We start from the raw sequence: 57,671 nt of genomic DNA, 5'->3' as shown, positions 1-57,671 counted from the left end.
AATTTAGGTGAATCCACCAGCGCAACTACGTCGGCAATTATCACTGATATAGGCTATTGCGATGCATCGGGTAATACCAATTATGAATGGATTGAATCAATCACCTTAGCAGGCACAACCCACAGTAGTGCAAAAGAGGGATATGGCGATTTCACAGGCATTTCCATGCCACTAATTGTCGGTAATAACTCGGTTGCGCTAACAGCTGGGGGCAATTACACCGAGCATTGGACTGCCTATATTGATTTCAACCAAAATGGTACGTTTGAACAATCCGAACAAGTCATCGCCAATCTGTCGGGCAAAAACACAGTGACCACTGATCTGGCAATCCCAGCTAGTGCAAGTGGCATCACCACGCGCATGCGTGTCATTATGAAATATAATGGTGCAGCGACATCTGCCTGCGGCGCTATTGGTGATGGTGAAGTGGAAGACTACACAGTATCAATTTCAGAACCGATTACGCCAATTTTAGACAACGCATGTGCAGTACAGTCACCTGTAACATCTGGTCGCTTAGAAAATGGTAAGGCAACTTGTTTAGGTGCCAATAGCACCATGTGGTTTAGTCTCGCAGATGCCAGTAACCACGATACACTAACCATTACAGCAGGCCACGGTACCGGCATGCTCAATGTGTTCTACAAAAATGGTGGCTGGCCAAGCGAAAGTGATAACCAAGGAGCTGCAAGTGGTGAAACATCGTTATGTTTTAGTACCGCTGCGGGGAGTGAATACTGGTCATATATGAAAGTCACAGGCGGCGCAGAAGGTGCAACCATAAAAGTAGAATACGATGCGCCAAGCTGTCAGTAATGATTTGCGCTCACTTTACGCATAAAAAGGCCAAGTGAGCTGTAAATAGCTTTTATAAATCATAACTAAAAACGGTTACCTTTGTATTTAAAGGTAACCGTTTTGTTTTCAATATAAAACTTTAGGCAATCGGTAGGTGTCCCGTTTTTACAAGGATTACGGTTTCCTGTTCAACGTAAGGATGATGTATACTCATATGTGGATTTCTTAGCCAGGTTCCTTTCGGATACCTGCCAAGTTCATCAATAAATTCTCCCGATAACACAAAAATTTCCTCCCCACCGAAATGAGTATGCGGTTGGAAAACCTCACCTTTAGGCCATTTCACCAGCGCCACATGTTCATGCTCAAAATCATGAAGCGGCATCACTTCTAATCCACCATGTCCCGCAAGCCAATTGGCCTCACATGTATTTATTCTGACCAACTCAGTATCCCCTGAAGAGAATTGATTGAGTTTTACCAAAATAATACAACCATCTTTGCTAAAGGGCGCGTGAGAACTACCTGGTGGGTTGCGTAAATAAGTGCCCGCAGGGTAATCACCATGCTCATCCGAAAAAACACCTTCTAACACAAAAATCTCTTCGCCTTTGGGGTGTGGGTGTGTTGCAAACGCCGTATTTGGGCCGTACTGAACAACACTTGTCGTATGACCTGACTCTTTCGCTTCGCGTTCTAATGGTTTTCTTAATACGCCATTAGCAGGGCTCGAAACCCAGTCAAGCTCGGATGTATTTATCACAACCCTTTGTGCAAAATTCATATTAATCATTAAATTACCCCAAAGCGCCTCACACTAGGCGCGTGTATACCTTAATTTCGACCTGCTATCACGCCGCCATCAACATCCCAAATTGCACCCGTTACCCAGCTTGCTTGTTCTGACAATAAAAAGGTGATGCTATTAGCAACATCCTTTGGCGACCCTACTCGACCAATCGGGTGAAAATCATCAAAGCTTTTAAGTACAGTATCAACCTCATCCTTTTCAATGAAATGCTGATAAATGGGTGTGTTCACAACGGCTGGTGAAACTGCATTGACTCGAATATTATGCGCTGCTAATTCCATTGCAAGGTGTTGCGTTAATGCATGCAGCCCAGCTTTCGCCATTGAATACGCTGATGAAGGCGTTGCGGCAATTGCCTGTTTTGCCCACATCGAACCAATGTTAACAATGCTACCTCCACCTAATGAAATCATGCCCTTTGCCACAGCTTGTGTCAGCATAAATGTTGCTTTATTCAGGGCGTGATACTTTTCATAATCCGCAATTGAGTGCGCTAAAAAAGGTTTAGGGCTAAAATACCCAGCGGCATTCACTAAATAACCATAATTACCCTCAAGGCGCTCAATAAATTGTGTTACGGCTGCTTCATCATAAAGGTTCAATTGAATACCATTTACTTCACCATAGTTAGAAAGTACATTTACCGCGTCATCTAGCTTTTTCCCATTATTACCAATAATCGAAACCGATACGCCCGCTTTAAGCAGCTGCTTTGCCGCTTCAAAACCAATGCCACTCGAACCACCAATAACCAAAGCACGCTGATAATTAAAATTTGTCATATTCTTCTTCCTATAATTAAACTCGTGGTAATATTAAAAGCATCTGTAGGTAGCTGAATAGTAAGTACAATTTGGTTAGGTAGGTACTTTTTGGTACATCTTTATGAAATCACAAGAAAAGTTTTTTACACGAAAAATGGCACCGCAAACAAGTGCACGCATGGTTGAAACAATATTTGGCTGTAAATGGTCGCTAACCGTTTACCACTTACTCGAAAATGGCATTAATCGACCCGGTGAAATGGTTCGCAGTGTGGATGGACTGTCGACCAAAGTGCTAAATCAATGCCTAAAGCGTAATGTTGATTTTGGCATTTTAGATAAAGTTGAATACAACGAAATTCCTCCTCGCGTGGAATACACAATTACTGAGTTTGGCGAAAAATTTGTTGGGGTATTAGCACAAATTTCCGCGCTTCAAGAAGACATTGACGCACAGCAGAATCAAAACCATAACTAGTCGATAAAGCTGCTTTCTTAAAAAGAATAAATAAAAAACGGTTACCTATGCTTTTCAGGCGACCGTTTTTGCCATCAGTTTTAAAGCGCTAGGTCAACGACGACTCGACCTTGCACCTTACCAGCCAATAAATCATTTGATACTTCGACTACTTGTGACAGTGAAATGGTCGTTGCGATATCATTTAACATGGTGTCATCAATCAACTGCGCCAACTTTTGCCAAGCAGCTTCACGATCTGGAATTGGCCTCATTACACTATCAATACCAAGCAAGTTCACACCACGTAAAATAAATGGCGCAACGGTTGCCGGAAAATCCATCCCTTGTGCCAGTCCGCATGCCGCGACTGAACCACCATACTCCATTTGAGCACATACATTTGCTAACGTATGACTACCAACCGAATCAATGGCACCTGCCCACAACGATTTACCTAATGGTCGACCTGGCTCAGACAAGGTATTGCGGTCGATAACATCTTTTGCGCCCAACTTAATAAGGTATTCAGCCTCTGACACGCGCCCTGTTGAAGCAACCACGTGATAGCCCAATTTTGCTAACAATGAAATGGCAAAGCTGCCCACCCCACCATTTGCGCCTGTTACTAAGATTTTTCCAGAACCTGGAGTAATCCCTTGTTTTTCAAGCGCAATAATACATAACATCGCCGTATAACCAGCTGTGCCAATTGCCATCGCTTGAAAGGGTGTGATGTGTGGCGGCAGGTGAATTAACCAATCACTTTTAACGCAGGCTCTTTGCGCAAGACCACCATGATATTGCTCGCCAACACCAAAGCCATTTAGCAATACCTTATCGCCCGCTTTAAACTTTTCGCTGTCACTTTCTACCACAGTCCCCACTAAATCAATGCCTGGGATCAACGGAAACTGCCTAACAACTGGGCCTTTACCTGTAATGGCAAGCGCATCTTTGTAATTTAACGTGCTGTAGGCAACATCAACGACGACGTCTCCACCTTGTAAAAAGTTCGGTTCAAGTTCTTGTAAGGCTGCACGATAACCTTGTTCATCTTTTTCAATTAGCACTGCTTTCATCGGTCTTACCTCCAAATATAGACTGGTCGTCTATTAAATTATAAAAAATTTTATTTCAGCAACATTAAAAAGTGATTTAAATAACTATCGAGTGGTTTAGTCGACTGCGCTAATTTAGCTCGACTCACAGCGCCTTCCCAACCAACCCAGAAAAATTCAGCTAAGGCATGTGGATCTTTGCTTTTATCGCAAAGCCCTTGCTGTTGCGCCTCTTTTAAACACACCGCCAGCTTATCTTGCCATTCGGTAAAAATAGCCAGCAGTAAAGCACGAAACGTTTCAGGTAACAGATCGACTTCTTGGCCTAAGTTACCAACGAGGCAACCACGCGTAAATTGATGCTTAACCAACCCTTGTTTAGATAGCGCGACAAACTGAGTAATTCGCGTTACTGGGTCAACCGAATGTTCAAGCAAACAACCATCTAATCGCTTAGCAAAAAACCTAGCGTAATTGTCAATTACTGCCTTACCAAACGCCTCTTTACTGTCAAAATAATAATAGAAAGAACCTTTCGGTGTGCCTGTTTTTTTCAGGATCATATCAATGCCTGACGCCACAAAGCCAAACTCTGTAAAGTGCGCCAAACCACTTTGGATTAATTCAGCGCGTGTGTCGAGGTGAGCTCGCTCACTTTTCTTCGGCCGTCCTCGCTTGCGAGGTTGTGGTGTTTTATCTGTCATGAATCGATTATAGACCGATCGTCTAAAAAATAACAAGCAATTATTTTTTGCGCGTCAAAAATAACGTATGTGGAAGTAACTAACAGGTATAAATGAAGGTAAGTAAACTCACATTACCTAAATCAAAATTGATACAGGTAATGCGAGTAACACGCAAATAAATGAGTGGATTTAGCGAACAATTAATCTCTCAATTGTGCTTGTTTTGATTGCTTAATTGCCAAACACGTAAACAGCACCAAGTTAGCAACAAACCACAGATCTTTAATCAAAAACTGCCCGCCTGAGCTAAGTACTGTATCGCTTGATAGCGCTGGAGGCCATGTAAACAGGAATGTTTGGGTGGTCAGCATGACTGCCCCAGCCATTAAAATACCAAGCCACAATACGCGCTGGAAGTATACTGATAAAACCAGCAAGCCGAGCGCAATCAAATCGTAAATACCAATCAGGTTTGACGCTGTTTGCACAGACCAAAGATGATACATCCAACTCATTAATGGCGACGAGCGAACCAGATCTTCAATGCCTTGTGCTTCTATCTCAGTAAACTTCATGCCTCCAATCCATAACAAAACTAAAACAACGGGGAATAGTTGCACCCATTGTTGTTGGCGTATTGTCATTTTCTCAGCGTAAAGAAAGTGAATGGCGAGTGCCAGTAACGCGAAGTATTTAATAATCCCCTGGCCAGAACCAATAGCAGGAAAACCACCTAAATCGGCAATCCAACGACTACTGTCCAGTAACGTGAGTAACGGTACTATGCTAATAACGAGTAAAAAAGCAGATAAAACACCTTGGTATTTACGCTTTTTTATACTCAACATAGCAATAATAGCCATTCCCAAAAATGTAAAACCCGCTAGCAAACTTGCATATTGCGAACTCATCACACTATCAAGTAAATAAAAATCTAGCACGCGCTGTAAACTAACATCTTGCCCAATCAGCAAGGTACTGATCGCCATTAATAAACCTGAAATGCCAAGCAACGCGCCAACAATTACTTTATTGCTGCTCTCTTTCATAAATTGTGCACCCAACCATCTTCATCTTAAATTGTATGGTGATAGACCAGCTTAAAGCACAAAACTATTCAAAAAAGTAAAATAATCCTTGTTGGTAAAAAATAAGTCGCACTTACTCGTGGAGTTGTCTGCAAAGCACCTTTCATTGCTTATTTACAAAACGGGCTATCTTTTGTGCCATTACTCGCAACAGCGTGGTTAATGCCTGAACTCCCGTATCTGATAACAATTCACTCACAATTCCAAAAACACTAATATAAGGCACAATAGTTGCTTAAACTGTTGTTTACATGTCAAATTATGGACGTTTATGAACATTAACAACCTTTCCTCGGGCTATTCAGGATACAACACATTACTTCACACCAACGAGGACGACATAACACAATCAAAAAGCGATACAGCCACTGCTGACGCGAAAGACAAAGCAAGTGAGTCAAAAAACGAAAAACCAACAAAAACAGATGAACAAGCAGATACTGCTAAGCCAGATGAAACACAAGACAAAATCAATCACATTGTGTCGCTGCAACACCAAATTAAAGACTTACGTAATACCTCAGAAGATGACGACCCAGAAAAAAATACGAAACTAATTGAGCTACAACAACAATTAGATGAGGCGCTAGTAAACGTGCAATCTCTTATACAACAACAAGCAGCAACGTATGTAAGCGGGCTATTTGCTAAACCTACTCATACAACACAGAGTAACGCTGGCTTATTTTTAAATAGTAAAGCGTAATTTATGGGCGTTGTTAAGTGTTAGCTGCGGATGCAAAGAAGATAGGGTGTGCAATAAAATCAATGACAAAAATTAAGCAACACAATAAGATGAACTAAACCACGTAAATACGTGACGTAATCTGAAAAACAGGGAAGGAACCATGAAAATTAACACTAAATACGTCGTGTTAGTTGTATTAGCGCTATTTCAATTTTGCGCCACAGGAAAAGAAAACAGGCAATTAACACAGCATAACGCATCGCTATACCACGGAGGGAACATTATCACAATGGAAGGTGATACCCTCAGTTATGTTGATGCGCTAGTTGAGCAAGACGGAAAAGTCGTTTATGTCGGTTCAAAACAAGGAGCAGAAAAAGCATACTCTCATGCCCGCATTGTAAATTTAAACGGTAAAACATTAATGCCTGGGTTTATAGAACCCCATCTGCACCCGTCAATTGCAGCCTTAATGCTTCCTAACAATACAATAGCACCCCATCAATGGAAAAAGCCCAACGGTATTTCTAAAGCGACTAAAACGCCTGAAGCATTCAAGCATCAACTTAAAGCGTCAATCGCTAATGCGCCCGAAAATAAAATGCATTTTATTTGGGGCTATCATCAGCTTTGGCATGGTGAACTTAGTAGAGACTTACTTAACCAATATTCTGGCGACAATAAACCCGTAGGCATTATTCATCGTTCATTTCATGAAATTTACCTAAATGATGCAGCCATTAAGCTGTTTAATATCGCTGAAAATGACTTCGCAAACAACCCGCAAGTAAACTGGCAAAAAGGTCATTTTTATGAAGGTGGTTGGTTAGCGTTGGTGCCAAAAATTGGTTCAGTGCTACTCGACCCCGTGAACTACCAAAAAGGGCTCTCGATGATGACAGAGCTTATGCTACAAAATGGCATTACAACAATCGCAGAACCAGGTTTCCCAAGCGCGGACTTTAAAATGGAGTACGCATTTTTAAAAAATGAAATGGATAAGCAACCACCTTATGATATTTACCTGATCCCTAATGGCACGCAATTATACGGGATGGCCGGTAACAGCAATGAAAAAGCCGAAAAGCAGATGCAAGGTTTAGCAGAAGCATACGATACCGATAATATTTTCTTTTTACCTCAACAAGTAAAGTTATTTGCAGACGGCGCTATTTATTCACTTGCGATGCAAATGAACGAACCTTACCTTGGCAACGAATTTCATGGCGAATGGATGACGCCATTACAGCTTTTCCAGCAACAACTCAGCTTTTATTGGAGTAAAGGTTACAAGATCCATGTACACGCCAACGGTGACAAAGGAATACAACAAGTTGTTGACTTTAATAAAGCAGATCAAAAAGCACATCCTCGCGAAAACCATCGTTTTACACTGCACCATATGGGCTATTTTGATGCCAAAATCGCAGAGCAAATAAATTCACTCAATATTGAAGCGTCTGTTAACCCTTTTTACCTTTGGGCACTTGCGGATAAGTACTCAGAGAACGGGTTAGGACCTCAACGCGCCGAGAACCTAGTGCGTGTAAAAGAGCTCACTAAACGAAATATTCCCGTATCGTTCCATTCCGATTTTGCCATGGCTCCCGCAGAACCCTTAACCTTGGCGTGGACAGCAATCAATCGCGTTACCAGCGAAAACAGTGCGTTTTCTCAAGATCAGCGTCTAGATATTTATACTGCAATGAAAGGCATCACGATTGATGCGGCTCGTACGCTTAATCTCGAAGATAAAATTGGGTCTATCAAAGTGGGGAAAGTGGCCAATTTTACAATATTAAAAGAGAATCCATTTACAGTAGATCCGATGAAAATTAAAGATATCCCTGTCGCAGCAGTTGTGTACAAAGGTAAGTGGGTACAAAACAAACATTAAACTCCACGGTCAAGTTTCCCTGTATTAGACAATTTGATTTGAGCATCAAAAACATGATGCTCGGTGGACTTTTTAATAGTGCGCTTTGCTAACTTTGCGACGTTAGATGTTATCTAACCGTTACGAGAAATAACAAATCACTGAGCTGCAAGACACTGTGTTTGCTTTTTCTGTTGGTATGTTATTGCAATTAAATAACCGAAAAAACACAGCGGCGCAGGTGACAATACTTTCAACACGTTAATCAACATGGACGCTTCAGGGTGCAATACAATGCTTAAACAACCATATAAAATTAACAACCCAGTAAAGTATACGAGCTGCACAGTATGTTGTTTTGCGCGAAAGGTAATAAATGCAGCGGTTAGCATCGTTGTAAACACGCCGATTATCGCACTTCCAATAATTATAAACGGCGATTGTTCTGCCTGTTGTGCCAGCGCTTGATAGCTTTGATTAGTAACGTCCAAATTGAGTTGCCAAACCAAGGTTAATAAAATCGAACATGCGATGCTCACAACTAAATACAACCCGCACGCCATAGCTAACACATTAAATTCAACTGGTAGTCTTTTCATCTTTCATCCTTAGCAAGCACTTACTTGCCCATTTGGTTAAATTTCAGATGAACCAATCCCTAATTCTCGCTTCAACTTGTGTGCGCGATACATAAAGTAAAGGGCAGAAAAAACCAATACAATTGATAAGCCATTCTTTAAAATTTGAAACATTTCACTATCAATGCGCTGCTCGTCATACGCGAAGAAGATGCCTAAAAAACCAAACATGTGACAGGCAAATACAAACGCAAATTGATTATACATTCGTTTTAGCTTTAATTTGCTCTGTGTGCTTCGTTTTTGTAATTGTGTTTCATCTATTTCCGCTGATGACTCGCCTATTGCTGAGTCGCTAACACATAGTGATTGCACCGGTACTTCGTAGACCGCAGCCAAGCACTTAATGCTTTCTTTCGACGCAACCGATTTTGCTTCAATTCTCTGTATTGTACGTAAACTCAAACCAGAGAATTCCGAAAGCGCTTGTTGCGACCAACATCGAGATTCTCTAAGCGACTTCAAATGCGCAGCGTTTATTTTCAATTGTATATTTGGGCTTCCTTACTGGCTCAGTATTAACCTAGCAAGCAAGCGCAATCTCCGTGACGTTATTGTTCCGTTAGCCTTACGTTACCTTTACGTAACCGACGAATAAATTCAAGCAATAACTGTAGTTTGTAATAAGTAATATTCCGTTAAGCTTTTTTACAAAACCACATTATTTTGTATAAGTTTTGTAATGTCAGGTGAGTTATAGTTGTTACAAGGATGTGGTTTTTACGCTTATTAACACCACCCATAAACACATAACGAATAAAGCAATTTGCGAGGGAACGTGATCACACCAATATTAATTCTTATCTTGCTAACAAGCCCATTACTGTTTGGGTTTATTAAAGGGCAAGTAACTCGACAAGTAATAAACATTAAACAATATGCGTCTATTGGGTTGGGCATCACTTTCATTTTCTTTGCAATTGGTCATATTGTAAAAACACACGGTATGGTTGAAATGTTGCCGCCTTGGGTTCCCCTGCGTTTACAATTAGTTTATGCCACTGGAGTATTGGAATTTGCAGTTGGCATTGCACTTTTTACTACAAAATACCGTGAGCTGGCGGCAAAACTCGCAATTGTTATTTTTATTGTGTTTTTTCCGGCAAATATTTATGCGGCTATTAACAGCATTGGCTTAGGTGGTCACCAATGGGGACCAATTTATTTACTTATTCGTGCGCCATTACAAATTATCCTCATTGCGTGGGCTTACTTTTTATGTGTTAAAACACACCGCCCAGTACTTATTGCAACGACTGAAAACAATCAATAACCTCACCATGTTTTAGATACTACAAAGTTACTTTCAATAATAAAAAGCAAAATTGCTCAAAAAATAGTTTGACTTCATTTTTTATTACTACTACATTTGTAGAAAACAAAACTACAAACGTAGTAGTGATAAGGTGAGAATATGAAACTAAGTGATTTTGAGCTCGATGTAATGCAATTAATGTGGCAGCACGAACCGTGCACGGCAGCGCAATTACATCAGCTACTTTCGCAAAACAAAGAAGTTGCTTACACCACAGTTAAAACCATTATCGACCGATTAGAAAAGAAAGGTGCAGTTGAGCGCGCAGACAAACAAGGCAGAGCCATTGTGTATCGAAGCAAGGTGCAACAAAGCACCCTTTCAAGCCAAGAAACTCCCAGCTTTATGCAACGTTTTTTTGGCGGAAACTCACGTAGTTTAATTGCCCACTTCATTAAAGAAGAAGAGCTAAATGAAGACGATATACATTACCTACAAGAACTATTAAAAAAGAAAAAGTCACACAAATAAGGTAGGTCAATATGACGGATTATATTCTTACAAATATTATCATTAGCCTATTGGCACTTTTGATTATTAAGGGCCTAACAAACGCCCCTGCAAGAATTGGGTTTTATGTCGCTGTAATCGCTTTAGCTGCTTGGTTTATGCCTTGGCATCTTTTACCTGAAGTTTCGATATATGCGCAATCTTCAGCAGCACTTTATTCTTAACCGAAATTAACTTAGCTGATCCCATACTAACCTATAGTGCTTTACCTATTTCGGCTGATGTAACGAGTGAGCTAACACCTTGGTATCGTTCACTTGCTTGGTGGCACCTTAGCCTCGCTGTAACCGCAATTGGTATCTACTTATTTTTAAATAAAGTACGTCACTATTTCGCTTTGGTAAAACAGTTAAATAAAGAAGCACACGACTGTTCAGTGAACTCACAGAGAGCAAACTACCAAGTTAAAACCGTGAATTTAGGCACCCCTGGCATAACAACAGGCATATTAAAACCAGTGATATGGTTAGATCAAACCCTGGTATCTCGTAGTGAACTCGACTCTGTTTTATTACATGAAGCAACACATATTAAACAGCGAGATATTTATTGGATTTGGTTTATATGCCTTACCGAGAATTTATTTTGGTGGAACCCCATCTGTATGTTGCTTGGTGCGAAAGCACGACAGCAACTAGAACTGAGTTGTGATGAGCGTTGCTTTAATCAGCTAAATCAACGCTATCAACATGACCTGGCAAGTTTGACACTTGAAGCTTTTACCGGAGCTCCAAAAGGTTCAAGTTATTGCTCGCCAGTATTAAATATGGCTCATACCAAGCACTTTAACGTGCTCCGAGTAAAAATGTTAAACAAGGAAAAAGTGATGAAGAAAAGACATATCGTAATGATGTTAGCAGCTGTTTCGTTTACTACAATCGCAGCGGCTCAAATTGTTGAGAAGAAAACCTCTACGAATAATGAATCACAAAGTGCGCAATACGAAACAAGTGAATCATATAATACGCAAATGGCAGAATTGCTAAACCTAGCGAAAAACGCAAAATCGGAAGATGCCGCTGAGCTTAAAAAAATTGCCAACACAATAGTTGCATGGCACGAGCAACGCCCTGTCTTATCGCAGGTAGAAGAAAAGCAAATGAAGCTACTTAGCTTAACATTGGTTAACCACCTTTTACACAAAGTTGGCGATCACCAAGGCGCACTTTCTGCATACGAGCTGTGGTACAAAGATGGTAACAACGCACCACAATATACTCGTAATATTAAAGCAGACACCTTGCTCAAACTAGGGCAACCGCAACTTGCAGAACAAGAAATAGAGGCGCTTAAAGCAGACCTTGGCCAGAATGTTAATCAAGGTAGTCTTATGGTTCTAGCACGTGCCTACATCGACCAAGCAAAATATGAACAAGCGCTTGCTACACTGTCTCATCCAAATGTGGGCGATAACACAGTAACGAATGTCTATAAACGTTACGTTTACTTAAAACAAAACGACATTGAAAACGCCAATAAAATAAAAGCAAAGCTTCCGGCACAGTTAGCGACTGAACAACCGTGGATATTTGATTATGGCATTCCAAATTCACCATTGCTGAAACAAATCTAAACTCGTCAGCAATTTAAACGAGTGAAATTGCTCCCGCTACCAAGTTATCTTGGTAGCGATTTTCTCGTTTAAAAACGTGTTTCCTTGTTTAACGACACGTAAACTTCACACAAAAAAGGCGTACAAAATATATGTACGCCTTTGTTTTTAGAGTTATTAGGGAATATTGCTTAAGCTTGTACTTCTGCACGCACTATCGATACGCCCTGCACCTTGGGCAAAGGCATTAAGCTTTGCTCGTGCACGCTTTCAGCCTATTCCCTTAAAAATACATTTGTAACAACATTTGCGAACCTTACTTGAACTGTGCAAGCCAATGAATAGTATGTTTCCCTATACGTGCATCAAACTGCGCTTTTGGTTCTGCTGGATTATATTGACCAGATTGACGCGCACGCATATAAGCTTGTTTATTGTCAAAGCGCATAAATGCATGCTCAGCATTTTCGATTACAAGCCCTTTACTTTGAGGCCTGCCCGATAGCTTCGCGATATCAAATGCCCACGATGGCTCAATCGCTTGAATATCTAAACTGCCATGCATCATCAACACAGGCGTATTTAGCTCTTGCCACAAAGCGCTAAAATTATAGCGATTCAAATCTCTGAAAAAACTGTAATGACGATTTACCGATAACTCGCCATTTATATCAACCAAATTTGCTGCAATTGCTTTTTGAACGCGTTCATCACTCACGATGCGCTGCCATGGGGTGTCTGTATTTAGCCACATATCTAAAAATGGTGTCACCAGCTGTGTATTCTCCAATGCTTGCGCTTTACTAACATCAAAATGTTTCACTGACTGCTTTTGATAAATATCTAGCATATATTGGTACCAACCTTTGGCTACACCACCATACCCTATTATGCCCTTCACTGGAGATTGCTTTGCAATCACTGGCGCATGGAGCACACCTAGCGAATGCCCCCATAAAAACACCTTGTTCGGGTCAACATTTTTATGTGCTTTAAGCGCTGTTAAACCATGCAAAAATGCGTTTGACTCTGTTGTAAAATCAATATCTCGGCATGCTTTGTCTGAGATACTGTCGCCTAGTCCGGGTTTTTCTACGCGATAGACTAGATAACCTGCATTCGTAAATTGGTCGATCATTTGTCGCGTAGTGATATTAGGGATCATGCCATAATCTATAGAATCGCAGGTATAACCCTGAATAAAGAAAATAGCAGGCGCTTTTTCATTGGCTTTTAAGCCATTTGGAATATGCACAATACTGCGAAGTATATTTCCCTGATAGCTCACCTTACTATATTCAACCTCAGCAAAATCGCTTGTTTCGTATGGCCGAGGCTGCATTTTATTCGACACGGTTTGTACCTTTTTATCGCGCACTAACGAGATACGAATGTCATCTCCTGATTTAAGTGGCCGCACTGCCGATAAAAGCTGATTAAAGTCACTAATTTGCGTACCATTGACTTGTGTTATCACATCGCCAACCGTTAATCCCAATGTTGATGCGGTACTATTAGGTGCCACATGTGCCAGCATTACACCTTGGTTTTGATAATTGCTATTTGGCATTACGCCAAGTAATGTGGCTCTAGCTAAGGTGTTTTGAGACTCTTTTTTCACATCCGCTGCACTACTTTGGCTTGTTAGCATAAACATAGTCAGACAACCTAATACCACTAAGCTTGTTTTTATTGATGTCATGATATTTCCTTGTTAATTGTTGTTTTCAATCGACATAAAGTCTGCCAATTGTTCTAGTGCCAATGGCGGTTGATTACTTAAGCGCAATACTCGATTAAGTGCTGTGGTACGGTTGCTTTGATAGGGTTGAATCGCCTTTTCAATTCGATATTTGCCATATACATACGTAATAACTTGTGCCGGCCAGTTTTTAATACGAATAATTTCGCGAACCATGATTTCTGGGTGCTCTGGCAGATACGTTTGCCAAAGCTCTTTGGCTTTTTCATCCGGCCAGCCTTCGTAATGAATGCCGATATCAATCAACACTCGAAGCGCTCGCAATACACGCCACTTTAGCGCATACGCCTCAGATGAAGGTTTCTCATAAAGCCCCATTTCTTTTCCGAGTGTTTCAACATAGGCCGCCCACCCTTCACTACTGACAAATGGGATAGGCACAATTGCATTAGTTGGGCATAAACTCTCAGTACCTACCACGTTAAACTGAAGATGGTGGCCTGGAACGCCCTCGTGTAAATAAAGCCAATCAAAATGCGATAAGTGCATTTCGCCATTTTGGGGATGATAAAGAAAACGTTGAGTTTGATTATCATAAATACCGGGCGCCGGAAAACTCTCCGGCAATCCTGACGGTGCAATAGTTAATGGCGCATCAAACTCAGGTAAATTTAACATCGTCTGCAAATTTGCTTTCACTTGCTGCTCTCTGGTTATAAACGCCGCGACGATTTTTTGGTGTTCAGCTGCAGGAATAGCTGCTGTGCTCACATGTGCTTGGCTGCTAACTTTTTGATACTGCGTAAACGCAACTTGGAGCTCATTAAATGCGACTTTTTGTAATTCAGAGGGGGTTACATCATCCATTAGCCAGGTTTCGAGCCAGTGTAAATACCATAACCTAGCGTTTGGTAATGCACTAAAATCGCCCGAGTATTGACTCTCTTTAGCCAGTGCTCTCTTTAACGATTCACGCACGTTAATGCGTCGCAGGTGATTTCCTAAACTCTGAAATGCAATTTTCTGGCAAGTGGTGTGTGGCGTTAACTTTTGTAATTTCGCTTGCCATTCGCTTACGGTATTTTCTGCAATTTTTGGTTGTTTCTTTAATCTTTCTATCGCATTAGAGAAATCAAGTTGCGGTTGCAAATAGGGTTTGCTAGCTACTTCATCAACCAAAGCTTGATAATTTTGATTAAAGTTATGTTCATTGGCATAAAGCACAGAGGCACTTTGCAGCCAAAGGCAAAGTAGTAAAGAATAACGTAACAACATAGTTATTCAGCCGGTTCTGTTTGTTTTGGTGTGTACTTAGTTAAATCACGATTAAACAAAGTACGTTTTGCACCGCCATCGGCTTGATAGTCGAATCTTAATGCTGCCGCGCCGCCTAACATTGGACTAGGTGATAATTGCTCCTTTTCATCCAGCGACTTCAACCATAAAATATGTGAATGCGTTTGGTTATATTCGATTGCTAAATAACGACTTAAACGGGCGTTTTCATCAAAAATTTTATGGCTTTCTTGGTTACCATTTGGGTAGTACGTGCTTTTATGTTCAAACGCACCCCAGCTAAACGCTTTACGCTGTCCAAACTTGTCATACCCTCTAAGCCCTACTTTATTGCCAAACTCATCGTAAAGATGTTCGCCCATATGCACCATAGGTCGATTGCCTTCTACCGGATTACCGTCTTTATCGTAAACTTGCCAACGAGTGAAATTGCCATGTTGATCATAAATAATACGATCGATACCTACGCCACTGGCGTTATTTGTCGGCGTTCCATCCAACCCTAAATTTTTTACAAAACTAAGTTTGTTGTCATGGTCGTATGTGAGCTCAACCTCATAAAACGTAAATTCAGGTCGAAGTGGCTGCTGTTCATTATTTAAATTAAAGCGTTTCTCATATACTTTGCCATTTTCATGTCGCCACTCATAGCGGTGAATATGCCACGCACTTTCTACTGGTTTGGCATTTTCATCAAAAAAACTCAAGGCAACACGCTTACCTTTTTTATCTAAAGCGTATACGGCACGATATACCTTGCCATGCGCAGAAATTTGCTTATTTTGCGCGTCAAAATACGTGTGAATTTCTTTGTCTTTATGATAGCTAATGGCCACTTTAGGCGAAAACCAGATAAACGAATCCCACACTTCATTGCCGTTAATTAACTGGTTATTCATTTGGTATCGGATTTCGCTGACGCGCCCATTGTCATCATAACTAAATCGGTAATGCGCGTTATTTTGAGATACCTTTTCAGAAATTGTGTGAATGCCACGATAAGGCGCATAAGGCGATTCACGAAACATAATATGACGAAAATACTTTTGGCTAGACGCACCCTTTGGTGCTGCTTGTGCTATTAATGGCACAGATAAAATGTGTACCAACACCATGATGGCACTTAAGAAAAGCATTTGTTTTTTATTCCAAGAAAACATTATTTATCCTTAACAATTTAATTTGATAAATAAGCTTACTTATTATAAAAACACGTGTGTAAAACTAGCTTGAGGTTAACAATTTAGACTATAAATTACTGATTTTTAGACTATTAAAAACGCTTTTGATTTCTATGTGTTTTCCTATGCATACTTAAACTAGATGGCGTTTCTACCTCCCTTTAACCATTTATAGGCTATAACATATTGGTAATTTAAGCATGTAAACGATTTAAAAAACTGTAAGAATACCTTGAACTTTACACTGTCAAAAAATTCATAGTTAAGCTGAGGAACATAACCTCAAAATTTGGAAAAAGTATGCCACGAACAGTTTTAGGTGTTATTTACTTTATCGCTTTTAGCCACGCATTAATGCTGGCGATTAGCCTATGGCGAAAAACCAAACTAACCAATATTACTACCGCAAAATGGCTTGCCTTAGTATGTTTTATAATCAGCTACAAACTATTTGAAGCAGGTGCACTTTACCTTGGGTTATACCCGCATTTAGCCCATTTTATGGATTTGCTTCCTGGCGAAGTATTGGTCATTGGTCCGTTGGTGTTTATCTATGTCAGCTTAGTGGTAGGCGAAGAGAAACCAAAGACATATCAACTTTTACTTCATTTTATTCCTGCAATTTCATTATGGTGTTATAACGCACCATCGGTGTTTCAATCGCTCGATGCTAAAGTCACCATGTGGCAATTTGTTTTGTCACAAACCGAAGCCCGCGTAATTCCGCTCAAGTTTGTTCTACTGTTTCTAGCAATCAAAACACATTTAAGCATCTATTTATTTTTGAGTTGGCAGCATATTCAAAAATTCGAAAAAGTATGTAACGCCCTACGTGCAGATAACAGTAAAGCGGTATTAAAACAGCTTACGTTTTTAGTGGTATCACTCTTTTTGTTAGAACTCGTGTGGGTAGGTCTCTTTATTGGTCAGCAGTTTTTCGCGATTGGTACACTTGCTTTGGTAAGTGATATTTGGCTGCTATTTGTTGCTGTTATCGTTTTGGCAATTGGTTATATCGCACTGCAAAAAACCGATTTGCTTATGAGCAAAGAAGAACATGCTTTAATACAGCAAAATTATTCTGAAAATAAAGATGAGAGCAGCAATATCAAGTACTTTCACTCCGCCTTAAGTGAGCAGCAAAGTAATCATGTTGCCAAACACTTAGAGCAACAAATTAAGGTAAAACAACTGTACTTAAATGACAAACTCACTTTAACCACACTCGCACACGAAACCGATATAAAAGCGCATACCCTGTCACAAGTGATCAACCAAAGCATGCAAACAAACTTTTATCGTCTTATTAACGGATACCGTATTCAACACGCTATTTCGCTTATTGATAACCCAAGTGTTCATTGGCCTTTGGAACGAATTGCGTTTGAATCAGGCTTTGCAAACCGTGTTACCTTCAGTAAAGCATTCAAAGAAATCATGGGGCAAACCGCATCGGAATATAAAAAACAGCGTCAGCAAGCAGGCTAGTGATAAAAAAGCGTACAGTAATAACCGTACGCTTTTCTTTTGCTTATGTAGCGGTCAACCTACTAAGCGTTTAGCTCTTTGCGCACTATCGCTGCGCCTTGGGCAAGGGCATTAAGCTTTGCTCGTGCAACCTTACGCGACAACGGCGCTAAGCCACAGTTCGTTGATGGGTAAAGCTTATCTGCATCCACGTATTTCAGCGCTTCGCGTAGCGTATTAGCGACTTCTTCTGGCGTTTCAATATCATCGGTTGCTACATCAATAGCCCCTACCATTACCTTTTTGCCACGAATAAGTGCAAGTAACTCAATTGGCACACGCGAGTTATGGCATTCAAGAGAGATGATATCAATATTCGATTGCTGTAATTTAGGAAATACTTCTTCGTATTGACGCCATTCAGAGCCCAACGTTTTTTTCCAATCTGTATTTGCTTTAATGCCGTAACCGTAGCAAATATGCACTGCGGTTTCGCACTTTAAGCCCTCAATCGCGCGCTCTAAACACGCAATACCCCAGTCATTTACTTCATCAAAAAACACGTTAAACGCTGGCTCGTCAAACTGAATAATATTAACTCCAGCTGCTTCGAGCTCTTTTGCTTCTTGGTTAAGAATTTTGGCAAATTCCCACGCAAGTTTTTCACGGCTTTTATAATGATCGTCATACAAGGTATCAATCATTGTCATTGGGCCTGGCAGTGCCCACTTAATTGGTTTGTCGGTTTGCGCGCGTAAAAACTTTGCATCTTCAACAAACACCGGGGCTTTTCGTGCCACAGGGCCGACTACCGTTGGTACGCTTGCATCATAACGATTACGAATGCGCACGGTTTTGCGATTTTCAAAATCAACACCATCAAGGTGCTCAATAAAGGTAGTCACAAAATGCTGACGCGTTTGCTCACCATCGCTGACGATATCTACGCCAGCTTGTTGCTGTTCATGAAGCGATACTTTTAGTGCATCGTGTTTACCATCAACAAGCGCGTCGCCGCTTAATTTCCATGGTGACCACAGCACTTCTGGCTCTGCAAGCCAGCATGGTTTTGGCAAACTGCCCGCGGTCGATGCCGGTAATAATGTTTTCATAGTTAATGCTAATTCCGTTTTTTAAGCAGCAAAGTTTGCCGACCACTTTTCAAGTAGCGATTGATAAGGTTCAATAAAGTGCGTTTGTGCAAACTTACCTTGTTTAATTGCCAGTTGACTACGCTCCTCACGGTCGTAAACAATTTGCGTTAACGAGTGATCTTGATTTTTTAAGCTCGGTTGATAACAACTTCCTGCCGCTGCGTTAGCGTTATAAATTTCTGGACGATAGATTTTTTGGAATGTTTCCATTGTGCTTATCGTACTGATTAGTTCTAAATTGGTGTAATCGTTTAGCAGGTCGCCAACAAAATAAAATGCCAGCGGCGCTTGGCTATTTGGCGGCATAAAGTAACGTACCTGTAGGCCCATTTTTTTGAAATACTGCTCCGTTAATGACGATTCATTTGGCACATATTCGGTACCTAATACTGGGTGCTGATTATCACTTTGGAAATAAGTTTTGTTATCCGAAACGCTTAAGCAAATAACTGGCGGCTTGTTAAAGTTATTTTTGTATACCTCTGAATTAATGAAGCTTTTAAACAGTTTACCGTGTAATTCGCCAAAATTATCAGGAATACTAAACGATGACTTGTCTTTGTTATGCTCAAGCAGTAACACGCTAAAATCATAATCGCGCACATACGAAGAAAAATTATTGCCAACAATGCCTTCAAAGCGCTGATTTGTTTCATGGTCAATAATATTGGTTTTTAATACTTCAATTGACGGAAATGCCTCGCTACTACCCGCTATTTCCATATCTACCGAAATAATATCTAGCTCAACTGAGTAACGCTGGCCATTTTTGTTATCCCATTTAGCACGCGCATTAAAGCTTGTATTAATCATAGTTAATGCGTTGCGTAAGTTCTGTTGGCGGTTTTCACCTCGCGCCAAGTTTGCAAAGTTGGTTGTAATACGCGTGCTGTTTGATGGGTGATAGTTTTCGTCTAACGGAAAACGCTTAACAGTAAAAGTAAATTCGTTATTCATGGTGTACGTGTGTCCAATGTGTAAATTCAGTGTATTTCCATTTCACTTTCTGCCGTTTTAAAACTGTATTACGGCTCACTTGCGGTGACTGAAAATAAGTTCACGTTAAAAGATGAGTAATTTATACGCGCTCAGTATCATGAAGAAAAACGGTTTTCTTTCACTTAAAACGTGAAGCATATTCATTTCTTAGCACTTCGCTTCGCACTTTTTACAACGAAAAAGCATGCACAAGACAAAAGAAGTTAAGATATCTAAACATCTAAACTGCTAAATTAAATTTACTTCATGTTGAATGTGAATATTACTCACCGCGCAACTGCAGTTTATCTATCTGTAATTAAACACAATATTGCTATACTTTTGCGCCTTTGTTGTAGGCATAAGCGAATCTATAAGTTTCTGCTCCAACGCCAGCGACGACAAATCAACTATAAAAACGAGGCGATGGAATGAGTGAACTAATCGAACTATTTGTTTATTGTGCAGTATTAGGCAGTGGTGTTGGCTTTCTTGCTGGCTTACTGGGAATTGGCGGCGGCTTAGTGATTGTGCCCATTTTAAGTATGATTTTGTTGCATTTTTCCGTGCTGCCAGAAGAACAAATTGTGATCACCGCAGTTGCCACATCCCTTGCATCTATTTTGTTTACATCAACCTCCTCTGCTATTGCCCATCATAAAAATGGCAATGTGCCTTGGCAGCTAGCGCCTTGGATTATGACAGGCGTTGCATTAGGTGCGTTACTAAGCGGCTTTATGGCTGCAATGCTACCAGAAAAGGCCGTACGTTTGGTATTCGTTGTCAGCGTTGTATTTATTGCCATAAAAATGATGTTTGGTAACACTCAAACTGATGACACAGCCCGTAAGCTGCCCAATAAAGGGCTACTCACTGTGCTTACCACACTTACTGGCGGCTTATCAGCAATGATTGGTATAGGTGGTGGCGCTGTACTTGTACCGCTACTGACATTTTTTTCGGTGAATATGAAAAAAGCGATTGGCTGCGCGTCAGCGTGTGGCATTGTAATCGCAGTGTTTGGCTCGGTTGGCTATATTGTGTCGGGTAGTGAACAACTGAGTTTATCGCAAGGTTTCGCCGGCTTTGTGTATTTGCCAGCGTTATTTGGCATTGTCTGTACTTCGTGGTTTACCGCTCCGCTTGGCGCTAAAGCGACCCATCACTTGCCTGTTAGCACCATTAAAAAGATTTTTGCTGTGCTATTGGTGATTATGGCAGCAAACATGTTGCTAAGTTAAGCTTAAACACTCAGGCTATTTATTCTCGCGCAGTTAAGCAATTGCGCGAGCATTTCATTTATACACTCCATTCTCAAAATTACTAAAATGCCAAAAGGTGATAGAATACAGCTCGCGATGAAGTGTGCTTATTGCTTCGCTTCTTAACATGCACCCTTTTCTTATTCATTCTTTTGAGAACACATTACATGAGTTTTAAAACCCTTGGTCTTAACAACGCACTTCTAACCGCAATTGCAGAGCAAGGTTACGATGCGCCTTCTGCCATTCAACGTGAAGCAATTCCAACTATTTTAAAACGCCAAGATGTAATAGCCATTGCCCAAACAGGTACCGGAAAAACGGCCGGATTCGTTCTTCCGATATTGCAATTGATTACCGAAAAAACAACGAAAAGGAATGTACAAGCGTTAATAATTACGCCAACTCGCGAGCTTGCTGCACAAGTGGCAACCAACGTGAGCAATTACAGCGCACACTTAAATGTAAGTTCATTGGCCGTATTTGGTGGTGTGCGAATTGAGCCGCAAATAGCCGCACTTGAGCAAGGTGTTGATGTGTTAATTGCAACGCCTGGGCGCTTGCGCGATTTACATCAACAAAACGCCGTTTGTTTTGACCAGTTACACACCCTAGTGCTTGATGAAGCCGACCGCATGTTGGACTTGGGGTTTATTGACGACATAAAAGAAATCAGTGAATTATTACCGAATAAGCGCCAAACGTTAATGTTTTCAGCAACCTTTACTGATCAGATTAGAACGCTTGCAAATACCATGTTACACGAGCCACAATTGATTGAAGTTGAAGCCGCGAATACAACAGTTGATAACATCAAGCAAACGCTTTATCACGTTGAAAAAAATCAAAAAAGTAATGTGTTAATTCACTTATTGTCAAAACATAACTGGCAGCAAGTATTGGTGTTTAGCCGCACCAAGCAAGGTGCCGATGCACTCGTAACCACATTAAAAGAAGCTGGTATAAGCGCGGAATCAATTCACGCTAATCGCACACAGCACGCCCGTACTGAGGCGCTTACGGCATTTAAAAACAACGATATAAACGTACTCGTTGCTACCGACATTGCCGCACGTGGTATTGATATTAACCACCTACCTTGCGTAATTAACTACGATTTACCTTATGTGGCGGAAGATTATGTGCATCGCATTGGCCGCACCGGACGTGCTGGCAAAAAAGGTGTGTCTATTTCGTTATTTAGCAGCGATGAAAGCAAGCAATTGAATGCCATTGAGCGCCTTATCAACCGTAAGTTTGAACAGCAGGTAGTCGCCGGGTTTATACCGAGTATTCAACGAGCCGAACAGTTGTGGGGCGGGCAAGGCATTAGCAAACCTAAAAAAGGCAAAACGGCAGGGAAAAAGTCCAAAACGAATCAGTTTGATGACGATGAATATGGCAATTTTGAACCTATGCCAGATACATCAAGTAAAAAGAAATCAAATAAACGTAAGCGCCGATAAGTGACATAAACTAAACCGCCTTTAAGATGTTTACAGCTCTGACGTAGGCTTTTTAAAACAAACGTTACATCTGTCTATTGGCTAAATATGTGGTCGGATATATCACTGCATAAACGAGTGCCAACAAGGCTCTCGCTTTCTTGTGGTGTGATACTACACGGATAAATGGAGATGCTGTTATCATGATTAGCTGCGTCATTGAGTCAGTATTAAACTTCGCTTCTTAAGTAAATAACAGACGTTTCATTTTGCTTTATCAAAAAATTAGTGTTGACTGTTCACCTTTGCAAAAATGCAGGTTTAAGTAGCATTAGCCAAAAACGCGCCATTTTAGGCGCGGTTTTGTAATAGCACATATTTACCAAACCATTTTCCCGTTGCTCGCGTCAAAGACTACTGATAACCTACTAAAAATATTAAATAAAAATTTTATTAGCCTGCGAGTTTTAGGTTGTGGATAGCTTCCTTAAATCAAAATGCGCACTAATAAGCTGTAAGCTTTCTAGGAGTAATTGAGAACTATTCAATAAGTGAATTAAAAGAGAGTTTAGAATCAATTGATAAGGATGCTTATCCTGATAATTATCAAAAATTAATTGAAGAACTAAATTCAAGAAAGGATGAAGTTCAAAATTACGAAAAAGAACAGACTGAAAGCTTTATCATAAAAGCTGAAAACCGCCTGAAAATTCTAACTTGGCTTCAGGTAATTACAGCCATTGCATTCATTTATGCGGGTTTTATAAATTTTAATTCGGAACAACAAGCTTTGGTAAATATAGCACCTTTTTGTATTGCTATTTTTAACGGGGTAGCAGGTTATTATCTTTTCAAACGAGAAAAGCTGGGCTTCAATTTATCTATAATAAATCAAATTTTACAATTATTGACCGTCAACTTAGGCTTTATTTACTATAGCTATTCAAGCTTAGGTTATTTAATGATCGTTATTCAAGATGGTATTGCTCTCAAAGCTAATATTTTTAATCCTTCCTACAATATTCTTTATGGAAGTGGCTTAGGGTTTGGAGTCGGGATAGGTTTAATTTCACTATTCTTTCTTACATTACTATATTCTAGTCGTGAAAATTTAGAGCAAAACGAAAGCTAACAAACGCTTCAACCAAGGTACGCAAAGCAGCAGGCTTGCGCTCCTTTTCGCTAATTTTAGCCTGCTACTCTGCGCCGGTTAAGCACGACGTTTTCATAGAAGGAGTTTAATTTGAAATATTTATTTTATTCATTTTTGTATGTTCTTACTTTATATTTTCTTATCGCTAGCAATGCATCCATAGGTCAAGCTTCCTATGAAAATGAACCTTGGAAGTATCTTTATTTATTTTGCTTTGTAAGCCAACTCTTAATACCTTGCTCGGCTATTCTGTTGGTTCTAAAAAGCAGAAGTATGGGGGTAGAATATAAACAAAGGCTTCAAAATAAGCTTAATATTTCATTAATTTTAATTGTTGCGTTAGCTTTTTTAGCTGAGCTGTCCTTAACTCCGAAAACAAATATTAGATTAGATCTTTTATTAGTAGTACCGGCTTTTTTCATTCACATTGTTGTTTATTTAATTTATACGTTCCGCATCAAAAATCGCGAAAGAAACATATAACAAAACAATTATGAAAGAGGCGCAAAAAGAAAAACCTATGCATAAACTAACAATAACCCTATCCAGTGTGTTCTTTGTCTTTATTATCTGGATTATCTACCTAGCCAACACTGGGCAACAAAGCATTTTCTTTGAGCTTGTTCGCTTAATTCCATATGGTGATAAGGTCGGACACCTTGGGTTATTTGGCGTGCTCACCTTACTTGCTAACCTTGCTAGTAAATTTAAGGTATTCAAGCTAGGTGAAATCAAGATATTTTGGGGCACGACGACGGTTTTTATTTTTGTGACGTTTGAAGAATTAAGCCAGCATTTTTTACCAACAAGAACGTTAGATATATTTGATTACGCCGCTGATATGCTGGGTATTTTACTATTTACTTGGTTATCTTCCATTTTAGCGAAGAGAAACCTAACAAAATGTAACTAACATTTATGCCAAGCGCTTTGTAACTATTAAATAAATTAAAGCTTTTAATTAATGGCTCCAGTTTATTTAACACTCAATCGACTATCGCAACACAACAAAAAAAACCGAAGCATTGTGCTTCGGCTTTTTGGAATAAATAGCTTAGTGTTTTTAGCGACCAAGCGAAGTGGCTTAACCGAAGTACTTAGTCTTCGTCATCCATATCAAAGTCATCATCATGATCAAAATCGTCATCTTGTTCAATGCGAGATTGTCTTGCAGCTGGTTTTGCTAAAATCTCAACGTAGAACGACGTTAGATTTTCAACCTGCGTTTGGTCAATTAGCTTATTAATTTGCGATAAGTGAACTGGCTTGGCTTCCGCTTCTGTGTTGCCAAATTGACAATCAAAATCCCAATAGTCCGCGCCAGTTGGTAGCTTTTTATTGCGCTCACGCTTGATGTATTTTTTAATTTCATGCTTAACCGCATCTACACGTCGTGCTAACTTAATTTTTGGGTGCGTTAATTCAAATGTTTTTTTCATGATTGCCTTCAGACAGAAATATTCTGCAATGCTTTGCCTACAAAATATATGGGTGTATTTATAAAGTGCGACAAACCTGCACCTATAAACAAAGATTATGGCGCATTTTACGTTAATTTAAATGCGGTGGCATTAACTAAGCTAAATTTACAGTAAAAAAGTGCCCTATTCCCAATAATTGAACGCAACTTAAATCGCCTTGCTGGCATTGTTTTACGGTTTAGTCGTTTGCAATGTGTAAACGTACGCAGTGCCCGATTGCTCGCCGTTATCATCGCGATTAGGCGTTGCAATTACGGCATGTTTATTTGACATTGCAATGTTCCAGCCGAATTTATCGTGAGGGGCGGCGTTTTCGGCAACTATTTTCGATGAATATTGCCATGTATCGCCGACTTTGTAGAAAACGTAAACTGCACCGGCATTTTCACCACTGGCATCATGGTGCATTGCGCTAACAAGTGCAGTGTTATCTTGTAATGCGACGCCTCGGCCAAATCTATCATCGGCTTTTAAATCGGGCGAGCGTAATTTTTGATGCTGGCGCCATTTGCCATTTTTTCGAACGAAAATATACGCAGAGCCTGCGTCTTTGCCAACTTCCTCGATGTCATCGCGACGCGCAGAAATAAGCGCGGTATCGCCTGATATTGCAACACGCACACCAAAAATATCAGTATCGCCGCCATCTGATGCCACTAATTTAGCCTGTTGTTGCCATGACGTACCATTTAACTCAAACACATAAACAGCGCCGGCATTGTTATTTTGCTGATCATTTAGATCTGCGCCCACAAGCACTGTATTACCATCAATTGCAAGACTAATACCAAATAGGTCACCCGCTGCGCCATCTCTTGCCGTTAGTTTTACCTGATATTGCCATGCATTATTAACGCGTTGATAAACGTATACCGCACCCGCATCTTTGGCGATGGCATCACTTTTTGGTGCGCCGATAACTAATATTTTTTCTGTGAGCGCAATACTTTGCCCAAACGAGTCACCAGGCTTTGCGTCAAATGCGCCCAGCACTTGTGTTTGTTGCCAGTTATTAGATGCGTGCTCGAAACTTATTACCGCGCCCGCATTTTCGCCTTTATCGCTTCGACCAATTGCTCCCAAAAGCGCCATATTACCTTTTAATGCAACCTTACCACCCATGGTATCGTTGGAAAACGCAGGGCGTGCAATAAGCTTTTGTTGAAACTGCCAACCATTTGAGCCCAGTGAATAAATATATCCTGACCCACTATCTTGCGCGTTTTTACTATCCGCCTTATGTGCACCGACTAAAATGGTGTTGCCATCAATCGCCACGCCGTAAGCAAAATTATCACCGTGTTTGCCATCGTGCGCGAGCAGTTGCTGCTGATTAGCATGTACGTGGCCCATCATTACCGTAACTAAAAAGCTTAATCCGAATTTTACCTTGTGACTAACGCGCATACATGTTCCTAATGGTTAGTGTTCGTCAATATTGCTCTTTACTTTAAATGCTCTTAGTTTTAATTACGTGGTTGATATTGTAAGAAATTATTTATTTTTTAACTAAAACCAGCGCCGTAACACACACCTGAATAAGCGCTATCCCTTGTCATGCTTGTTGTATTGAAAAGCGGCGGTAATGAGGTAATCGCCTTAATCTAACACTTAGATTTTATTGCTTTTATTGGTAATATTAACGCGTATACATCATGCAAGGATGACCGTGTATTTCGCCCATTGAGCGAACTGATAACGAGCGAAGTAACTAAACTGTTTTTAGACTTCGCTACTCACAGCGTTCAACTATATAAGCCAAAGACTCCAAGATTAATAGCGATAACAACGGCACCTTTGTTGAGAGTGATTCTCGGTTTTAATTATTTACTTACTGGCTAACGTTTAAAGGAAGCACGAATGCACACTCAAAGCCGCTTTCATTATATAGATAACCTGCGTTGTATCGCGCTCTTGCTCGGTATCGCATTTCATGCAGCGCTAGCGTATGGTCCTTACTTTCGAAATGTGTGGTTTACCGCCGACACGACTAATCATGTGTTATTTAACTACTTTGCTAATTGATCTCACTTATTTCGCATGCCGTTGTTCTTTGTTATCGCTGGTTTTTGCGCCGCGTTACTGGTCAATAAACGCGGTAGTCGTCATTTTATAAAAAACCGCTTTAAACGGGTGTTACTGCCTTTTTTCATCTTCATTCCGCTTGTATTTGGCTTAACATTTCACGCCATTACGTGGGGATTAGACTTTGCAAAAACCACACCCGCCGTATATGTGGTATTTGAACAAGTAAAAGACCTGCCAATTTCGACAGGCCATTTATGGTTTTTGTGGAATTTAATGCAGTTTTGCATGTTGTTTTGGTTACTTACTAAAAGTCAAAAAGTATATAACTTAGTACTCTCATGGGTTGTTAGACCGCTGTTTTTGTGTGCTTTATTGCCAATCATAATTACTATTTCAATGCTTAACGTGGCTGTGCCGTTTCCACCGCCAGATAAACTGTACCCAGAACTTTGGTCATTTGGCTTTTATGGCCTGCTATTTTTAGTGGGTGCAGGGCTTTTTGAGCATAAAGATAAAATTACACAGATCGCGAAGCAATTTCACTGGCTGTTATTGTTAGCAACCGTATCTACCGTTGGCTATTTTTATGTATTACCGCCTGCATTCACCATCGAGCAAGTTATTGAAGCCGCTAAAGCAGGCAGCTCAGCGCCCAAAGTGATTGCATTTGTACCTGTGATTACACAAACCATAGCCATTTTAAGCTTAACATTTGTGAGTTTTATTGCAGGTTACAAATGGTTAAATGTTGAAAACAGCACAAGTCGTTATTTGTCTGACGCTTCTTATTGGCTTTACCTAATTCATGTACCGGTTTTGTTATACATTCAGTTTGCGCTTATTAACCTAGCGACCCCGGCTTTGGTAAAATTTTTAGTATCCATTTCACTCACCATGATTATTGGGCTAATCACCTATCATTTTCTTGTTAGAAACACAGCGGTTGGTGTTTTACTTAATGGCAAACGTATTCCTTTAACAAGCAAAAGCGTACAGGCAACGGCGTAAATAATCTGGGAGTAGTAACGAGTTATAGGTGTTACACAGTAGTTTATTTGTAGTAAATATACTTAATGAATAACGTTAAAAAGCCAATTGAATCATTCAATTGGCTTTTTTATTACAATTTCGCTCGGATAAACGTGATAACTCATGCAACTTACAAATGCCGAGTTTCACACAAAAAAACGAGTTATTTTCCCACTTCAGTATCAGCGTAACCGCTGCCAATTGCACTAAATGGCATGTCTAGTTCAAGTTCTTCTACTTGTAAACCGAGCCATGCAGGAAACGTATTGCTGTTAGGACCCGGTAACAAAGTATATTCGTTTGCCCATGGGTAACGCTCTGTCGCAGCTATAATTTCTGGTATCAACTTTTTCGCTTTATCGCCAGTAATTGATAGGATTTTCTCGGGTTTTGCACCGTACCAATAACGATCAGGTGTTGTAGTTGTGTACTTTTTAAGTGCTGGTAAGCCTCGTTTTACACGCCAACCTACCACTTCATAGACGGTGTATTCTTTCGCATTTTCAGGCTTTATTGCGACCCAAGTATGCACGGCAAACCAGCCGCGCCAACTAAACGCATCGGCACCATAAAATTCAATAACCGCATCATTAACTAGCATTGGATTAGGTGCGATGCCCGCAGGTTCGCGACTTGCTGTTCGCCAATTTGAATTACTACACCCGCTCAAAAACGCGATAACAATAAATAATGTGATTAAACTGCGCATTGGATACCTCATTTTGTGTTCGATTCAATAATACGATCAACAAACCAGAATAGCTTGCAAAATACAGAGAAGTAACACGCTTAAATCTCAATAAACTTAAATCACACTCTGCCTTGTTATTTCATCACCGATATTTTCCAAACATCACCTTATTTAACCACACATCACAAAGGGCAGGATAGCAGTGTCGATTCGCCTATTCTTTAACTCAAGCAAAACGCTTTACTCAAAAAAAACTGAATAGGAAATATAATATGAACACGTCAAACGCAATCGAAATTTTAATGGCAGCTGGTTTAACAACATTTGTAGTTGCAGGTTTAGTAACTGCTGGTATGACAACAGCAATCGTAACAGGTGCAGCAATTGGCAGCGCTTATTTATTAACTAAATAACTGATTTAAATAAAGAGAAACCCAAATGAACAATGCAAACACCATAGATATGTTAATGGTCGCGTCACTAAGCACTTTTGTTATTGCAGGCTTAATTACAGCAGGTATGGCAAATGCCATTGTAACGGGCGCAGCAATTGGCGGCATTTATATGCTAACAAAATAACCTTTAGGACAGCCTATGAAGCAAACCATAAAACTGTTTTACCATTATAAAAAACAATTAAAATAAGCCTTCCCAATATGACTTCGGAAAGGCTTTTTTGTTTAATTGGCTAATGTATTAAATTCATACGCTATTTTGTCAATTAACTGCAACGGCTTTAGCACATCGTCTTTCAATTCTTTATCCGGAGTGACCGGTAACCCTTTTTGCTTACCACTTGGTCTTTCTAAATAAAAGCGAGGTGTTACAGCTTTTAGTTTTGAGTGCGGAAGCGTAAAAAACTGAATACCCCCAGTTTGCCACGAATAGCCCGCAGATTCTTCTCCCACAATTTCAGCAAAACCAAAATCTTGCATGGTGTTAGCAAATAAAATAGCTGAAGAATACGTATAACCACCTACAACAACGGACACTTTACCGTTAAACTTTAACGGCTCATCTTTTACTGGTTGCTCAAAACGGTCAAATAACTTAGTTACCACATCGCCTTCGGTTTCGCCCTCATCCATATATTTTGCAATAATTTTTTTAGCATATTTGCTGGTATGTTGATACGGCTTTTTTGCGATGTATTTGACAATACCGTGTTTCCACATATCGTCATCGCCGCCACCATTATTGCGCACATCAATAATGAGGTGCTTTATGTGTTGTTCTTTTAGCTGCTTAAAAACATTTTCTGTAAAACCATAAAAGCGCTTTTTGTCTTGCCACCAAAACTCATCAATTGTTAAAAGTGCTTGTTGCTGATTTAAAATTTCAAACTTAAACGTTTGTTCAAATGTTTTGCTGTTGAATGATTTAGGTAAAATTTTAGCAGCTGACATCTCAATAACTTGAGAAGATGCACCCTCTTTAATTTCAAGCTTAAAATGCTCTGTTTTATTGACGAACAACCAGTAAAACAATGCAAATTTGTCTGACAGTAAACGCTCACGGTGTTTTACGGTATCGCCATACATACGTGTAATTAAAGTATTATAAATCATATTAATTGACTGGCCATTAATAGTGATAAGCTCAGATTTAGCATACGGAGATTCACTACCGCCAAGTAAGCTTGCAAGGTACACTTTACCTTTGTTAACAGTCACTTCAAATGGAAAGAGTCCTTCTTTCTTAATCACTTCTTTTGCGAGTCCTTTTTGGCTACGCGTAAAAACCAACATATGCGCATCGTTAAATTGGCTATTAAATTGTGCGAATTGTGACAAAAAATCGTTTACATGCATTGGTTTGGTGATGGATTGTTTAAAGACCGTAAGAGAGCTTTCAAATTCGGCAATATTTTTGATTCGAATACTTAAATCGGGGTGAGTTTTCTTCACGAAATCTTGCCAAGCATTTATATCCTCTTTCATCTGCGCTGGCGTTAACATGTTTTGCAAGTTTTGTGTGTGTTCACTCGCCAACGCACTGTTAGCCATAAAAGCAAAAACACATAGCAATACTAAAATTAAGCGCTTAATAATCATCTTCTTCCATTATTATTTTTATTTGAGACCTTGTATTAGACGAAACTTTTTTTGATAAGATTTAAACAAGATTAATTTTTTGAAATTACGTTTTTTATTACCAATAAATATGTCAAAGACTTATCACTGTATGACCCAATCCATCATTGCATTCATTCTGGCATTAGGCATTCGACCGTGTCATCATTAATAAAAAACAACAATAACAAATACAATGAAACCAGCTCAGCGAGATCCACTGCTCGATATTTTTCGTGGATTTGCCATTTTCGGCATCTTTTTTATTAATATCACAATTATGCATTGTTTGTTTATCAACCAAGATGCCTTTTCAAGTCAATTCCAAGATACCACGAGCGAAGTTATAAATCGGATATTACAACTCTTTTTTTACAATAAGTTCTTCCCTATTTTCTCGTTTTTATTTGGTTTTGGTATCACTTCGCAAATCATTAAAAAACAGTTAAACAACAAACCTTATTTAGGCTTTTTTACACGTAGAATGAGCGCATTATTCGTAATTGGTGCACTACATGTAACCTTGTTTTGGTCTGGTGACGTTTTACATTTATACGCTGCTTTAGGGCTGCTTAGTTTAGCCATGGTTAAATTAAATGTACGCGTTTTATTTTTGATTGGGACAGGATTATTAGTTTTTCCGTTTTATGACAACCTTGCTGAATTATTTCTAAAAAGCCTAGAGACGCCTCTTGATAAAGGCCTGTTAGCGTATGGTGAACAAGGGATTATTAGCACGCTGCGCGAAGGTACATACTTTGAGACAATACAACTTCGTTTTCACGAATATATGGCAAACCTACCTATGCTATTGTTTTATCTTGCGCCAATGGCATTTGCGATGTTTACATTAGGTATTGCTGCTGGTAAAAGTACGCTTGCGTTAGGTTCAAAACAATGGCTAGCCTATTTTAAAAACCCAGCAATTTTTGCATTGGTTTTAACCAGCATTTATCGTGCAGTTTTCCTTTTTTGGTTACCGGAAAGCGAGCTTTATCGCCACGAGTTACTAAGGCCATTATGGTTTAAATTAATGTTTTTAAGTGATATTACCTTTGGCCTTTGTTACCTGTGGGCAATTGCTTGGCTTTGGCACCATGGCTTTATAAAAAAACTGTTGATGCAATTTAGCTATGTTGGCCGCCTTGCTCTAAGTAATTACATTCTTCACAGTGTAATTGGCTTATTTTTATTTACAGATTTAGGACTTTCGCTATACCAAACACTTAGCCCGTTAATGTGTTTTGTTATTGCACTAATGAGCTTTGTTATACAGTCTCTATTGAGTAAATGGTGGCTATCACATTATCAATATGGGCCACTAGAATGGGCTTGGCGCTGCATTACTTATAAACAAAAAATGCCGTTTAGGCGGGTCGCCTGCTAACTGCGTCTCAATTTAAAAATGTTTGCATCGTTTAATTTGCCAAGCACGAACTATTGAAAACGCCGATAGCCACGAATATTTTGCCGAAAACACACCTAATCAAAATTAATGAGATAACAGTGTTGGGGTCTAGTTTGACCCCTTTTACGTTTTAAAAATAACGCTTATTAAAAGCGAAAATTTGTTTAATTACTCGTCTTTTTCGTACTGTTTTAATACCGCTAACATGTCTTCTGAAATAGGTGATTTTTGCCCTGTTTTCATATTAAACATCACCACATTGGCGTAGCCTGTAGTGCAAATAGCCTGTTGTGATTCACTAAACGCTTCATAGCGCATAGTAAAACGGTCACTTTTAATATCAGTAATATACGAGCCAATATAGAGTGTATCTGGAAAGGTGACGGGTCGTTTGTACTGCGCGTAGGTATCGCGAAGCACTGGGCTGCTGGTAGGGTCCGACAACACTGAAAGTAGTCCAGTTTGTGTTAAAAAATCGATACGCGCGGTTTCGAAATATCGAAAATAAGACACATTGTTTACATGCCCTAATGCATCCATTTCACCCCATACAACGTTGATTTTAGTGTGAATTGGATACTTTTCGAAAAATTCCTGCATGATGTTACCTTTATAGTTATTAGTATTTCGAGATTAACAACTCACTTGTCGGACCACAAGTTTTTAAGACTATTCGGTTTGGGTTTACAAGGAGCCTATTCATTGGTCAAAAGCAATTTACAGTACCGCAATCTTAAACGGTGATTGAAGTATACTTAACTGAACAACTTGTTGTTGCACCAACTAAGCAATCCCTTGCTATTTAAGGCACTTTAATCAAATCCAATAAATTACCCATTTTTGTCATCAGTTAAATGCCTTTCGCCCCAGCACGCTTTTATCTTTTCAGGTATATAAGTACATTTGCGGGCTAGAGTTAATACTTTAAATAGGAACAAGGATGCGTGACGCAATTATTTTATTAACCATAATGCTGTTGGTCGGCTGCGGTGGATCATCAAGCAAAAAACCACCACCCGTTGTGAACAGTGCCCCTCAATTGACGATTGAATCGGCATTTACTGCACAAAGCGGTGCAATACTTACCATTGAACACAAAGTAACGGATCCCGAAAACGATCCGGTTTCATTAACTTGGTCGAACGATATCAACCAAGTTGCGATCACGCAGTCAACACTTGCAACTACTAGTGTTCAATTACCAACTGTGACAACAGAAACTACACTCACGTTAACTTTAACCGCGCGAGACGATAAAAATGCAGCAAATAGTCAGGATATTACGGTTACAATAAAGCCTAAATCTGCGCAAGTAACGTTTGACTTGCTTGATGCATATTCTGCAAAAGAAAACTCATACTTTGAATTAACTACGCAAATCGAAGCGAATCATGTTATTTCAGACATTTCGTGGCAGCTAGATGAACCACTAAACGCAGATATAAATGTACAAAATTCGCTAAATGGCACTCAGGCCACATCATCATTAATACTATTAACGCCCGATGTAACTCAAACACAATCATTCAACGCCATTATATCAGTTACCGCCAATGGTCAGCTCTCACAAAAACATACACGTATTACAGTCAATCCAGACACCACAGACTTTTTGTCGATATCTCTTCCTGAGCGTTACGTTATTGATGAAGGCAAAGATGCCAGCATAAGCGTGACGATAAACTCAAATGACAGCCAACCTGAAATTCAGTGGCGTTGGCACAATAGTGATATTGCGCTTACCGGTGACACATCAAAAACTGTATCGTTTAAAGCGCCTCAAGTTGATAGCGACCAAACACTCGTACTTGAAGTAAGCGTGACAAGCGCAAATCAAACACAAATTGCTGAAGTGCCGGTAACAATTAAAGATGTCGCCGTTTATTCTAATATTAGCTTGGCAGCAAACCGTACATTGGCGGTAAAAGGACATGAAGTTTTTGTTGATGTAATAACAGAAAATCCAGAGCAAATTGCGAGCATTGATTGGACTGTAAACAACCTTACTGAGCAAAATTATAACGCCAAAGATCATCGCCTTAATATTACTGTGCCTGAGGTAAACAGTGGCTTTTTTATTGATTTAGAAGCACAGGCAACGCTCACTTTAACTAATGGCAACCAGCGAACCTTAACTCAATCTATTCGCGTATTAAACCACCATACATTAGATACCGAGCTTAACATTGGCCATAATGTCGACAGTCCATTGCCTGTATATAACGGCGAAACGGGTAATTTCACATTAAATGTATCAAACGCGTATGATTTAATAGATTCTGTTGCTATTGATGTACCGTTTACTACGATATCTTTTGCGACACAAAATGCAGACTTAGTTGATAACACGATTCAGCTGGCACTGCTCTCAAACAACATCACCACAGAAACAGAAACCACACTGCAAGTTACTGCGTTTGTGGGTGACTACCAAGTAAATGATTATTTTAAGCTAAGACTAAAACCATCTCATTTTACCATCTACACTGGGTTAACTGAGCAGTTTTACGCTGGCTCTCAAATAAAATTGTTCGACCAAATCTACTATGACGATACCTTACGCGAAGAAAACGCACAGTGGCAAAGCAACACGCCGATTGGTGATATTGTGCAATCAGATAGTGGTGAATTTAGCTACGCAAGTTCACCGTCGTTTCACGGTGAAATCAACCTAAACGCATCATTTAATCAACATGAGTCAACAACGCAAAGCGATAAACTCATTAATATGTACCATACACAACGGTTGGATAGGAACGATATTAGCTGCTCGGTTAGTGGCCGCAATACGCTGTGTATTTATGATGGCGGTACTATTAGGTTTACCCTCGATACCAGCCAACACAGACAGCTAAAATTGAGTGACGAAGTTGCCTGCTTACTCACACAAAATAATGATGTTGAATGTATTGGTAATGCGGCAAACCCAATTGTAAGCGAGCTCCCCTCGCTATCGGGCGAAATTGAACGCCTAAATATGGTTGGGAGTAACACGGCCTGCGTGCAATTTAAAAATGCTCAGTGGCAATGTTGGGGTCAAAATGCAAAACAAGTTACCTCATTAACACATGGTTTTTCTCATGTGTATGTGATTACACAACATAAGCAGAATACCTGCTTGGTAGGTGATGGTTTTTTACGTTGTTTTAATCAAGTTGGCGAACAAAGCTTTGATGATTTAACAGGCTTTATTAACGACATTGAGATTAAAAGCAGCGGCTTGTGTTATCAATACACACACCAAAAAACAGCGTCTTGGCAGTGTCCGAGCGAGCTAAAATAACCATTTTAAAAGCGGCTGAAATGCCGCTTTTATGTGTGTTTACTTTAAACACATATTCATTTTGGGCAGCGATAGCAGCTTTTATACCGCTTAGTGTCGTTTAGGTGCGGTAAAGCACTTTAATAATATGCCAACCAAATTTAGTTTTAACTAATTGTGGGGTGAGCACTTCGCAAGAAAAACACACTTTATCAAATTGAGGCACCATGGTGCCGCGTTTAAACTCTCCTAAATCACCACCCTTCTTACCCGACGGGCAATTAGAATATTTTTTTGCCAAAGTTTGAAACTTTGCCCCTTTTTTTAACTGCTTGAGAATATCTTCCGCTTGCTCTTTATGTTTTACCAAAATGTGTAGAGCATGTGCTGTACTTGCCATTATGCTTAATTCTCACTTTTAATGTTACTGTGCTATTGATAGCGTAATAATACACGAATACTGGCAAAAATAAGAAGCAATGGTACTATGCCTTACATAGCTCCCTTGTCCGTATCAGCCTTTTAAACACTCGATTTACGCAAATCCGTTACAATTAATTATCAAACCGAGATACTTTGACCTAAGCTCAAGTAATCTGAACAAAAAGGCGAGATTTATGGATATAAAACGAGCAAAACTAACGCGAAGCTATGTAGTTTTGACCTACCTGTTTCTACTAACAGTTAACGGCTTCTCAAGCTTTGCTATCGCCAACTCTCTTTCTATTTCTGTTGGTTGGAATAAACCACCTTATGTGATTGAAGAGAGAAACTCCGGCTTTGAACTCGATATGGTTTCAGCAATATTCGCTAATATGGGGTATTCAGTAAGCTATGTTTATGTGCCATTTGGTCGCTCAAACACACTTATTAAAGTAAAAAAAGTAGACGCCGCATTAACAATGAACGAGCACATGGATATAGAAGGCTTAGTACTTAGCGAGCCCTATATTTCCTATCAAAATGCTGCCATCAGTTTGAAAGGGCGCAGTATTGAAATCGATTCAATAACAGATTTAAAAAATCATACGATTGTTGCGTTTCAAAACGCATCGGTAGTTCTTGGTGATGAGTATCGAGAAGCCGCCAAAAAAAGTCCTCTGTATTTAGAATTACCCAATCAACGTAAGCAAGTTGAAATGCTACTAAAAGGCAAGGTCGATTTTGTCGTTATGGACATTAATATTTTTAACTACTTGAGCAATGAGCTACTTGGCGGTTCACATATGGCTAATGTAGTCATTCATCGATTATTTCCAAAAACGACCTATCACATCGCGTTTACTGATGAAAAACTGATGCTTGCCTTCAATCGGGAGATGAGCCTCTATAAACAAACAAAAGAATACGATAATCTCGTCGCAAAATATGAGTTTTTGTATTAAAGCACCGCTCGTTATTCTAATCTCTCGACACAACTAGCTCGGAGCAATCAAACCCACAACGTTACATCTTATACTAGGGTCTGTTCGCCTTAATTAACAGGGCTATGGATAGTTGACAAGTAAGTCCAATCAGAACCTACACTACTTTCTTACTTCAAGTATTTGCCTCTCGGCAGTGCCTGCTATTTGTATTGGACTGAATATTAGTGGATCGCGAATATTGACCAAATGGTCAATATTTAAAACTTAAAAAATCTATTAGTTATCCATGCCCTTAACAAATATACAAATGCCTTTTATATAGTCTGAAGCTAGCGACCTTTTGCAAGAAACAATGGCACCAGTACTTAAAACAATCATAACAATATGAAATTAAATGCTCTTTATTCTTTACAGCCTATAAAAACATTACGACGTAATGCTTTGTAATAACAAATATAGGCATTTCAACTAATTTTAACTTTGAGATAGGCAAATTGCCGATCTCAAAGTGATGGAACGCACAAGATTTGTGAGCCATTACGATTTAGTTATCTGAAAATAGCAAAATCCCTGCTATTAAATTTGGAACAAGGAAAAAATCATGTCAATTGTAACTAATGTAAATATCGTAATTGATACAGACGGCTTATTAAAAAAATACCCATCTGGTAGTACTGACCCTAACAACCCTACACCTGTTAGCCACGAATTTGAATATATGGTAGTAAATGGTAACAATTCAATATCGGGCCAAGGCGGTGCAGATTTAAATTTCGCCGCGGCGGTAGGTGATGAGGTGCGTTTTTCTGGTGTGTCTGGTTCGAATAACTTTGAAAATCAAGTACAAATTATCGGTATTAAACGCTATGGTGGCGACCAAGTCTTTAGTACATTCGAAGTAAACTCATTTACCAAAAGCTCTTATGTGCCAAGCAATAGTTCAAACGGCCTGCCAGTTACATTTGCGGATCGAAACTTTTCTTTTTTATCAGCAAGTGTAACCAATCGCGGTACTGAAAACTATCAAGTGCAATTTGCTGTATACGTACGTGACCGCGACCATCAAAACCCCGTATTAAAAGGATATTACCAATGGGATCCAACGATCACGGTTAACTCGTAGATCTCTGAACAGAGTATGCTAGCAGATTGATTCTGGCATACTCTCTTACTTACAACTCCGGTTCAAATGCTTACTCTTCAGCGGATCGTTCTCCTAGAAAATTCATTCAATATCCTTCCTGTTGTGTCACATTTTTAAAGCCAACATAATTTCGTCCATTTCACAGTCTCATAACAATATTATTACTAATAGTGTTCCAGTGCCCTGAACATTTGAATTTGAATTAAAAACAGGAACACTCTCTCATAAATTTATGCAGTCAACATGTATTTTTTGCGGTCTAAAATGCGATTTTACGCTAAAATAAGCGTAATTTATTTCATTTAGGTTCTACATATGTCTATCCATGTCATTACTCACCCATTGGTTCAACACAAACTTGGCCTTATGCGCGAACAAGGCATTAGTACAAAAAGTTTTCGTGAGCTAGCGTCTGAAGTAGGTACTTTGCTCACATACGAAGCAACAAAAAATTTACCGCTAGAAAATGTGCAAATCACGGGCTGGGATGGTTCTGATCTCAATGTAGAACACATTAAAGGCAAAAAAATTACTGTAGTGCCAATTCTACGCGCAGGTCTTGGTATGATGGATGGGGTAATGCAATTACTTCCATCCGCCAAAGTAAGTGTTGTTGGTCTTCAACGTAATGAAGAAACCTTAGAGCCAGTCCCCTATTTTGAAAAGCTCGTGGGCAAAATTGATGAACGTTTAAGCCTTGTTATCGACCCAATGTTAGCAACAGGTGGCTCAATGATTGCCACTATCGACATGCTAAAAAAAGCAGGCTGTAAAGATATTAAAGTGATTGTACTGGTTGCTGCACCTGAAGGCGTAGAAAAAACCCTTGAAGCACATCCTGATATTGAGATATTCACCGCCTCACTAGACAGCCATTTAAACGAAAAAGGATATATTATTCCTGGCCTTGGAGATGCCGGTGACAAAATTTTTGGTACCGTTTAAGGCCTTCCCGTGGAAAATCATAAAACATTTTCGTTAAAAACCATTTTAACAGGTGCACAAATGCTGTTTGTGGCATTTGGTGCTTTGGTATTAGTACCTTTGCTTACGGGCTTAGACCCAAATGTTGCATTGTTTACAGCAGGTATCGGTACGTTGCTGTTTCATATTGTGACGAAAGGCCAAGTCCCTATATTTTTAGCATCGTCATTTGCGTTTATCGCACCGATCATCGCATCGGTTCAGATGTGGGGTGTGCCCGCTACAATGGGCGGCTTAATGGTGGCAGGGTTTTGCTATTTTGCACTGAGTATCATTGTAAAACTTAAGGGTGTAAATGCGCTGCATAAAGTATTGCCACCTGTCGTGGTTGGCCCAGTAATTATGGTAATTGGCTTAGCACTCGCGCCTGTCGCAGTGAACATGGCTATGGGCAAGTCAGGTGATGGTAGTGCGCAGCTAGTGCCTTATGATCAGGCATTGTGGGTTTCTGGTTTGTCGTTACTAGTGACATTAATATTTGCTGTGTGGGGTAAAGGCGTATTTAAACTTGTGCCTATTTTAGCAGGCGTTATCACAGGCTACCTTGTGTCACTGTTTCTAGGCATTGTTGAATTTGCTGCTGTAAGCGATGCTAAATGGTTTGCAATACCAGCATTCACCTACCCAGAGTTTAAATGGCAAGCTATTTTGTTTATGGTGCCAGTAGCCATTGCTCCGGCCATTGAACACATCGGTGACATGATGGCGATTAGCCAAGTAACAGGTAAAGACTATTTGAAAAAGCCAGGGCTGCACCGCACACTACTGGGCGATGGCTTAGCCACCTCCGCTGCATCCATATTTGGCGGTCCACCCAATACAACCTATTCAGAAGTAACTGGTGCCGTTATGCTTACTCGTAACTTTAACCCACGCGTGATGTTATGGACCGCAGTTATAGCGATTGTGTTAGCATTTGTGGCAAAAATGGGCGCGAGTTTACAGACAATTCCGGTGCCTGTGATGGGGGGAATTATGATCTTATTATTTGGTTCAATTGCGGTAGTAGGATTAAATACCTTGATGAAGTCCGGCGAAGATATAACCGCACCACGAAACCTCACGATTATTGCGCTAATTTTAGTCTTCGGAATTGGTGGTATGCAGATTGGTGGTGATGAATTCAGCCTACAGGGTGTTAGCTTGTGCGCCATTTTAGGCATTCTTTTAAATGCGGTACTTCCACAAGCGCTACGACAAACAGACTAACTTTTATACACCTCAATTTTTAAAAAGCGCATTTTCATATGCGCTTTTTTATTTTTAAGCCGAACTGTAAGCTTGAACCTTATCCTGGTCCTTAAAAACACATTAAATTATCTTAACGTTATTGCTATCTATAATTATTTCGTGCAATTAACCGTCAACTACCCTAGCCAAATAAAATAGCGTAATAACGCCCGATACGCTGCAAAATCTTTACTACTTAAGGTTACTCTAATCGTGACCCCCTTACACTTCAACAAGCTCGTTTGGTATACCTATTGAACTCAGCGACGCGACACTTTGGAATATTTATCAAAAACCGACCGTACGCGTAAGTATCAGTTCCGCAAGCCGGTAGTGTGAATACAAATAACGTAGCAAAAAGGAGAAAAATTAGTCCATACACCCACTAACAAATAAAACAGCAATTAATGACAATTGTCACCTTACATTGATGACAATTGGCAGCTGTGCTGCGTGCGAACATTTGCCACAATTATTACATCAACTAAACAAGGAGAGATATCATGAACAACGTAATTAAACACTTTATTGAATACAGCTTAAGACATTTGCCACTGCTTATCGGGTTAACATTAATTAACCTGTTTACTGCACCAAATCATTTATGGGTGCTATGGGTAGCATTATTTACGTTTATCGGATTTTTTAACGAGGTGAGTTTTACAGGTAAAAATAAGGCTAGCAAGCGCGACGATAATGATACTTGGTAAGCGAGTTCGCTTTACCAAGCATCTCCACTTCAAAACTCTCTATAGGAAATATGGTTTTATCGCGTATGCAGTGCAATTCCCATCATAATCACGAGAGTGGAAAGAAAGGTTACAAACGTCAACATAAGGGCAAAAAAAGATGCAATACCATTGTGATGCGCTTTGCCATAGAAACCGCGACAAGAGAGCCAACCAAATACAAAGCATATTAGAACTGATATTGGGGCATGAACGTCAGGGTTAATCATCATGCTGATAAAGCCCAATAATCCAGTACACAACACAAAATGCCCCATAGTATAAAAAGAGAACACCAGTGTTTCTGCGGTGTTATAAACCTGTCGATGCTTTTTTGAAAATAAGCGTAGAAAGAGTGCAAACGGAATACATAAGAAAATAAACCCTAAATAGGTATAACCCTGATTGATAACCGATAAATACAAATCAGCATACTTTTTAGGGGCATTTTCTCCCAATAGACCTTTTAAACTTTCGAGCATTTCGGGGGATTGTTGTACTTGCGCAATCATTTTTTCAGATAAAACGTCTTTAAACACAAGCAACATTAGTAATTGCACGGCTGCGCCAATCAAATAATAAGTTAACGGATTAGTAAAAATAACCCGTTGCCCTTCTACATGACGTTTTGCAACGGAACCCGGCGATTTAAAATGTTGAAAGAACGTGTAAAAAAAGCCCTTATCGAGGTTAAGCCATTGCGATGGAATGTCTATCAACAGCATTTTTAATGATAACCGTTCTGAGCGATACCGCTGCCCGCATGAAGGGCAAAATTTATTTTCTAGAGGCGTATCGCAATTCGCACACGCGCTTAAATGCGTTGAAACTTGATTTGCGTTATGTTCTAAATCCACAATAATGGCCTTATTCTTTTTTATTAGAACGTTACCTAAGCGACTAATAAATTACAAATAAGTATTTAAAGTACGCTTGATTGAATGAAAGTAGCAAGTTGCTTGGTTACGAGACAATTTATAAAAGTTTACTGCGCTTTACTGTTAACGTTTTATCTTTAAATACTTTCCTTCGCAAAAAAAATTCCAATAAGCTGTAATAAACAGCATCTTTAATCCACTAACTAAAGAAAATACAAAACGGAACAAGGTGAATGGGAAGCGATTTTTATCAGCAATCGATACTGCCCTATGCGGGAATCATCATCAAAATATGTCGGGCATACACACATAGCCAAGAAGATTTTGATGACTATTACCAAGAGGTCTGCCTACAAATATGGCGAAGCAAAGACAGTTTTAATGCTGCATCACAATGGTCAACTTGGATTTACAAAGTTGCGTTAAATGTATGCTTAACCAATTTAAAACAACGCAAGCAAGGCGAAAAACACTTTGTGTCTGATGCATTACCTGACGAGGTACACGATGATTTAAAAGCATTTAATTCAGACGATATTAACGTGCTTTACAACGCTATTAAACATTTATCTGAGATAGACCGAGCAGTGATTTTACTTTATTTAGAAGAGAAAACGTACAGTGAAATCGCAGAGATTATTGGTGCTAACACCAACAGTATTGGCGTGCGTATTACGCGCATTAAAGAAAGATTAAACAAGTTTATAAACGCTCAGGAGTAAACACATGAACAAATCAATTGAAACAATGTGGAAACAGGGATTTGTAAGTGAAGGTGAATTATCAATACCAAAAGTTAACGACTTGTATAATAGAAAGTCGCAAAATTTGGTCGACAAACTGCAACATATGTTTGCCGTGAACATTAAAGCAATCGTAGTCGGAGCCTCGTTGTTAATTGTAGTACTGAGTTTAATCGGTGCGCCTTGGCTTGGCATATATATTTGCGTATTACTGGCTCCCTTAGTCCTAATGGCGAGAAAAGAGTTAGGTAACTCATACAATTTATCGAAAGGACAAAGTAGTTTAGAGTATTTAGAAAGCTTTAATGCATGGCTTCAACACTCAATAACGAGATACGCTGTATACTACAAGTTTTTCTACCCATTATTTTACATTGGAATGGTGACGCAAGGACTTGCGAGTGGTGCTGGCACTCGCGTGATGGCGCGGTTACTAAAAGCCTACCCAACTGAGTATGTTTTTCTGGATATTCCTGGTTATGTGTGGGCTGTTATTACTGTGCTACTTCTGGTGGTGATAAAATATTCAGCAGCGCTCTATCGCCTAGACCTAAATATGATCTACGGACGACAATTTAAAAAATTAGAAGAGCTAATAACCGATATGCGAGCGTTAAAATCAGAATAACCCATCAAAACATAATCAACAAAGGCATAAAATGCAGCCTATTGACTGCATTTTATGCCTAACTTTCAAAATATTAGCTATAAATAGTTCTGCAGCACGCAATTAACCTTTAAAAGCGAATGAGAAGGTGGAGTAACGTTTTGCCCCAGCCTTACGTTTAACACGATGCTACTTTTTCACTAATGTGTGATTTAAGCCCGCTCTTATCCCTTCTAACTACTCTGGCTTGGCCAGTTTGCCGTTTTTAAGTAGTTCTTGATATAACCCCTCAAGCGCTCCAGGAATTTTATCGTGAAGTTTTGGTTTTGCTTTCAGTAATTCAATTAGCGCTTGTTCTGCACCATTTTTGTCATCTTCTTCAAATTTTGCTAAAACAATGTTGAACTCAGAACGTGGTTCAACGCCTTTTAAATTCGGTATTGCAGGCGGTGGCGCTGGAACAGATCGCGCTTTTTGCTCTGGGGCTACGCGTTCAACTCTTGAGCCCGTTACTTCTATTCTTTCTAACTGCACGTCATCTGCTAATAATTCCATCATTTCAACTTGCTGTTCACGTTTGGCTGTTTTCTTGGCTTGCGGTAACGCGGGCTTACCCATTGATTCTACTGATTTTAATTCTAATTCAAAATCTGGCTCTTGATAATACTGCCAAGGTGCAAACACGGCGATAGCAACCATTGCTGCTGCGATACCTGAATACTGCCACCAGCGGTTTGGCTTTGTGATAACGGGCTGCTCTTTGCTAATTGCATCGGATGCGTGGGCTAAAATGGCTTCATCAAGGGCTTTTGGCGGCAGCTCGTCATTATCTTGTTGATAAAGCTTAATGATCTCGTCATCGTTAAATTGCTTACTCATACCTGCCTTTCGCCTCCTAATTCAGTTATACCCGTTTTACGTTGCAAGCATTCACGAAGTTGCGACATAGCGTAGCGTAATCTGGTTTTAACGGTTTCAGGTTTTGCCTCAACAATGTCGCACACTTGGCTTGGCTCAAACCCTGCTTCGTGGCGCAGCAAAAACGCTTCACGTTGTTGCGGCACAAGTAATTCAACACAATGTTTTATCGCCTGCTGCAAATACTTATTGTGCAAGGTGTTTTCTTGATGCGCTTGATTTGATGCAATAGGAATATGATCGCTTTCCCCTTGTTCGTCATTCACCAAAGACAAGTGTTCCCCACGCGCTGCGAGCTTTCGCTGTTCATCAATCAATAAGTTATGCGCGATGCGATAAAGCCAAGTGTTAAATTTAGCCTCAACCTTATAACGGGTGCGATTATCAATTACTCTCAGCCACACCTCTTGAAATAATTCTTGTGCTGTACTGTGATGATTTGTGCCTAATTGGCGACACACATAACGATACAAGGGCCCTTTATGACGGGCATAAAGGGCACGAAAGGCAGCTTGATCACCTTTTCCATAATCAAGCATAAGTGCCTCGTCCGTATCCATGTGTGGTTCAATTTTTTGAGTCATATAGGCTATTGTGATTCAGCTATAAAGCACTGGCAAGTTCAACCAAGTTAATAAATTCACCGCGATAGTTAAATGGGTCATCTCCCCTATTTGCTCGCGCAATTGTGGCTATATCGTGGTAATTCATTCCGCCTAAGTACTGACTTTGCTTTAACTTTTGTGCAAATGCCGCTACTGACGTCGCAAATTTAAAGTCTTGGCTTGCGCTATTAAAATCATTTAAGACATGTTGTTTGTTAACTACTTGGCTAATGAGTTTGCTTTGTGCATCGCCCGGTAATTTATAGCGTATTTTCATCTGCAACAGTTCATCATTGCTACTTACCACTTGTTTTTGTTGATAACGTAAATCATCAACTTGCCCTTTGTTACCAACGAGCGTTAATTCATAAAGCGCAGTCACAGTGTGACCCGCGCCAATTTCGCCCGCATCTACTTTGTCGTTATTAAAGTCTTCATCTTTCAGTAAACGATTTTGATAGCCAATCAAACGGTATTCTTTAACGTGTGAAGGGTTAAATTCGATCTGAATTTTGACATCACTAGAAATACTTTGCAGTGTGCCACTCATTTGCCTTAAAAGCACTTTTTGCGCCTCATGCAGGGTATCAATATAGGCGTGATTGCCATCACCAATATTCGCTAATTGTTCCATCATGGCATCGTTATAGTTACCGCGGCCAAAACCAAGCGTGGTTAACGAAATGCCCTGTTTGCGCTTGTCAGCAATCATCTCTTTGAGTGCTTCAATATTGGTTGTGCCAACATTAAAGTCGCCATCCGTTGCTAAAATAATGCGATTCACCCCGCCTTTAATAAACGCTTTTTTCGCTTCCTGATACGCCATTTTGATACCACTTTCACCATGTGTACCGCCACCTGCTTGTAGTTTTTGTAGCGCATCGATGATAGTTTGCTTTTCATTACCTTTTGTTGGGCTAAGTACTACCTGCGTATTCCCTGCATAAGTCACCAAGCTAACCGTGTCCCTTGCCGATAATTGCTTAACCATCATAGTTAAACTTTGCACCAGTAAAGGCAACTTGTTTTTATTATGCATCGACCCCGAAACATCCACTAGAAACACCAAATTAGACGGCTTGCGTTCGCTCACTGGTAAATCATAACCTTGCAAGCCAATTCGCAAAATATGGCGCTCATCACTCCAAGGCGCTGGCGCTAATTCAGTAAAAGTAGCAAAGGGTTGTGATTTATCTTCTGGTACGCGGTAGTTGTAGTCAAAATAATTAATAAAGGCTTCTTCGCGTATGGCATCTTGTGGAGGTTTTTGCCCCATACTCAAGTAGCTACGCACATTGGCATAACTTCCGGTATCAACATCAACCGAAAACGTAGAAAGCGGTGCGGTTGCAGCTTGAAATACCCCATTGCTATCACTCGGCAGGTAGCTATCTTGGTTTTGAGGCTGCGTAAAATATTCAGGTGGTGGCGGTGGCACAATACGCTTTCTCATTGCCGGTGCTGCCACTAAGACTTGCGGCTGACTGGCTTTCATATATTCCACAGCTCCCCCATCAGTTTGCACATCAGCCAATCGACTACCCGTCACAGTAATTTTTTCAACCTCTGCAACCTCTTTATTTTCTATAGTAGTTTGGGCTTGTTTTTCATTTTCAGGCTGCTTTGCAATTGTTGTTTCCGACTCTTGATTCGAACAACCAGAAATAAATAGCGTGCCGATTGTTAATGCGATTAAGGTTTTGTTTGTTTTCATAATCTGTCTCTTTTTATAGATGGTTTAAAGCTATAAACGGACGACTATTAATTTGGGGGTGAATTTTTTAGGTTTTTTTGTTAAACCTTTCCCGAGCGCAATCAGAAAACGGTTGTTTTCAATATCCTAATTTCCAAATCGAGTGAAGATCTAAAATTTAAGTCTGCTTAAATACAATATTGCGTTTATAAAAACGTTCACTAAATAAAAGCTGAATCAGGGCGCTCCCCCCGTTAGTGCGCCGCAATCTTTATCAGCTGAATAATGGACGTTGGAGAGGATCAATAAATTAAACTATTGATCCTCGATACGGTTTAACGTGATATCGCCAATAAATGGGCGTTAATCGACAATAACATGTGGCAAGTAACGGCTCATATCCTGTGTAATTGCGCTATCATCTTCTCGAATTGAAATTCCGGCGGCTTGGTCGTCCACCAGCCAACTGCCAATAAGTGTGTGGTTTTGGCCGAATTTCGGTAGCGCATGCTTGGCTTGAAAGATAAACCCTTCTTCACCATAAGGGCCATCTGAACCTGATGAGCCGCTGATAGGATTACCTCGACTATCAACAAATGAAATATTAGCACCTTCGCGAGAGAATATTGGTTTTTTAACCAACACATCACATTCTTGCGCTAAGTGCAGTTCATCATCAAAAAATGCAGGCAATAAATTGGGGTGATTTGGGAACAAGCGCCATAACATTGGCAACAATGCTTTATTAGATAAAATCGCTTTCCATGGCGGTTCCATCCAGCGCATGTTTTGTTTGCCTAACAGGTTGCCAAACTCTTCTTGAAACATAAATTCCCAAGGGTACAGTTTAAACATCCAGTCGATAACCTGATCATCTGAATCTGTGAAGCGGTTATCTGCATCTATACCTATTTCTTCGATGTAAACAAATTTGGTGTTTATTCCGGCGGCGATTGCGCAATCTTCCATGTACTGCACTGTGCCGCGGTCTTCTTCTGAATCTTTACAGCAGGCAAAGTGTAAAGTCCTGTCGGGCGTTAAATATTCGACTTCTTTAAAACGATTTACGAGCTTTTCTTGCAGCGAGTTAAATTGGTCTGCTTTTTTTACAATTACACCATTATCAACGTTATCAGCTAACCATAACCACTGCCAAAAAGCGGTTTCGTAAACTGACGTTGGGGTATCTGCATTATTTTCGTATAATTTTGCTGACCCATTGCCTGAATAAGCAAAGTCTAATCGGGAATACAAACTTGGGTCACCATTGACCCATGATTGGCGAATAAAATCCCAGTACTGCTCGGGAATACAAAAACGCTTAAGTAGCGTTTCATCGTGAATGACCTGGCTAACAACTTCCAAGCACATCTGATGTATCTCTTCAGTCGGTTTTTCCAGGTCGTTTTCTATTTGCTTAAGATTAAATTGATAATAAGCAGACTCATCCCAATAGGTTTCCCCATACATGGTGTGAAATTTAAAGCCAAATTCTTCGGCTTTTCGCTGCCAGTTTGGTCGTTGCGCTATTGGGAGTCGTAGCATATTAGCCGCCCCAACCGCGAGAAGAAGACTTACCACCGCCCCAGTTAGACTTAGCAGATGCCTGAGCGCCGAACCCACCTCGCGATATCGTGCGTGTTACGGCCGGTTTTGGTTTGGTTACAGAGCTAGGCACTTTATAGCTGCTTTTGCCAGCGCTACCTAAAATGGTGCCATCCGCAGTCATTATTTTTTGACGGTGTTTAGAGCCACTTTTTTGATAGGTGTATACAGGGTTGTAGCGGCGTCGATGTTTACGCTCAAACGCATCACCTACTTCATCAATTATCTCAGCTACAATGTAACCGGTAATAAACGGCGTAAAAAACCCTGAGCTGGATTGCTGACACTGACCAAAGTCAGCTTCACATAAATATTGGTGCTGGTAACGTGGTCCGGTGCGTTCAGCTTCTGCCAAGGCTTCTTGGTAAGCAGCTTGGCATTGTTCAACCGACAATTCAGTTTGGTCAACACAATCATCAACCGATGACACTACTTTAACACGTTCCTGTGGTTCACCTGAGCATCCTGCAAGCGCCGCTGCAACACCAACAGAAAGTGGGGCAAGGCTGAATTTTCGTACTTTTTTGCGCAGCAATGATAAGTCAATATGTCTGGTCTTTTTCATCATGACCTCCCTATTAATATGTCATGCTTGCAGCGTTTAATAAGCCTACGGCAATATTGGTCGAAGCGAGAATTACACCAGCGCTGATTTCGTTATCTTCAATACGTTTGACGATTTTTGGCATAAAGGCAAAACGCACAATTGCAAACGCGAGTAATTGCGCAATTAGCGCGATACCGCCCCAAATTGCAAAATCTAAAATGCCACCAGAATTGCTTACTGCGCCAGCGAGTGCCAAAGCAAAACCCACTACCGCACCGCCAAAGCCAATTGCTGCCGCTGCGTTTTTATCTTCTTTGATTAGTTTCCATTCATCGTGTGGCGTTACAAAAGCAAACAGTATTTTGAACACAAAAAGTAATACCAAGCTTATGCCAAACGACATTGCAAAATTAGTGACACCGGCGATCAGATCATAACCGTTTTCCATTATTGGACTCCTTTATCCATGTATTGTTATTTGAGAAGAGCTTAACGTTATGCCAGTGCTAATTACCAAACACCTTGAAAGATTGCCTGACGATTCAAGCGATTCTTCTGCTGAGAGAAATAGCGACTCGGTTGTGCCATCGCTTAATTCACGTTCGAACAGCATGGTGAATTGGTCTGTTTCACTGGGTTGAGATTTACCATCAAAGGTTTTTTCGGCTATATGAACAGGGTTGTGATAATCGCCCATTGAGGTCCATACGCGATTGTATTCATGCCCGTCCAATGTATAGGTAGGCGTGCCAATTTGTTGGTTAAGTAGTTTTTCCCACTGTGCTTGGTTTTGAATATCCAAGGTATCAAAGTAGTAAAACAACTTCACATCAACCACATTCTCGGCTGTTGGTTGGCCTTCACAGATTACTTGAAGCCATGCTTCATCATCTGTGTAAAACCGAAAAAGATAGGTGCCATCCATATCGACTTTGCCAACGGCCTGAATAATCTGGGTCGCGGCAAAATCACCTATTACCAACTCATCAAGTATCAGCTTAATCGCGAGTTTATCTATTTCAAAACTTGCTCCGAGTCGCAAGCCCATTATTTCTGGCGTTGAGATGGTCGCTTTTGGTTTGTCTTTTTTGAAGAAATTGAACATCAATGTTCCTTAACTTTGCTTCATAGGTTGCTAACGTTACATGTAGGCTAACCAGTTGTCTACAGTGATGTTTACTGTTTAAAAACTAAAAAAGAGATAACTGAGTTATCTCTTTTTAAATTGGTTACTGACTAACCAGCGTTTTTCTTCGCTAGCAGTTGTGCAAGTTTGTCCTGACCCGATGTTTGACCACCCGGTGTTACACCTGCTGATTTTAATTTTTCGTCAAGGCTGCTGCCAGATTCATCAGCCGCGCGCTCTTCAGCGGCTTCTAATTCAGCTGCTCGCATCGCTTGTTTTTGCTTAACACGTTCAAGGCTATCTAATGCAGTTTTTACTTTGCTGTTAGCACCAACATGATGGGTAGATGCTGCTGCTTGCGCCTTTTGCACTGATTCAGTCGCTTTTACCTGATCAATTTGCTGTTCCATGCGTCGTACATTGGTTTTCGCTTTAGCAATATTGTCTTTCAGGGTTTTCTCTGACTTTTCGAAACCATCAAGAATCGATTGTTCAGTTGCCATTTGGCTTTCTAAATCAGCAACGCGCTCTGCACATTCTACCGCAAGTTCCATATTACCTGATTCACTTGCAGACACGGCATGCTCTGAGTATTTGTCGATATCTGCCTGAAACGCTGCAACCTTATTCGAGGTTAATTTACGTTTTGCCATGATGCTAGTCAGGCTTTGATCTGAACGTCTTAACTCTTCTTTCGCTTCGCGAAGTTCTTGCTCTAAAATTCGGATGGCTTGCGTATCTGCGGCCGCTTCAAGCCCTTCATTTGTTGCGCCTACTAACGCAGTCCATAATTTTTTAAGACTCATGTGACTTGCTCCTAATTGATATAATCTTCATAAAGTTCAAGGAATTCTGGAATATTGGCAAACAAAGACTCAATTTCCTCAACAAGCACTGAATCTTTACTGTCAACAGACAACGCACCAAACGCCACGTAATATTCTTGCCCAGATATCGAACTAATACCTACAGTAGAAAGTGGAACCAACTGATGACTTTTTAAAATCAGTTCATTCAGTCCTGAAGTATCTGTAACGCTACTTACCGGAAACAACACACTTTCAGCCACTACCTGTGTTTCACCCGCATAAACAAACACATCAATTCCTTCATCGTTTGAAATGCTTACACAGTCACCTTCTTGTTCAACAACCCAATCTGGATGTGTTGAAAACACCGTTTTCAGTTGTTCGGTATTAAAAGCCATTTTGATCTCCATATTTCTATTGGTATTTAAATTAATGTCACATATAACTAACACTTGCAAGTTTTATATTGCACTAATTATTATTTTGTTACACTTAAAATTTATTTGTGTTATATCAATACAGGTAACTTTTAGCATTTAATATGCCTAGCCCTGTTTGCATTCAGTATTACGCTGTAGCAATACCGGTGCGCAATATAGGCTATTTATCTAATACATTGGCGTGAATGTAAACTACTTAGGTATTTTTTATGGATCAACAAACGAGTATTCAAAATAATCTAGCCCTTGCCCCTTACGGTGAGGCGTTTTCACGCTTTTTAAGCATGAAGCTAAAACAAAAAAAGGTAACGTATCCACAGTTAGCAGAACTGCTTGAACAAAAAGGTATTGTTCTCACTCCCGGCAACCTGCGCAACAAAGTGTCTAACAGACTAATGCCAACGAGCCTATTTCTTATCATTCTTGAAGTATTAAATGTAAAAGGGGACATCTTGTCTGAAATTCTTACCATGGCAAAAGAAATAGAAGACGAAGTGTAAGCGAACTTAGCGTAGGTTGGCAGAATGCGATTTTCTTTGTATTAGCATTAAAAGGGGTCAATAAATCCCCCTATCAATACCACCTTACGTTAATCTGGCTTTAATGGCATTTGCGAAACGCTTTGGCGATTGTTCATCCATATTAAAATACAATGAAGGCTCGATAAGCTCTGCCTCCATCAGACAAAACTCTCCATCAAATTTAACTAAATCGAGGCGCGCGTAAAGCGGCATAGTGTGTACCCTTTGAATCGCTATCATGCATTTTTTTGCAGCCTCAAGTAGCGACGCATCTGGCGTTATAGAGGTCAAACTACCGCCGTGTTCCTCTTGCACTCTAAAGTCATTTTGTTTGGGGGTTTTTAGTATGGCATGGCTATATTCACCGTTAAAATAAAACAGTGAGTACTCACCATTTTTCACAACTTCTGGTACAAATGGCTGTACCATAAAGTCACGTTCTTTAAATGTGTTATTTAAGTCAGCAAGCTCAACGTGTTGATTTACTTTCAACCAAAAAGTGTTATCTGCATTGGCACTAATGCGTGGTTTAATAATAATTTCTTGGGTATCAAACTCGCTAAAAAATGATTCTATCTGCGCTTTTGTGATTTGTGTATCATCGAGTCGATTTTGCCACTTGGTGGGGATTAACCTTACACCCAATTCGCCTAACTCCTGAAGATAAATTTTGTCGATATTCCAACGCACGATATCCAGCGTATTTTGCAGCTCTGCCTGACTATTTTCTATTTGCTCTAATACAGATAAAAAAGCCTCTGGCGCATCTTGGTAATCCCAAGGGGTGCGTATTACCACCATTTCATACTGTTCCCAATCTACACCTGTATTGCGCCATGAAACAGTATCTACCGAGAAACCCAATTCATTTAAATAAGGTTCAACCAACTCATCGTAAACTTCAAACTCATCTAAACAATCCATAGATAAAAAAGCGCACTTTTTCATAATTTTCTCATGTTGACGTTTTGCTTGTACTTCCCAATATTGCATACAATTTTTAAACTGAATAGAGGTAAGATCAAGTTTTATACATTAGCCAAAAGGTATGTACGCGATACTTTTATAGAGCTATCGTTATCAGAATCTTTTTCTACATAAAATAATTAGCCTTTTAATTATCAAAACCAGTTAGTGAGTTTTCACAGCCTAACCCTAACCAAACAATGATGCTTCACTTTCCTAAACGAAAAGTTATAAAAACCAGTTTTAATTTTTAAATCAATGCATTGTTACAAAGTATCGATTGCTCAACTAGAGATTATAGGTACATTAAGTTCCATTAAATATCAAAATATTCAGGTAATTATGAAAAATAAAACACGTACTGCATTATTGTTATCAGAATTAGTGACAAGTGCCTTGTTACAAGCAGCGCCACCTAATAAAGCACAAATTGACAGTGTATTTGCCGAGATAAAAACGCAAAATCCAGGCTGTAGTGTCGGTGTGATTAAAAATGGCAAGCTTATCTATCAAGCAGGTTATGGCTTAGCGAATTTGGAGCTTAATGTGCCACTCGATGGCACACATGTTCACCGTATTGCTTCTGTATCTAAGCAGTTTACGGGCTTTGCCGTGCTGCTACTTGCCGATGAAGGCAAAATTGACTTAAACCAAGATATTCGCATCTACTTACCTGAACTAAGAGACTACAAAGTGCCGGTGTCTATTAATGCCATGTTAGGCCATTATTCAGGCATGGGTGATTATGACTTTGTAAACACTGAGCTCGATAAAGATACATTAAAACTTAAATCCACCATGGCAGGCGATTTTCGTTTAGGTAATGAAGACTACTTAACAATTCAAGAATTCTACGATTACGTAAAAACAGTACCTCTCAGAAATCAGCCTAACGAACGCTTTAGCTACAGTAGCTATGCTTATTTCTTATTGTCGATGCTCGTTGAACGTGTATCAGGAGAAAGTCTTCGCGAGTACAGTGATAAACGCATATTTAAGCCATTAGGTATGAAAAATACCTTTTTCAGTGATGAACTGACTGAAATCGTTAAAAATCGTGCAGATGGTTACGGCAAAGATAAAGAAGGCAATTACTTCACTAATATGACCAACTTATTTTGGGTAGGCGATGGCGGTTTGCATACCACCATTGAAGATATGGCAAAATGGGATGGCTATTTCTACAATCCAACTTTAGGTAAAAAGCCAGAGCAATTACTTAGCCAGTTTATGCGCCCTAACAATCCAGCGATTACAGCCGAGGGTAAACAGTATGCCAATGGCCAATTTATTACTGAAAAAGACGGTGTAAAAAATCATTCATCACAGTGGCGGCTGGCTTGGCACAATCACCAATTATGAACGTATTTCTGAAAAACAGTATTCATCCATTGTATTTTGCAACGATACATCATTGGATATTGCAAAATTGGTCAAAGAGTTGCGAGAGGTGGTTTTGTAAACTCAAAAAGGATCTACATAAAACGATAGTAAGTGAGCTTATCGCTCCTTACTCAGCCCCAACGAATGAAAAAGGTTAGCTAAAGTATCGCTAACCTTTTTAATCTCTCTTCAATTAACGGCTAGTTATTTGCCGTGTTGTATAAAAACGTGCCAAATAATAAGGCAAGATCAAACTTACTAAAATGCGAGTTATTAGTATCGTGTTCTTGCTCACCTTTATAAATATTGGTCGATGCTATGTTTTTTCCAACAGGTGAAAATGAAACGTTACGTATCCAAACTTGTCCATTCCCCGAGAGTAAACCACCAAAAGCAATATGCTTAGACTGTTCATCCGTGATATCCAATATCACAGTGTAAGTTTGCCAACCGGTGGTACCTTTCACCCCTCTATCTTTCATATTGTCATATTGCAGGCTTTTGTGTTTACCATCTACCCGCATCCAAAGCCCTGCGTAACCTTCAGTAACATTTTCGGTTTTTACTTCTGCGCTAAATTGAACTCGTTTACCAATAAATTGGCTTGGTTCAAAATGTTCATACCAGGTAGCAAATGACTCATCGTTGTAGCTATTACTTATACGTTTAATTGTCGCTATACCATTTTCTGACCAAGCTTTAAATTTCCCAACATCAGAAAAGCCCATCCTCCACTTGTCTAGATTTAGGCTGTAGTCACTTTTATAAATGTAATTTGCCGTGCTTTTTTCATCTGTTACTGAAAACGAAATATTGCGCGCCGACATAGACCCTTTCGCGCCTTGTATTAAACCGGCATAAATATGCTCTGCACCAGGGGTCACCGGCAGTATAATTTGAAAAGGTGTCCAGTCTTTAGTGCCAATAAGGCTGCGGTCAGTAGCATTATCAAACGCAATCACTTTTTCCGAATCATTCACCCTTAGCCAAATTGAAGAATATTCAGAATTTTGTGATTTGATTTCGGCGGAAAACTTCAGCTTTTTACCAATAAATGGCGCAGCGTCAAAGTCTGTACCTGCGGCACCAAAACTTTTTAGCCCTGCCTCGCCTTGATAAGCCAAATGCGCTTCTCCATTGGCTACATGAAAGGTGTAATCTTTGATATTCGCGCTTTTTACTTTACCTTCCATGTGCCCCCAAGTAGTTATATCTTCAGGGTTAGAAGCAAAACAATTTAGTGAAAAAATAAGGCCCAAAGCAAGCCATAACACCGTTTTCATAAAATACTTTCTCTTATTACTTTCCATGTTTTATGACAATTATCATTTAAGCAGCCAATAGCCTGGAAAAGATTCTAAACGCGGAACAGGGTAATAAAAAAAGGTCTTAAGATCCAGACAATTAGATTATAAATAAGCATCAAATTAGGGCATATTGGGTAACTCGTCGGTTTAAGTAGATGATTTGTTATTAGCTTTTATCTACCTTAAACATAGACATACTCAAGTTAATAAAAGCTAGGCTGAATGCCTTGACTAACAATTAAAGATACACTTCCTAAATTGACAAATCAGTTCTAAAGTCATTAGCATGAAGTTTGAATTCTTTTGTGTTGCACTGTGTTAATGAAAATTTTTTGTCGTACTATTTATCACTTTTTTCTATTGCCCAAAAGGTTGGGCGACTCCCGCTAAAATAGAAGACACATGCCAGATTAACCCTAAACAGTGTTTAAAACTAGTAGAAGAGCGCTTAAATACAGGTATCGAGCCAAAAACATCAGAATGGTACCGATTCAAGTTTTTACAAATTCAAGCTTTATTTAAACTTGAGCAGGCACAACCACTCGCCATAGTACTCAATGAGTTAAATTCAATTTCAACCCTACCGACTTTTTTACAGCTCAAGGTTTACATTCTAAGTGCCAAAAATGCGATGTTTAGAAATAACGTGCAAGACTTTGAACGATATAAATTAAAAACATTTACCTTAATGAAAGGGTTAAATTTGGATACGCTCGATCCCTATTCACTGATTGAGTATGTAAATTTTCATATTTATTTAAACGATTACCGAACAGGCATAGAACTGCTATTACCATTGGAAACGAAATTTAGAGATCACTCTAATAGTGAACTTAAAAAAACGATTTATACCAATCTTGGTAATATGCATGCCCTACAGAAATCGTATAAAAATGCTTTTCCATACTTTCAACTCGCATGTGAAAACGCACAATTGTCTTTAAATAAACACTATGCGTTAATGACTTATTACAACGTGGCTCGCAGCCACCAAATGCTTGAGATGCACCACGAAGAGTACCAAGGACACCCACTTTAATTTTTTAAATGCTCAGTTGACCGAGCAATTAGAAACACTCTAACAAATGGCGCGGCGATTTCATTGTCAAATTGAGGATTTTACACGGTTTGATAATAAATACAGATTTTATGAAGCAATCTTAATAGCAGGCAATGCCCTACCAAACAACGCTGCCTTTGAGGAAAGCGCCATTCTTGAGGGTAAGATAATTAAGCAAGTAATTTGATAGCATTGGCCAGATTAGGTCGTCGTTTCTTTTCTAGATGTTCGCAGTAATCAATCAAGTGTTCAGGTTTCCCCACTGCACCATGAAATGATTTGGTAAATTGTGTAGTAAGCTTAAGCCAATTTTCAGGTGATATGCCTAAACGAGTTAACATTGGAAGTTCATTCGCTGAAATAGCGCCGCGCTTATCCTCGCGGATAATACGTCCTGTTAACTCAACGAGTTCTATATAGCTTTTGAGTCCAAACGGTAAGCCTTTTGGCATATGCTTGCGTGGGTTACCTGCAAACTTAAGCAGTGCTTTGGGTTGGGTGCCTTTAAGTGCTGCGTTAATGCGTTGTTGAATGCTGGTGTAATCTGATTTTTCTGGTGTGTTCGCTATTTTTGCTCTTATTGGGTTTAAATCAACATACGCCATACAGGCTGCAAGTGCTGCTTCATCGAGTAAGGCTTGGGACTTAAAGCGTCCCTCCCAGAAGCGGCCAGTACAGTTATCTTCAAAGTTAGCTTTACGCGCAATATCTTCATTTAGCACTCGCATAAACCAGCTAATATCCATTAAGCGATTACGGAAAACTTGAGTCATTTCATCCAGTGTAAATTGTTCAGCTGGGTTAAGTGGTTCGCCAGACAGGTATTTTTGTGTGAGTAAATTCCCTTTAAACAACTTGTGCCAGCGAATAATGATGGCTTTTTGCTTTAACCGCTTTGCTTTTTTCTCATCGACACACAATACAATGTGAGTGTGATTGCTCATTACGGCATAAGCACAAACATCAATACAAAACACCTTGGTCAATTCAAGTAGTTTATCTTCAATCCAAGCGCGACGATGTTCAAACGATTGCCCTGTTATTTTATCTTCGCCACATAAAAAAGCACGCCTTACGCAACGTGAAATACAATGATAGAAAGGTGTATCAACTAGACTGATTTGTTGTTTTCTTGGAACTGCCATGACTTCTCA

At 39.8% G+C, this 57,671-nt stretch carries 61 protein-coding genes (1 of these 61 running past the window's edge); 30 read left to right on the top strand and 31 right to left on the bottom strand.

The features are described from left to right. Positions 1-819, top strand: partial view of a M43 family zinc metalloprotease gene (locus tag AN214_RS10225; RefSeq protein WP_054979640.1) — the 3' end only. It extends 2,298 nt beyond the left edge of the window; the window shows 819 of its 3,117 coding nt (coding positions 2,299-3,117); the start codon falls outside the window, past its left edge; its stop codon occupies positions 817-819. A gap of 121 nt (positions 820-940) precedes the next feature. Here the strand turns inward: AN214_RS10225 and AN214_RS10220 are convergent, their stop codons facing one another. Both AN214_RS10220 and AN214_RS10215 read right to left on the bottom strand, forming a co-directional pair. Beyond that, the gene (locus AN214_RS10220) at positions 941-1,594 is read right to left on the bottom strand and encodes a cupin domain-containing protein (RefSeq protein WP_054979639.1); all 654 of its coding nucleotides are present in this window, start codon (positions 1,592-1,594) and stop codon (positions 941-943) included. A 41-nt stretch (positions 1,595-1,635) separates the two neighbouring features. Then, the gene (locus tag AN214_RS10215) at positions 1,636-2,394 is read right to left on the bottom strand and encodes an SDR family NAD(P)-dependent oxidoreductase (RefSeq protein ID WP_040135258.1); all 759 of its coding nucleotides are present in this window, start codon (positions 2,392-2,394) and stop codon (positions 1,636-1,638) included. Between the two features lie 103 nt (positions 2,395-2,497). Between AN214_RS10215 and AN214_RS10210 the strand changes: the two genes are divergently transcribed. Next, entirely contained in the window at positions 2,498-2,854 is a 357-nt protein-coding gene (locus tag AN214_RS10210) for a helix-turn-helix domain-containing protein (RefSeq protein ID WP_054979638.1), read from the top strand. Between the two features lie 80 nt (positions 2,855-2,934). Here AN214_RS10210 and AN214_RS10205 read toward each other — a convergent pair whose 3' ends face one another. The 3 genes from AN214_RS10205 to AN214_RS10195 form a co-directional block, all read right to left on the bottom strand. After that, on the bottom strand, positions 2,935-3,915 hold the full coding sequence (locus AN214_RS10205; RefSeq protein ID WP_054979637.1) for an MDR family oxidoreductase: 981 nt from the start codon (positions 3,913-3,915) through the stop codon (positions 2,935-2,937). Between the two features lie 50 nt (positions 3,916-3,965). Further along, positions 3,966-4,598, bottom strand: a complete 633-nt coding sequence (locus AN214_RS10200; protein ID WP_054979636.1) for a TetR/AcrR family transcriptional regulator — start codon at positions 4,596-4,598, stop codon at positions 3,966-3,968. Between the two features lie 182 nt (positions 4,599-4,780). After that, a complete protein-coding gene (locus AN214_RS10195; RefSeq protein WP_054979635.1) occupies positions 4,781-5,629 on the bottom strand; it encodes a DUF417 family protein in 849 nt (282 codons plus the stop codon). 310 nt (positions 5,630-5,939) lie between these two features. On the opposite strand from AN214_RS10195, the gene AN214_RS10190 reads away from it, so the two are divergent. Beyond that, the gene (locus AN214_RS10190) at positions 5,940-6,374 is read left to right on the top strand and encodes a hypothetical protein (protein ID WP_054979634.1); all 435 of its coding nucleotides are present in this window, start codon (positions 5,940-5,942) and stop codon (positions 6,372-6,374) included. A 142-nt stretch (positions 6,375-6,516) separates the two neighbouring features. Then, positions 6,517-8,253, top strand: a complete 1,737-nt coding sequence (locus AN214_RS10185; RefSeq protein ID WP_054979633.1) for an amidohydrolase — start codon at positions 6,517-6,519, stop codon at positions 8,251-8,253. Between the two features lie 137 nt (positions 8,254-8,390). On the opposite strand, the gene AN214_RS10180 is transcribed toward AN214_RS10185, so the two are convergent. Both AN214_RS10180 and AN214_RS10175 read right to left on the bottom strand, forming a co-directional pair. Then, positions 8,391-8,831: a hypothetical protein gene (locus AN214_RS10180; protein ID WP_054979632.1), complete on the bottom strand. Its 441-nt coding sequence runs from the start codon at positions 8,829-8,831 to the stop codon at positions 8,391-8,393. Positions 8,832-8,867: 36 nt separating this feature from the next. Continuing rightward, complete coding sequence (locus AN214_RS10175; protein ID WP_054979631.1) at positions 8,868-9,356, bottom strand: helix-turn-helix domain-containing protein; 489 nt, start codon at positions 9,354-9,356, stop codon at positions 8,868-8,870. 292 nt (positions 9,357-9,648) lie between these two features. Between AN214_RS10175 and AN214_RS10170 the strand changes: the two genes are divergently transcribed. The 4 genes from AN214_RS10170 to AN214_RS10155 all read left to right on the top strand — a co-directional run bounded on the left by AN214_RS10170 (position 9,649) and on the right by AN214_RS10155 (position 12,268). After that, positions 9,649-10,143, top strand: a complete 495-nt coding sequence (locus tag AN214_RS10170) for a hypothetical protein (RefSeq protein ID WP_054979630.1) — start codon at positions 9,649-9,651, stop codon at positions 10,141-10,143. Positions 10,144-10,284: 141 nt separating this feature from the next. Continuing rightward, positions 10,285-10,656 carry a BlaI/MecI/CopY family transcriptional regulator gene (locus AN214_RS10165; protein ID WP_054979629.1) on the top strand — a complete coding sequence of 124 codons (372 nt, stop codon included), beginning with the start codon at positions 10,285-10,287 and terminating at the stop codon, positions 10,654-10,656. A gap of 11 nt (positions 10,657-10,667) precedes the next feature. Next, a complete protein-coding gene (locus AN214_RS10160) occupies positions 10,668-10,859 on the top strand; it encodes a hypothetical protein (protein ID WP_054979628.1) in 192 nt (63 codons plus the stop codon). Between the two features lie 173 nt (positions 10,860-11,032). After that, on the top strand, positions 11,033-12,268 hold the full coding sequence (locus tag AN214_RS10155; RefSeq protein WP_054979627.1) for a M56 family metallopeptidase: 1,236 nt from the start codon (positions 11,033-11,035) through the stop codon (positions 12,266-12,268). A gap of 295 nt (positions 12,269-12,563) precedes the next feature. Here AN214_RS10155 and AN214_RS10150 read toward each other — a convergent pair whose 3' ends face one another. The 3 genes from AN214_RS10150 to AN214_RS10140 are packed head-to-tail and all read right to left on the bottom strand — an operon-like array spanning position 12,564 to position 16,405. Next, the gene (locus AN214_RS10150; protein WP_054979626.1) at positions 12,564-13,949 is read right to left on the bottom strand and encodes a PDZ domain-containing protein; all 1,386 of its coding nucleotides are present in this window, start codon (positions 13,947-13,949) and stop codon (positions 12,564-12,566) included. A gap of 12 nt (positions 13,950-13,961) precedes the next feature. Further along, positions 13,962-15,224, bottom strand: coding sequence for a DUF885 family protein (locus AN214_RS10145; RefSeq protein WP_054979625.1), 1,263 nt, complete (start codon positions 15,222-15,224; stop codon positions 13,962-13,964). A 2-nt stretch (positions 15,225-15,226) separates the two neighbouring features. Beyond that, positions 15,227-16,405 (bottom strand): hypothetical protein, encoded by a 1,179-nt coding sequence (locus tag AN214_RS10140; protein ID WP_054979624.1) that lies wholly within the window; start codon positions 16,403-16,405, stop codon positions 15,227-15,229. A gap of 321 nt (positions 16,406-16,726) precedes the next feature. On the opposite strand from AN214_RS10140, the gene AN214_RS10135 reads away from it, so the two are divergent. Then, positions 16,727-17,914 carry an AraC family transcriptional regulator gene (locus AN214_RS10135; protein ID WP_054979623.1) on the top strand — a complete coding sequence of 396 codons (1,188 nt, stop codon included), beginning with the start codon at positions 16,727-16,729 and terminating at the stop codon, positions 17,912-17,914. Between the two features lie 62 nt (positions 17,915-17,976). Here AN214_RS10135 and AN214_RS10130 read toward each other — a convergent pair whose 3' ends face one another. Then, a complete protein-coding gene (locus AN214_RS10130; RefSeq protein ID WP_054979622.1) occupies positions 17,977-19,005 on the bottom strand; it encodes a methionine synthase in 1,029 nt (342 codons plus the stop codon). Between the two features lie 21 nt (positions 19,006-19,026). Continuing rightward, positions 19,027-20,004 (bottom strand): DUF1852 domain-containing protein, encoded by a 978-nt coding sequence (locus AN214_RS10125; protein WP_054979621.1) that lies wholly within the window; start codon positions 20,002-20,004, stop codon positions 19,027-19,029. A 452-nt stretch (positions 20,005-20,456) separates the two neighbouring features. Here AN214_RS10125 and AN214_RS10120 point away from each other — a divergent pair, with 452 nt between their 5' ends. The 5 genes from AN214_RS10120 to AN214_RS10100 all read left to right on the top strand — a co-directional run bounded on the left by AN214_RS10120 (position 20,457) and on the right by AN214_RS10100 (position 24,798). After that, complete coding sequence (locus AN214_RS10120; RefSeq protein ID WP_054979620.1) at positions 20,457-21,266, top strand: sulfite exporter TauE/SafE family protein; 810 nt, start codon at positions 20,457-20,459, stop codon at positions 21,264-21,266. Between the two features lie 188 nt (positions 21,267-21,454). Continuing rightward, positions 21,455-22,753: a DEAD/DEAH box helicase gene (locus AN214_RS10115; protein WP_054979619.1), complete on the top strand. Its 1,299-nt coding sequence runs from the start codon at positions 21,455-21,457 to the stop codon at positions 22,751-22,753. A 769-nt stretch (positions 22,754-23,522) separates the two neighbouring features. Further along, positions 23,523-23,864 carry a hypothetical protein gene (locus tag AN214_RS10110; protein ID WP_054979618.1) on the top strand — a complete coding sequence of 114 codons (342 nt, stop codon included), beginning with the start codon at positions 23,523-23,525 and terminating at the stop codon, positions 23,862-23,864. A 111-nt stretch (positions 23,865-23,975) separates the two neighbouring features. Beyond that, positions 23,976-24,368 (top strand): hypothetical protein, encoded by a 393-nt coding sequence (locus tag AN214_RS22475; RefSeq protein WP_152960749.1) that lies wholly within the window; start codon positions 23,976-23,978, stop codon positions 24,366-24,368. Positions 24,369-24,405: 37 nt separating this feature from the next. Continuing rightward, entirely contained in the window at positions 24,406-24,798 is a 393-nt protein-coding gene (locus AN214_RS10100) for a VanZ family protein (RefSeq protein WP_054979674.1), read from the top strand. 184 nt (positions 24,799-24,982) lie between these two features. Here AN214_RS10100 and AN214_RS10095 read toward each other — a convergent pair whose 3' ends face one another. Beyond that, positions 24,983-25,324 (bottom strand): DUF6172 family protein, encoded by a 342-nt coding sequence (locus AN214_RS10095; RefSeq protein ID WP_054979616.1) that lies wholly within the window; start codon positions 25,322-25,324, stop codon positions 24,983-24,985. Between the two features lie 213 nt (positions 25,325-25,537). After that, positions 25,538-26,773: an FG-GAP repeat protein gene (locus AN214_RS10090; RefSeq protein WP_054979615.1), complete on the bottom strand. Its 1,236-nt coding sequence runs from the start codon at positions 26,771-26,773 to the stop codon at positions 25,538-25,540. 453 nt (positions 26,774-27,226) lie between these two features. On the opposite strand from AN214_RS10090, the gene AN214_RS23005 reads away from it, so the two are divergent. Both AN214_RS23005 and AN214_RS10085 read left to right on the top strand, forming a co-directional pair. Next, complete coding sequence (locus tag AN214_RS23005; RefSeq protein ID WP_235576736.1) at positions 27,227-27,391, top strand: acyltransferase family protein; 165 nt, start codon at positions 27,227-27,229, stop codon at positions 27,389-27,391. A 15-nt stretch (positions 27,392-27,406) separates the two neighbouring features. Beyond that, positions 27,407-28,402, top strand: coding sequence for an acyltransferase family protein (locus AN214_RS10085; RefSeq protein WP_235576735.1), 996 nt, complete (start codon positions 27,407-27,409; stop codon positions 28,400-28,402). Between the two features lie 184 nt (positions 28,403-28,586). Here the strand turns inward: AN214_RS10085 and AN214_RS10080 are convergent, their stop codons facing one another. Next, a complete protein-coding gene (locus AN214_RS10080; protein WP_054979614.1) occupies positions 28,587-29,132 on the bottom strand; it encodes a DUF3750 domain-containing protein in 546 nt (181 codons plus the stop codon). Positions 29,133-29,386: 254 nt separating this feature from the next. On the opposite strand from AN214_RS10080, the gene AN214_RS22690 reads away from it, so the two are divergent. Both AN214_RS22690 and AN214_RS22685 read left to right on the top strand, forming a co-directional pair. Then, positions 29,387-29,527: a hypothetical protein gene (locus tag AN214_RS22690; RefSeq protein WP_158683525.1), complete on the top strand. Its 141-nt coding sequence runs from the start codon at positions 29,387-29,389 to the stop codon at positions 29,525-29,527. A gap of 25 nt (positions 29,528-29,552) precedes the next feature. Then, positions 29,553-29,693, top strand: a complete 141-nt coding sequence (locus AN214_RS22685) for a hypothetical protein (protein ID WP_161805674.1) — start codon at positions 29,553-29,555, stop codon at positions 29,691-29,693. Positions 29,694-29,794: 101 nt separating this feature from the next. On the opposite strand, the gene AN214_RS10075 is transcribed toward AN214_RS22685, so the two are convergent. Continuing rightward, entirely contained in the window at positions 29,795-31,168 is a 1,374-nt protein-coding gene (locus AN214_RS10075) for a S41 family peptidase (RefSeq protein ID WP_054979613.1), read from the bottom strand. Between the two features lie 214 nt (positions 31,169-31,382). Between AN214_RS10075 and AN214_RS10070 the strand changes: the two genes are divergently transcribed. Continuing rightward, entirely contained in the window at positions 31,383-32,573 is a 1,191-nt protein-coding gene (locus tag AN214_RS10070; protein WP_054979612.1) for a DUF418 domain-containing protein, read from the top strand. A 189-nt stretch (positions 32,574-32,762) separates the two neighbouring features. Here the strand turns inward: AN214_RS10070 and AN214_RS10065 are convergent, their stop codons facing one another. Beyond that, entirely contained in the window at positions 32,763-33,194 is a 432-nt protein-coding gene (locus AN214_RS10065) for a thioesterase family protein (protein ID WP_054979611.1), read from the bottom strand. Between the two features lie 340 nt (positions 33,195-33,534). Between AN214_RS10065 and AN214_RS10060 the strand changes: the two genes are divergently transcribed. Then, positions 33,535-35,877 carry a hypothetical protein gene (locus AN214_RS10060; protein ID WP_054979610.1) on the top strand — a complete coding sequence of 781 codons (2,343 nt, stop codon included), beginning with the start codon at positions 33,535-33,537 and terminating at the stop codon, positions 35,875-35,877. 100 nt (positions 35,878-35,977) lie between these two features. Here the strand turns inward: AN214_RS10060 and ppiC are convergent, their stop codons facing one another. Continuing rightward, positions 35,978-36,256: a peptidylprolyl isomerase PpiC gene (gene ppiC / locus AN214_RS10055; RefSeq protein ID WP_010558734.1), complete on the bottom strand. Its 279-nt coding sequence runs from the start codon at positions 36,254-36,256 to the stop codon at positions 35,978-35,980. 217 nt (positions 36,257-36,473) lie between these two features. Here ppiC and AN214_RS10050 point away from each other — a divergent pair, with 217 nt between their 5' ends. The 5 genes from AN214_RS10050 (at position 36,474) to AN214_RS10030 (ending at position 41,291) form a co-directional block, all read left to right on the top strand. Beyond that, positions 36,474-37,241: an ABC transporter substrate-binding protein gene (locus AN214_RS10050; RefSeq protein ID WP_054979609.1), complete on the top strand. Its 768-nt coding sequence runs from the start codon at positions 36,474-36,476 to the stop codon at positions 37,239-37,241. Positions 37,242-37,824: 583 nt separating this feature from the next. Next, positions 37,825-38,346 (top strand): inclusion body family protein, encoded by a 522-nt coding sequence (locus AN214_RS10045; protein WP_054979608.1) that lies wholly within the window; start codon positions 37,825-37,827, stop codon positions 38,344-38,346. Positions 38,347-38,682: 336 nt separating this feature from the next. After that, the gene (gene upp, locus AN214_RS10040) at positions 38,683-39,312 is read left to right on the top strand and encodes a uracil phosphoribosyltransferase (RefSeq protein WP_054979607.1); all 630 of its coding nucleotides are present in this window, start codon (positions 38,683-38,685) and stop codon (positions 39,310-39,312) included. A gap of 9 nt (positions 39,313-39,321) precedes the next feature. Beyond that, on the top strand, positions 39,322-40,560 hold the full coding sequence (locus AN214_RS10035) for a uracil-xanthine permease family protein (protein WP_054979606.1): 1,239 nt from the start codon (positions 39,322-39,324) through the stop codon (positions 40,558-40,560). A 524-nt stretch (positions 40,561-41,084) separates the two neighbouring features. Next, positions 41,085-41,291 (top strand): hypothetical protein, encoded by a 207-nt coding sequence (locus tag AN214_RS10030; protein WP_054979605.1) that lies wholly within the window; start codon positions 41,085-41,087, stop codon positions 41,289-41,291. A gap of 56 nt (positions 41,292-41,347) precedes the next feature. Here AN214_RS10030 and AN214_RS10025 read toward each other — a convergent pair whose 3' ends face one another. Further along, the gene (locus AN214_RS10025) at positions 41,348-42,166 is read right to left on the bottom strand and encodes a DUF3667 domain-containing protein (RefSeq protein ID WP_054979604.1); all 819 of its coding nucleotides are present in this window, start codon (positions 42,164-42,166) and stop codon (positions 41,348-41,350) included. 254 nt (positions 42,167-42,420) lie between these two features. On the opposite strand from AN214_RS10025, the gene AN214_RS10020 reads away from it, so the two are divergent. Then, positions 42,421-42,909, top strand: coding sequence for an RNA polymerase sigma factor (locus AN214_RS10020; protein ID WP_054979603.1), 489 nt, complete (start codon positions 42,421-42,423; stop codon positions 42,907-42,909). A 4-nt stretch (positions 42,910-42,913) separates the two neighbouring features. Continuing rightward, a complete protein-coding gene (locus AN214_RS10015; protein WP_054979602.1) occupies positions 42,914-43,558 on the top strand; it encodes a hypothetical protein in 645 nt (214 codons plus the stop codon). Positions 43,559-43,774: 216 nt separating this feature from the next. On the opposite strand, the gene AN214_RS10010 is transcribed toward AN214_RS10015, so the two are convergent. From AN214_RS10010 to AN214_RS09970, 9 genes are all read right to left on the bottom strand, one after another. Next, positions 43,775-44,416 carry a hypothetical protein gene (locus AN214_RS10010; RefSeq protein WP_054979601.1) on the bottom strand — a complete coding sequence of 214 codons (642 nt, stop codon included), beginning with the start codon at positions 44,414-44,416 and terminating at the stop codon, positions 43,775-43,777. Continuing rightward, the gene (locus AN214_RS10005) at positions 44,413-45,015 is read right to left on the bottom strand and encodes a sigma-70 family RNA polymerase sigma factor (protein WP_054979673.1); all 603 of its coding nucleotides are present in this window, start codon (positions 45,013-45,015) and stop codon (positions 44,413-44,415) included. The genes AN214_RS10010 and AN214_RS10005 overlap by 4 nt, the downstream gene beginning before the upstream one ends. Positions 45,016-45,058: 43 nt before the next feature. Beyond that, the gene (locus AN214_RS10000; RefSeq protein ID WP_054979600.1) at positions 45,059-46,774 is read right to left on the bottom strand and encodes a VWA domain-containing protein; all 1,716 of its coding nucleotides are present in this window, start codon (positions 46,772-46,774) and stop codon (positions 45,059-45,061) included. A 342-nt stretch (positions 46,775-47,116) separates the two neighbouring features. After that, positions 47,117-48,298 (bottom strand): glutathionylspermidine synthase family protein, encoded by a 1,182-nt coding sequence (locus AN214_RS09995; protein WP_054979599.1) that lies wholly within the window; start codon positions 48,296-48,298, stop codon positions 47,117-47,119. Position 48,299: 1 nt separating this feature from the next. After that, on the bottom strand, positions 48,300-48,923 hold the full coding sequence (locus AN214_RS09990; RefSeq protein ID WP_054979598.1) for a DUF1190 domain-containing protein: 624 nt from the start codon (positions 48,921-48,923) through the stop codon (positions 48,300-48,302). Positions 48,924-48,936: 13 nt separating this feature from the next. Further along, positions 48,937-49,353 (bottom strand): DUF350 domain-containing protein, encoded by a 417-nt coding sequence (locus AN214_RS09985; RefSeq protein ID WP_054979597.1) that lies wholly within the window; start codon positions 49,351-49,353, stop codon positions 48,937-48,939. Positions 49,354-49,365: 12 nt separating this feature from the next. Then, a complete protein-coding gene (locus AN214_RS09980; protein ID WP_054979596.1) occupies positions 49,366-50,010 on the bottom strand; it encodes a YjfK family protein in 645 nt (214 codons plus the stop codon). 131 nt (positions 50,011-50,141) lie between these two features. Next, entirely contained in the window at positions 50,142-50,837 is a 696-nt protein-coding gene (locus AN214_RS09975; protein WP_054979595.1) for a PspA/IM30 family protein, read from the bottom strand. An 11-nt stretch (positions 50,838-50,848) separates the two neighbouring features. After that, complete coding sequence (locus AN214_RS09970) at positions 50,849-51,238, bottom strand: DUF2170 family protein (protein ID WP_010558714.1); 390 nt, start codon at positions 51,236-51,238, stop codon at positions 50,849-50,851. A 251-nt stretch (positions 51,239-51,489) separates the two neighbouring features. Here AN214_RS09970 and AN214_RS09965 point away from each other — a divergent pair, with 251 nt between their 5' ends. After that, positions 51,490-51,780 carry a DUF6471 domain-containing protein gene (locus AN214_RS09965; protein ID WP_010558713.1) on the top strand — a complete coding sequence of 97 codons (291 nt, stop codon included), beginning with the start codon at positions 51,490-51,492 and terminating at the stop codon, positions 51,778-51,780. An 84-nt stretch (positions 51,781-51,864) separates the two neighbouring features. On the opposite strand, the gene AN214_RS09960 is transcribed toward AN214_RS09965, so the two are convergent. Then, positions 51,865-52,749 carry a RimK family alpha-L-glutamate ligase gene (locus AN214_RS09960; protein ID WP_054979672.1) on the bottom strand — a complete coding sequence of 295 codons (885 nt, stop codon included), beginning with the start codon at positions 52,747-52,749 and terminating at the stop codon, positions 51,865-51,867. 360 nt (positions 52,750-53,109) lie between these two features. Between AN214_RS09960 and AN214_RS09955 the strand changes: the two genes are divergently transcribed. Further along, positions 53,110-54,129, top strand: coding sequence for a serine hydrolase (locus AN214_RS09955; protein ID WP_235576734.1), 1,020 nt, complete (start codon positions 53,110-53,112; stop codon positions 54,127-54,129). Between the two features lie 221 nt (positions 54,130-54,350). On the opposite strand, the gene AN214_RS09945 is transcribed toward AN214_RS09955, so the two are convergent. Beyond that, a complete protein-coding gene (locus tag AN214_RS09945; RefSeq protein WP_054979592.1) occupies positions 54,351-55,433 on the bottom strand; it encodes a hypothetical protein in 1,083 nt (360 codons plus the stop codon). A gap of 655 nt (positions 55,434-56,088) precedes the next feature. On the opposite strand from AN214_RS09945, the gene AN214_RS09940 reads away from it, so the two are divergent. After that, a complete protein-coding gene (locus AN214_RS09940) occupies positions 56,089-56,496 on the top strand; it encodes a tetratricopeptide repeat protein (RefSeq protein WP_054979591.1) in 408 nt (135 codons plus the stop codon). A gap of 191 nt (positions 56,497-56,687) precedes the next feature. Here AN214_RS09940 and AN214_RS09935 read toward each other — a convergent pair whose 3' ends face one another. Beyond that, the gene (locus AN214_RS09935) at positions 56,688-57,662 is read right to left on the bottom strand and encodes a hypothetical protein (protein ID WP_054979590.1); all 975 of its coding nucleotides are present in this window, start codon (positions 57,660-57,662) and stop codon (positions 56,688-56,690) included. Positions 57,663-57,671: the final 9 nt, after the last annotated feature.

Source organism: Pseudoalteromonas sp. P1-9 (genome assembly GCF_001399975.1).
Classification (GTDB): Bacteria; Pseudomonadota; Gammaproteobacteria; order Enterobacterales; family Alteromonadaceae; genus Pseudoalteromonas.
The sequence above is the reverse complement of the archived record's forward strand: the minus strand, read 5'-3'. Positions and strand labels throughout refer to the sequence as shown.

Coding starts and splice junctions, on each gene's coding strand:
- AN214_RS10220 (WP_054979639.1), bottom strand. CDS start 1,594: ATGATTAATATGAATTTTGCACAAAGGGTTGTGATAAATACATCCGAG.
- AN214_RS10215 (WP_040135258.1), bottom strand. CDS start 2,394: ATGACAAATTTTAATTATCAGCGTGCTTTGGTTATTGGTGGTTCGAGT.
- AN214_RS10210 (WP_054979638.1), top strand. CDS start 2,498: ATGAAATCACAAGAAAAGTTTTTTACACGAAAAATGGCACCGCAAACA.
- AN214_RS10205 (WP_054979637.1), bottom strand. CDS start 3,915: ATGAAAGCAGTGCTAATTGAAAAAGATGAACAAGGTTATCGTGCAGCC.
- AN214_RS10200 (WP_054979636.1), bottom strand. CDS start 4,598: ATGACAGATAAAACACCACAACCTCGCAAGCGAGGACGGCCGAAGAAA.
- AN214_RS10195 (WP_054979635.1), bottom strand. CDS start 5,629: ATGAAAGAGAGCAGCAATAAAGTAATTGTTGGCGCGTTGCTTGGCATT.
- AN214_RS10190 (WP_054979634.1), top strand. CDS start 5,940: ATGAACATTAACAACCTTTCCTCGGGCTATTCAGGATACAACACATTA.
- AN214_RS10185 (WP_054979633.1), top strand. CDS start 6,517: ATGAAAATTAACACTAAATACGTCGTGTTAGTTGTATTAGCGCTATTT.
- AN214_RS10180 (WP_054979632.1), bottom strand. CDS start 8,831: ATGAAAAGACTACCAGTTGAATTTAATGTGTTAGCTATGGCGTGCGGG.
- AN214_RS10165 (WP_054979629.1), top strand. CDS start 10,285: ATGAAACTAAGTGATTTTGAGCTCGATGTAATGCAATTAATGTGGCAG.
- AN214_RS10160 (WP_054979628.1), top strand. CDS start 10,668: ATGACGGATTATATTCTTACAAATATTATCATTAGCCTATTGGCACTT.
- AN214_RS10150 (WP_054979626.1), bottom strand. CDS start 13,949: ATGACATCAATAAAAACAAGCTTAGTGGTATTAGGTTGTCTGACTATG.
- AN214_RS10145 (WP_054979625.1), bottom strand. CDS start 15,224: ATGTTGTTACGTTATTCTTTACTACTTTGCCTTTGGCTGCAAAGTGCC.
- AN214_RS10140 (WP_054979624.1), bottom strand. CDS start 16,405: ATGTTTTCTTGGAATAAAAAACAAATGCTTTTCTTAAGTGCCATCATG.
- AN214_RS10135 (WP_054979623.1), top strand. CDS start 16,727: ATGCCACGAACAGTTTTAGGTGTTATTTACTTTATCGCTTTTAGCCAC.
- AN214_RS10130 (WP_054979622.1), bottom strand. CDS start 19,005: ATGAAAACATTATTACCGGCATCGACCGCGGGCAGTTTGCCAAAACCA.
- AN214_RS10125 (WP_054979621.1), bottom strand. CDS start 20,004: ATGAATAACGAATTTACTTTTACTGTTAAGCGTTTTCCGTTAGACGAA.
- AN214_RS10120 (WP_054979620.1), top strand. CDS start 20,457: ATGAGTGAACTAATCGAACTATTTGTTTATTGTGCAGTATTAGGCAGT.
- AN214_RS10115 (WP_054979619.1), top strand. CDS start 21,455: ATGAGTTTTAAAACCCTTGGTCTTAACAACGCACTTCTAACCGCAATT.
- AN214_RS10100 (WP_054979674.1), top strand. CDS start 24,406: ATGCATAAACTAACAATAACCCTATCCAGTGTGTTCTTTGTCTTTATT.
- AN214_RS10095 (WP_054979616.1), bottom strand. CDS start 25,324: ATGAAAAAAACATTTGAATTAACGCACCCAAAAATTAAGTTAGCACGA.
- AN214_RS10090 (WP_054979615.1), bottom strand. CDS start 26,773: ATGCGCGTTAGTCACAAGGTAAAATTCGGATTAAGCTTTTTAGTTACG.
- AN214_RS23005 (WP_235576736.1), top strand. CDS start 27,227: ATGCACACTCAAAGCCGCTTTCATTATATAGATAACCTGCGTTGTATC.
- AN214_RS10085 (WP_235576735.1), top strand. CDS start 27,407: ATGCCGTTGTTCTTTGTTATCGCTGGTTTTTGCGCCGCGTTACTGGTC.
- AN214_RS10080 (WP_054979614.1), bottom strand. CDS start 29,132: ATGCGCAGTTTAATCACATTATTTATTGTTATCGCGTTTTTGAGCGGG.
- AN214_RS22690 (WP_158683525.1), top strand. CDS start 29,387: ATGAACACGTCAAACGCAATCGAAATTTTAATGGCAGCTGGTTTAACA.
- AN214_RS22685 (WP_161805674.1), top strand. CDS start 29,553: ATGAACAATGCAAACACCATAGATATGTTAATGGTCGCGTCACTAAGC.
- AN214_RS10075 (WP_054979613.1), bottom strand. CDS start 31,168: ATGATTATTAAGCGCTTAATTTTAGTATTGCTATGTGTTTTTGCTTTT.
- AN214_RS10070 (WP_054979612.1), top strand. CDS start 31,383: ATGAAACCAGCTCAGCGAGATCCACTGCTCGATATTTTTCGTGGATTT.
- AN214_RS10065 (WP_054979611.1), bottom strand. CDS start 33,194: ATGCAGGAATTTTTCGAAAAGTATCCAATTCACACTAAAATCAACGTT.
- AN214_RS10060 (WP_054979610.1), top strand. CDS start 33,535: ATGCGTGACGCAATTATTTTATTAACCATAATGCTGTTGGTCGGCTGC.
- ppiC (WP_010558734.1), bottom strand. CDS start 36,256: ATGGCAAGTACAGCACATGCTCTACACATTTTGGTAAAACATAAAGAG.
- AN214_RS10050 (WP_054979609.1), top strand. CDS start 36,474: ATGGATATAAAACGAGCAAAACTAACGCGAAGCTATGTAGTTTTGACC.
- AN214_RS10045 (WP_054979608.1), top strand. CDS start 37,825: ATGTCAATTGTAACTAATGTAAATATCGTAATTGATACAGACGGCTTA.
- upp (WP_054979607.1), top strand. CDS start 38,683: ATGTCTATCCATGTCATTACTCACCCATTGGTTCAACACAAACTTGGC.
- AN214_RS10030 (WP_054979605.1), top strand. CDS start 41,085: ATGAACAACGTAATTAAACACTTTATTGAATACAGCTTAAGACATTTG.
- AN214_RS10020 (WP_054979603.1), top strand. CDS start 42,421: ATGGGAAGCGATTTTTATCAGCAATCGATACTGCCCTATGCGGGAATC.
- AN214_RS10015 (WP_054979602.1), top strand. CDS start 42,914: ATGAACAAATCAATTGAAACAATGTGGAAACAGGGATTTGTAAGTGAA.
- AN214_RS10010 (WP_054979601.1), bottom strand. CDS start 44,416: ATGAGTAAGCAATTTAACGATGACGAGATCATTAAGCTTTATCAACAA.
- AN214_RS10005 (WP_054979673.1), bottom strand. CDS start 45,015: ATGGATACGGACGAGGCACTTATGCTTGATTATGGAAAAGGTGATCAA.
- AN214_RS10000 (WP_054979600.1), bottom strand. CDS start 46,774: ATGAAAACAAACAAAACCTTAATCGCATTAACAATCGGCACGCTATTT.
- AN214_RS09995 (WP_054979599.1), bottom strand. CDS start 48,298: ATGCTACGACTCCCAATAGCGCAACGACCAAACTGGCAGCGAAAAGCC.
- AN214_RS09990 (WP_054979598.1), bottom strand. CDS start 48,923: ATGAAAAAGACCAGACATATTGACTTATCATTGCTGCGCAAAAAAGTA.
- AN214_RS09985 (WP_054979597.1), bottom strand. CDS start 49,353: ATGGAAAACGGTTATGATCTGATCGCCGGTGTCACTAATTTTGCAATG.
- AN214_RS09980 (WP_054979596.1), bottom strand. CDS start 50,010: ATGTTCAATTTCTTCAAAAAAGACAAACCAAAAGCGACCATCTCAACG.
- AN214_RS09975 (WP_054979595.1), bottom strand. CDS start 50,837: ATGAGTCTTAAAAAATTATGGACTGCGTTAGTAGGCGCAACAAATGAA.
- AN214_RS09970 (WP_010558714.1), bottom strand. CDS start 51,238: ATGGCTTTTAATACCGAACAACTGAAAACGGTGTTTTCAACACATCCA.
- AN214_RS09965 (WP_010558713.1), top strand. CDS start 51,490: ATGGATCAACAAACGAGTATTCAAAATAATCTAGCCCTTGCCCCTTAC.
- AN214_RS09960 (WP_054979672.1), bottom strand. CDS start 52,749: ATGAAAAAGTGCGCTTTTTTATCTATGGATTGTTTAGATGAGTTTGAA.
- AN214_RS09955 (WP_235576734.1), top strand. CDS start 53,110: ATGAAAAATAAAACACGTACTGCATTATTGTTATCAGAATTAGTGACA.
- AN214_RS09945 (WP_054979592.1), bottom strand. CDS start 55,433: ATGAAAACGGTGTTATGGCTTGCTTTGGGCCTTATTTTTTCACTAAAT.
- AN214_RS09940 (WP_054979591.1), top strand. CDS start 56,089: ATGTTTAGAAATAACGTGCAAGACTTTGAACGATATAAATTAAAAACA.
- AN214_RS09935 (WP_054979590.1), bottom strand. CDS start 57,662: ATGGCAGTTCCAAGAAAACAACAAATCAGTCTAGTTGATACACCTTTC.